The following is a 57,671-nucleotide window of genomic DNA, read 5'->3' as shown; positions in this document are numbered from 1 at the left end:
TTAAAGCGTTGGGGGTAAAAATATCAATTGATGACTTTGGTACCGGTCAGTCTTCATTAGAGCGATTATCAAAATTACCGATTGATTCATTAAAAATTGATCGCTCTTTTATCTTAAATTTAAGTGAGCAGCCCCAAACACAAGCAATTATCAAAGCTGTATTATCGCTGTCAGATGCTTTAGGGCTAAACTCTATTGCCGAGGGCATTGAAACACAAAGTCAGGAGCAGTTTTTACGATTAAACAATTGTAATTTAGGGCAAGGTTTCTTGTTTGCCAAACCCATTTGTGAAGAAGAGATTATTGCTTTATTAAATAACCTGAGTTCGGGATAAGCTAAGTACACCAAAGCTAAGATTTTCGCGTGTATCTGCGTATAATTTGCTACTTATAGCCAGCTATTAGGTACATAAATCAGCCTTGATTCACACAAAACTTTTAACATTGGTTGAGTTACAATGCACCTAGTACTTATAAAAAGTCACCTAAAGCACTGTAAACTATTATGTTAAGTGTTTTTATGCACATCCATTATCCCGAACTCAGGTTAAATAGTCTCGCCTAGCATAGCGAAATTGAACAAAAGTAGTTAACCTTATATAGTAAAGAAATCACACAAGTAATACCTGTTTCATTAAGTAAGTGATCTATTTTATACGCAGTGAAAACAGTCAAATACAAGGCATTTATTTTAATAATACCAGTTTCATTAAATATGTGATCTATTTTATACGCAGTGAAAACAGTCAAATACAAGGCATTTATTTTCATAACTAGTTGTTCTAATTATAAAATAAATAACGCAGTAGTTGATTGTTTTAACCAGTAGAAATGATCATATAATTAGTGAGATTGGTATAACTAGTTGTTCAGGGCAATTATGCTCCCGCATTGCCCACATAAGCTACATCCTTGTAGCGATAATTATAAAATAAATAACGCAGAAGTTGACTGTTTTAGCCAGTAGAAATGATCACATAGTTAGTGAGATTGGTATAATAGCCACCTAGAAGCATAAAATAATCCATGGTAAAAGTAACCGATGAAATTAACGCTAACCTTTGCCCAATTTGCCAAAATATAAATCAGTGTATGCTTGGTCAGCCTGAACCCTGCTGGTGCTATTCTGCTCAAATTCCAAGTACTATTTTTGAAAAAATACCGCCAGAGTTACAGCATAAAAGCTGTATCTGTAAAAAGTGTATCGCACAATTTAATGTTGAATTAGCCATTCGGGCAAAATAGCGTCAATCGAGTTATAGCAAGGTTAGTAACCCCGAGATAACTCAATATAACAATTACTTTATCAATTGGTTATTTTGATAATCGAAGTATGCTTGTTCAATTTCTGCATGCGTATTCATAACAAAAGGGCCGCTGCGTGCTACTGGCTCGTTAAGAGGTTGTGCTGATAAAAAAATAAAGCGAGCATTTTTATTTGCCTCTATCTGCACTTCTCTTCCTTTGCTTAATACCCCTAGTTGTTTGTCTACCAGTTTTCGCTTTTTATCGCCCACCAGTATCTCACCAGAAATAACGTAAATTAAGCTATTGTCGTTATCGTCAACCCTTTGTGTAAATTGAGCTAATGCTGGTAGTTCAATGTCCATATAACTGGGAACAACATAGTCATTTTTTATCACACCTTGGGTCGCCTGATCAGTACTTCCCGCTATAACTTTAACAACTCCACCGTCATCATTATGTTGCTGGTTTATTTCTTTCGCCTCATACTCTTGATAAGCTGGAGCTGTCATTTTTGCTACTTGCGGTAAGTTCACCCACAACTGAAAGCCATGCATGACGCCTGACTCTTGCTCTGGCATTTCAGAATGTATTATTCCACTGCCGGCAGTCATCCACTGAACACCACCGCTAGTAATAACCCCTTCATTCCCAGCGCTATCTTTATGGCGCATTTTACCATCAAGCATATAGGTAACTGTTTCGAAGCCACGGTGAGGATGAGCGGGAAAACCAGCTAAATAGTCGTCAGCATTATTAGACTCAAAGGAGTCAAACAATAAAAAAGGGTCAAGCATACTAAGCTCTGGGCTACCAATTAAACGTGTAAGCTTAACGCCAGCACCATCAGACGCTGGAAAAGCTTTTGTAACACTAATAAGTTCTCGAACCTTGTTCATTAAATTTACCTCTGATTATATTTAAAATAATAAGGAGCAAACTCCTTTCAATACAGGCAGTTAGCTTTGTTTAATTAGTATCTCATAAATGTATACAATTTTTACTTGTATTCACTCACTGATATTCACTACACTTTACCCTTTAAAATTTATCATTCATAGGATGGATAATGAGAAAACTACTCGCCCTTGCCTTACTGGTTGTTATCCCTTGTGCTTTTGCCAACGATACCACTTTATATCAGGTTTCTTTTGACAACGCAGAACACCATGAAGCACAAATTTCAGTAACCTTTAGTAATATTCAAACGCCTGTACTTGAAGTGCAAATGAGTCGTTCTTCACCCGGAAGATATGCTCTGCATGAGTTCGCCAAAAATGTCTATAATGTTCGCGCGGTAAATAGCCAAGGCCAACCGTTACAGTTTACCCGACCTAATCCATATCAATGGCACATAAATGACCATGATGGTGAAGTAACGATAACCTATACCTTATTTGGTGACCGTGGCGATGGTACTTACGCACAAATTGATCGTACCCATGCACACTTAAATGCCCCTGCTAGTTTTATGTGGGCAACTGGTCATGAAAAAAAGCCTATCTCTATTGAATTCCAGCCTTTTAAAGCTAATTGGAAAGTTGCAACACAGCTACCTAAAGGCGATGGAAAGTATCACTTTACTGCACCAAATCTCGCATATTTTTTAGATAGCCCAATAGAGTTAAGTGATCATCAAATTCGCGAATGGAAAGTAAGCTCTGATGGAAGAACCCAAATAATAAGACTCGCCGTACACCATGATGGTACAGATGCCGATTTAGAAAAATTTACAGCTATGGCAAAAAATGTCGTAAACGCACAAATAGAAGTCTTTGGTGAGTTACCTCGTTTTGACTACGGTGAATACACTTTTATTGCTTGCTATTTACCACATGTAAGTGGTGATGGTATGGAGCATAGAAATTCAACTATTATCACCAGTTCAACCTCATTAGACGAAGGCGAATACCGTCAGTTAGGAACGCTTTCACATGAGTTTTTTCATGCATGGAATGTTGAGCGTATTCGTCCTAAAGAGCTAGAGCCTTTCAACTATATTGGTGCTAATATTACTCCAAACTTATGGTTCGCAGAGGGGTTTACCAGCTATTACGACGATCTACTGATAAGACGAGCGCAAGAAATGTCGATAGATGAGTACCTTGAAGCTGTTTCTGCCACCGTCAATCATGCATACCACACTCCGGGCCGACTTTACTTTACTCCTGAAGGCGCAAGTATGTTGGCAACCTTCACTGATGCTGGTACTTCAATTGATAAAACTAACTTCAGTAATACTTTTTTTAGCTACTATAGATACGGCAGTGCTCGTGCACTAGCATTAGATTTAAGTATCCGCAGTGAATTTTCAGGTAAAACACTTGACGATGTAATGAAAGCGATGTGGCATAAGTTTGGGAAAACTGAAGCTCCATATAGCCGTGAAGATTTGCAAAGTACAGTAGCTGAAGTCACCGGCAGTATAACTTTTGCTAAGCAGTTTTTTAATCGCTATATCTATGGAAAAGAAACGCCTGATTATCACGCCTTATTAGCACAAGTTGGCCTACAAGCTAAACAAGTTGACGATAGTAGTGCATATTTAGGTAGGGTTAACTTCAACTTTAGAGGACAAGATGCAATTATTAGTAACAATATCCCCGTAAATAGTCCTCTTTATAATGCAGGGATTGAACGCGGCGACCAAATTGTAAAGCTTGGCAGAAGAACCATCCGCTCTCAAAAATTATGGGAGAATGCATTAGCGCAATTTACACCTGATGACACAACTACAATTGAGTTTATTCAACGTGGCGAAAAAGTATCTAAACAGATTACTTTTATTACCAACCCTGAACTTAAAGTAAGCAAATTAGCCGATGATAAAATCACTGAACAACAAACTCAGTTTTTTCACGCTTGGTTAGGCAAAGAGTCACCTGGAGCCGATAGCCAATAAACACATTGTAGTACAAGCTGTACATTAATACATCGGGCAAGTTTTACTTGCCCTTTTTAAATGCCTGTGTAACATTAAGTTATTAATTAAAGCTAATAATAACAATATAATAAAGCTAATTATGACATTTTCTCAACAACAGATAGAGCATTTTACGCACACGCTTAGACAACAATTACGTAGTGATCTTGTTTGGCAATGGGATGACAGATTATCAGTACTTCTTACAGAATTCGCGCAAAATAAGTCTCAAGACGTCCTCACTATTCTTCGTGAAAATTTTGAGCACGAATGGAATAAAAAGAACATTAAGAAAGCACCAAAAGATTTAAAAAATCAACTTGGCGACTTAATTACCCTGAATAAAGAACAAAGAATATTTACCTTGCCAGCCTCTGATGATAATAACCCTACAATGGCTGCTATTTGGTGGCCTTGGGGACATGGCGGCACATACTCGCTACGACTTATGCTACTTAACGATTCTTATGAATTTCATTTACCTAGTAATAAAAGAGCTAACGTAGTCAGTTTTTTTAAAGGGTTATTTTAATAGTTCGATGAAAGCTCACCCTAATTATATTATAAATTCTTGTACAATTTTTATTTCATATGATTAACTCTCGTTATAATGAAACTATATAAGGTTGGAGATACTATTTTGTCTAAGAAAAAAATCCTCATTTGGGATTTTCCCGTAAGATTATTTCATTGGTTATTAGTTATTTGTCTTATTGGCTCCTGGTATACCAGTGAAGGGGAAAGGGGACTTACTGATATTCACATGCTATTCGGCTATTCAATTTTAGCGCTCGTGCTTTTTAGAATACTATGGGGGTTTATTGGTACTAAGTATGCAAAATTCTCACAGTTCGTGCCCAATAAAAATGAATTAACGCAATACGTTAAAGGTAATAAAGACTATTTAGGCCACAACCCTCTTGGCAGTTTAATGGTATTCGCTATGTTAGCACTGTTGTTACTACAAACTGTTAGTGGTTTATTTATGAGCGATGAAATCTTTACTAATGGGCCCTACTTTGATTCTGTCAGTAAAAGTACACAAAAACTAATGGCCACAATTCATAATAATGTTTTCGATATAATACTCATAGTTTCTGCACTACATATTATCGCGATTCTATTTTACCTTATCGTGAAAAAGCAAAACCTTATTACCGCTATGATCACAGGTAAAAAGTGGGTAGAAAATAAATTGACGTCGGCAGGTATACCTCATTCAAAACTTCTAATAGCGCTAGTTTTAATCGCTGTTGTTAGTGCGTTTGTTTATTGGTTGGTTGTGCTCAACATTCCAGAAGTGGAAGTCTATTATTATTAAGGTAGATTAATTTTTCAATTTATTGAGGCGCTAGCTTTTATGATAGCGCCTTAATAAAACAACCTGATCTAGTCTTTCTTAAAGACATCGTGGCAACCACCGCAAGTTTTACCAACTGCTCCAATTGCTTTTTTGATGGCATTAACGTCGCCAGATGCTGCAACTTTTTGTAACGTTGCTGATGCATCGGTCAAGTCTGTGATGCGTTGTTCAAAGTTACTTCTTTCGCTCCACATTTTATCTAACGCGGCTGTTTTTAAATTAAACTTTGAAGTATTCAAACGAGTATAATCATCCATCATTAATGAAAGTTGATTAATACGCGTTGCATTTCTCTCTACAACGCTAGCATCTACAGGCACATCGCCTTTAGCCATTGCCCCCAATATGCCCATATTTGAGCCTAATAACGCATATATTGATTGGCGTAATTCAACAGCTTTGTTTGCTTGTTTTTCAGAGCTTGCTGTTGCTGCCATAACTGATGATGTTGTTATGGCAACAGAGCACGCCAAAATTAATGTGGTTATTTTTTTCATCTACTTTCCTTTTAAACCAAAGTCGAACTTATAATTTATCATTATCACTTTTACAAAAAAAAATATCTACTTTCCATGAATATTTACCCCATAAATGGATGTATGTGCCCTAAGGATTACGACTCGCCTTTATTACTGCCCCCGAGTTTAGGGGCATGCTGAATAATTCTGTCAGCTAAACGTGAGAATGGTAAACTTTGTATCCAAATTTTTCCGTGGCCACTCAAGGTCGCCATAAAGAACCCTTCACCGCCGAAAAACATACTTTTCAACCCCGAAGTCATCTCAATGCTGTACTCAATGCCCTGACTAAATGCAACTAAACAGCCTGTATCTAAGCGAAGTGTTTCACCATTTAATTGCTTCTCTATAACCGTACCACCAGCGTGCAAAAAAGCCTTACCATCGCCGTGCAAACTTTGTAAAATAAAACCTTCCCCACCAAAAAAACCACTACCTAGCCTTTTATTAAAGGCGATATCAATTTTTGTGCCTAGTGCGGCACACAAAAATGAGTCTTTTTGACAGGTAATTTGACCACCAATTTGCGCTAAATCTATTGGTATTATAGAACCTGGAAATGGTGCGGCAAAGGCCACACGCTTTTTCCCATAGGCTTGATTAGTAAAGTGCGTTAGGAAGACAGACTCGCCGGTTAATGCTCTTTTTCCTGCCGAAAATAGCTTTCCCATTAAACCTTGATTTGCATCTGAACCATCGCCCATTTTTGTTTCAAAGTTAATACCATCTTCCATATAATTCATAGCACCGGCTTCAGCAACTACCGTTTCGCCTTGATCGAGTTCAACTTCAACCATTTGCATGGCATGGCCGATAATTTCATAATCTATTTCGTGACTTTGCATACCTTTTCCTTTTAGTTTGTATTGCCCTTTTATAATGCGACCGGTTTTGCTAAGCAAGCTTATTAGGTTAAACTCACCTTCATAAATCTATCAGTTAGATTTTCTGAAAATAGCCCATAACAATCATTATCGCGATACTTGGTGAGTAAAACATTGCTTGGTAAGTAACAAGGGCGATTAAATTGCACATTAATCGACTGATTAACACTAAAATCGACAAGACCTTCTTGTGTTAACAGCCAATGTAAACCATACATACCATGCATAATAGCGGATTTCATACCAAGTAATTTTGCTAACCAAGGATTAAGATGTATTGGATTATAATCTTTGGAAACTTTAGCATAGCCCCTAGCCATTTTTGGTGTAAAGCGCTTTTTAGCCATTATGTCTACTTGTGCAACACCTTGGCCACTTTTTCGTAGATTACCGCTATAAAGCACATCCCGTTCAAAAAACCGATTCTCGTTAATTAAAGTTAGCTGACCACCCTGAAAAAACTTAGTATTGATTAAATAAGTGATCCCTTTCTCTGTTTTAGTAAATGACACTATACATACTTCAATATCGCACGGTTGCGCCCAATTGTGTTGATTAACAATAGAGAAGTCGCTACTAAGGTGAATCATGCCAAGTAAACGACTTGGAATTTCGCTAGACACCAGCAATTGAGCGATATAACGAAAAGCCACAATAAACATGTAACTCACCGGAATTTGAGCACAATTAAACATCGCTTTAAATTGGTTAATTGCTTCAGTGTCAGGCGTTTTATTGATAAACAATACCCCTAGTGGATTAAACTTTTCTAATGGCTTTTTTTTGCGAGTGAGTAGTTTCTTTATCAGTATCATTAAAGAGTCTTGCTCAGTGCGAACAACAGGAAATTTCATTTTTTTATATTCATTATCAAAACTAACTAAAAACACTTTAGCAGAAAAGTAATATCTAGGTTTGATACCAAGACATTTTTTCTTACATTTACTTTGTAAACATTTACAAGTAAACGCGGTCAAATTAACTAGAAGTATTACCTATTAAAATAAATGGTGATATTATCAATACTAATTAGACTTACAATTTATTAAAAGAGCTTTAACCTTATGAAAAAATATTTAGTAGCCTTACTCGCTATTGTACTTATTCCATTATCAGCTTCGGCAGAAAAGTGGCAAGAAGGAAAACACTATTCCGTTGCTCCTGTACAAAAAACAAATAAAGCAGAAGTGCGCGAATATTTTTCTTATTACTGCCCTGCTTGTCGTGGATTTGAAGCTTATTTACCTGAAATTAAAAAAGCGCTACCTGACAATGCTAGCTTAAAAAAAACCCATGTAGATTTTATGGGTTATGCTTCTGCTGATATTCAGTTTATGATGAGTACTGCGCATACTGTTGCAGAAAGAACAGGTTTAGGACAAGCATTTTCTTCAGCACTTTTTAATCACCTACAAACTAAACGCCTACCGGTTGATAAACAAGATGACCTTAAAGCTATTTATGTATCTGTAGGCGGCGACGCTAGTAAGTTTGATAAAGCAATGAAAAGCTTTTCTATTGTTGGTGAAGCAAAACGTAACAAAAAAGTGCAAGACGTCTTATCAAAAGGGCGTTACTTAACAAGCGTGCCGACATTTATTGTTAATGGTAAGTATATTATTAATAGCAAGTCGCTCGAACAAGACGATTTTATTAATGAATACAATAAACTTATTAGTTACTTGTTGACCCTAGACTAATGGGGTTGTTCCCCATAAATAAGAGAAAACGCCCTAGATAACATAATAGGCATGACTACAAACGCAAACTTGATAGTTTGCGTTTTTTATTTTTAATATTAGACCTAACCTGAATTAGGGATATGCGTAAAAATCGTCGCTTTCGGGTACTTAGCTGTAGTAGCTTTCCCAAACTCAGGTTACCTACGCTTAAACGGCTTTTTCTTCTGACCTAAGGCTTGTTGTCTTAGTGTTTGTTTAGAGGTTTTCTTTCTGACTTGTCCAAGAGGTCTTGCCGTTTTTGTTAAGTCTGGTTCGTAACCTGGTAACCATTGCTGTAACAAGCGCTCGTCCATCACTTTTTCTATTGCTGTTAATAACCATTCTTCGTCAGGGCTCATTAATGAAAGCGCTAAACCCGTTTTGCCAGCGCGACCTGTTCTACCAATACGATGAACGTAGTCTTCAGCAATATAAGGTAATTCGAAGTTAATCACATAGTTCAAGTCAATAATATCAATTCCTCGCGCTGCTACATCGGTAGCAACAAGCGCTCTTACTTTACCCGCTTTAAAGTCAGCTAGTGCCTTCTCTCTCGCACCTTGTGATTTATCTCCATGAATTGACTGTGTTTTAATGCCATCTTTTGACATTTCTTTTGCTAATTCATCAGCTCCTTGCTTGGTACGTGTAAAAATTAGCACTTGCTGCCAGTTTTTTGAACCGATTAAGTATGATGTTAATTCTCGCTTACGATCTGTATCAACACAATAGACCACTTGTTCAACCTGCGAAGCTGCTGCGTTTCTTTCACCAACTTCAATAATGATAGGGTCTGTTAATAAGGTTTTACTTAGTTTAAATATTGCGTCATCAAAAGTGGCTGAAAATAGTAACGTCTGCCTTACTGCTGGGGCTCGATTTAAGATCCTATTAATTTCATCTTTAAAGCCTAAATCTAACATTCTATCGGCTTCATCAAACACTATTGTTGTTAATTCGATTAATGACAACGACTCGTTAATTAAGTGGTCTAGTAAACGTCCGGGGGTTGCAACTAGTACATCAATCCCTTTATTAATCGCTGTAATTTGAGGATTAATACTGACGCCTCCATAGGCAACAGCAATGGTTAACTCAGTATTTTCAGCGTATAGCCTAAAGCTTTTATACACTTGTTGAGCAAGTTCACGTGTAGGCGTTAATACTAAGGCTCTAACTTGTCGTTTTTCTGGATCAACTTCAGACAATTTTTGCAATATTGGTAATGCAAAAGCCGCAGTTTTTCCTGTACCCGTTTGTGCTCGTGCCATAACATCTTTATTTGCTAAAACCGCAGGAATCGCCTGCTCTTGTATGGCTGTAGGCTCTTTATACCCTAACGCAGTTAGTGCATCTGTTAACAACATATTAAGGCCTAAATTTAAAAAATTGCTCATTAGTTATTGTTCTTCTTCTGTTTCTTTTTTGCTGTTTGCAATACGTGATCAAAATCTTGCGGGTCATACACCATACCTTGCTCCTCTTTACTAGGAAAAATAACTACGGCAATTTCATCTTCAACTAAGCCTGTTGTCCACCGACTAAACCATTTATTTAACGAAATAGCTTCAGGTTTGCATGCTTGCCATTCTTTAGTTGCCCATAGCGCTGCAAATTCAGGACTAGGCCAAACAGGCACGCAATCTTCATCTTCAGTGTTAAGCATCACACAACCATGCTCATCAGTTAAAATCCAAATCTGATTATTGTGTATAACTTCTTTGATAAAATAATCAGCTCGGTTCTGATCACTTAACTTATTAATTTCATTAAGTTGCTCTGATGTATATTGTTTGCTCATATCGTTTCCTTAACTGGCAAATATTTGCATTTCTTCACCAATTTGCTTGCGCATTTCCATTAGCTTAATTGCAGTAGCATGTTGCTTTTTGTCTTCATCAGTTTCTGGGATCCACTCAGGCACTTGTTCTGATTGCCCGTTTTGATCTACTGCCACCATTATTACAATACAGTGAGTGGTTTTGCGCCTTATTAAAGACTTTGGATCACAAGCGTTAACTTCTAAGGCAATATGCATTGAGGTAGAGCCGGTATAAATAACTTTTGCTTCAACTTCTACCAAACTGCCTACATGTATAGGCGCAACAAATTTTATTCCTCCAGCGTAAGCGGTAACGCAATATCTTCCACTCCAACCGGCGGCACATGCATAAGCTGCTAAGTCAATCCATTTCATTACTGCACCACCATGCACTTTGCCACCAAAGTTTACATCTTGTGGTTCAGCCAAAAACCTTAAGGTTATATCTCTTTGTCGCTTATTCATCTGATATCCTAGTTTCTCAACACACTATGCGATTCGTTAGTAGCTTTAACTCTGTTATATTGCTTCATTTCATAGTTTAATAACTATTCATTATAAAGTAATGTAACCTCTGATTTAATTTAACAGAACAAAAGAAAATAACTATGAAAATTTGGGTTGACGCAGATGCCTGTCCCGTTGTGATTAAAGATATTTTGTTTCGCGCCGCTGACCGAACACAAACTAATACCATTCTCGTCGCAAATCACGCGATACGTATACCACCTTCAAAATATTTAACGTTTAAACAAGTTAGTTCAGGTTTTGATGTAGCCGATAACGAAATTGTTAAGCAATGTTCACCTGAAGATCTGGTAATTACCAGTGATATCCCCCTAGCTGCAGAAATTGTTGAGAAAGGCGCTACTGCGTTAAATCCAAGAGGCGAACTTTATACTGAGAGTAATATTAGACAGCGACTCAATATGCGAGACTTCATGGATAACTTAAGGTCAAGCGGTATTCAAACTGGTGGCGCACCACCAATTAGCCAAAGTGACCGCCAAGCATTTGCTAATAACTTAGACAAATGGTTAGCGCAAAAATAATTGTTAGCCACGCATTCGTTTAGCGAGATGCAGAATATGGGTCTTTCTTCCCCTGCTGTTTCGCTTTATCTGGATGCACTTTTCTGGCTACAGGCTTTCCTGTCTTTTTATTACTTGCTTTATCTTGCCCACTAACCTGATGGCGGGTATTTTTACTCTTTGGTTTATGCCCTGTAGCACTATTACTAGATCTCTGCCCATCTTTATGTTCATTGTGGGTATGCTTAACCTTTTTTGGTTTTTTCGCTTTAAAAGGCTTAATTGGCCTTGAAGGAGGTAGTTCATTAACAGGAGCAAAACCTTCTGTTATTTTTCGCTCTATTGGCTCTTGTATTACATATTCGATATCTTCAAGTAATTTATGCTCGTCTGCAGACACTAACGATACCGCAAAGCCGTCTGCTCCTGCTCGACCTGTCCTTCCTATTCTGTGAACATAATCTTCAGGTACATTGGGTAAATCGAAGTTAACTACTTGTGGTAACTGGTCTATGTCTAAGCCTCTAGCTGCAATATCTGTTGCAACCAATACCTTTACCGCGCCCGATTTAAAGTTTGCTAAAGCCTTAGTCCTGGCTCCTTGGCTTTTATTGCCATGAATCGCCGCCGCGTTGATTGACTTTGCTTCTAAATCTCTGGTTAAACGATTAGCACCATGCTTTGTTCTAGTAAAAACTAATACTTGCTGCCAATCATTTTCTTTTATCAGATGACATAGTAGCTTTGCTTTTTGCTTTTTATCACACGGTATTACCGTTTGCTTTACTGTTTTAGCTGTCGAGTTCTCAGGGTTTACTGATATTTCTATCGGGTTCTTTACTAAGCCTTTGGCAAGCTCTCTTATATCGGGCGAGAAAGTAGCTGAAAAAAGTAAGTTTTGACGCTGCACAGGCAATGCTGAAATAATTTTCTTTATATCTCTGATAAAACCCATATCAAGCATTCTGTCAGCTTCATCTAATACCAATATTTCTACTTGTGAAAATTTAACGGCATTTTGTTGGTAAAGATCCATCAAACGCCCTGGGGTAGCAATCAAAATATCAACGCCTTGGCGTAGTTTCATCATTTGCGGATTGATTTTAACACCACCAAAAACGATAGCAGATGTTAGCGGTAATTCTTTTCCATATGTTGCCACACTTTCACCAACTTGTGCTGCTAATTCGCGTGTGGGCGTCAATATCAAGGCTCTTATGTGGTTAGCTTTCGCTTTATTACCTCGCGATAACAACTCTAATATAGGCAAAGTAAAACCTGCTGTTTTGCCGGTACCTGTTTGCGCTGCCGCCATAACATCTTTTCCCGCTAACACTGCAGGAATAGCTTGTTCTTGTATTGGCGATGGCTTTATATATCCTTTCTCAGCGACGGCGGCTAAAATTTTGCTTGATAATGCTAAGTCGGAAAAATCCATTAGGTATTCTCTTTATTTTATAAACGATTGCTAGGTAATTAGCGGCGGTGCAGCATACAGCATAGGTATGCTTTACACAATATATAAAGCATTGTATCAGTATCCTGACACAGGAAGAGGATTATTGTCTTTATAATGATTATAACCCCTAAACCTCGCTTATAACTTTGCTAAATTGTTATAGCAATAAGATGTTGATTTTTACTAATGAAAGAACAACACTAAAGGAATACTAATCAATCCAACGACAATAATTTAATTGCCTGCCAACATTAATAATTTTGGTGTTAACTAACGAGTATTCATGACTGAATTAGATTATCAAAACAAGCGTTTTTTAATCGTCGATAGCATCAAGCAGTCGAGAGATTTACTAAAAATATTTTGTTATAGCCTTGGTGTTAAACATGTATTTACTAATCACCACCCAGCTGACGTTATCGCGCAATGCACCGAATCAAAATTTGATGTGATCTTGCTAGGCTATGATCTAGGGGATAATAAAAAGAACGGGCAACAGCTGTTAGAGGAGCTCCGTGCTAAAAAGCTTATTAACCGACAAGCTATAGTAATTATGATCACCGCAGAAGTATCTCAGTCCATGGTACTTGCCGCTTTGGAGCATAAACCGGATGAATACCTTACCAAACCTTACACCATGAAAGACCTAAGCACTCGTATTACCCGCTCCTTTAATAAGAAAGTTGCTATGCACGCTATATATCATGCAATGGATGTTAAAGACCATCACATGGTCATTCATTTATGCGATCGTGCAATTAAGAGTGACACTTTATATAAACACGAATGTCTCGGTATAAAATCCCGTCAACACTTCGAATTAAAACAATATGATAAAGCAAAGCGTATTTATGATGATTATTTGGGCTCACCTAATTGTCAGTGGGCCGCATTAGGTCTTGGTAAAATAGCACTTATAGAACAAAATTATGCTTTAGCTGAACAATACTTTTCAGCAATCATAGAAGATAATCAATATTATTTAAGTGCTTACGATTGGCTAGCTAAAACGTACCAGTTAACCAGCCAGTTTGAAAAAGCTGAAATGGTTCTTGAAAGTGCGTTAATGGTATCACCCAGATCTGTTTCCCGCTTAAAGGAGTACGCACAATTGTGCTTCGATAACAGTCAATTTGGTAAAGCAACTAAAGCTTTGTCTAAAACCAATGAATTAGCTTATTATTCCGTACATAAAAATCCACAAAATGCCTTACAGTTTGTTGAAGCTTTATTAGAGCATTCTGAAACGTTAAATATTGGTCAGATAAAGCGGTTGAATTTAAAAGCTTTCGACATACTTAATAAAATGAACCGTGAATTCAATTCTAAAGAATTAAAAACTATCTCACTATTTTTAACGACAAGATTACATAACAAAGCTAATGATACTATTCTAGCGAGAACAGCTTTAAGAGAGGCAGAGCGATTACTAAATCATAACAAAAAACACATATCCATAGACGGCTCTTTTACTATTGCTAAATCCTTAATTGCACTTAACCGTAGAAGCAAAGCCGAAGAACTCTTAGATGAACTCGCACAAGAGTATCCAGATGATATTGAGGTGCTTTCACAAGTAGTATTATTATCTGATAGAGCAATAAGTGAAAAAGATAAAGCTGCAGCACAAACTGCATTAGAAATTGGAGTTAATTTATATCGAGCGGAACATTACGCTTTAGCTATAGATAAATTAAATCAAGCATTAAAACACTTTCCAAACCATATTGGTATAAAGCTAAACTTACTTCAGGTACTACTGGTTTCATTTGAAAAAGATACTAGCCGAGTATCTGACTTTAAGCAGGCAAATGTATTAATAAAGCTTTTTAAAACATTGTCACCAGAAAGCGAGTCACACAGTCGTTTTATAAAGCTAAAGAGAAAATATGACTCTCTTGCTACCTTTCATATAAAAGATTAATTTTATAAACAAAAAAACACTTTTAAATTGCTTTAAAAGTGTTTTTTTGTCGAAATTATATTTCGAAAATAAAGTGGTGGAGGGAGGTGGATTCGAACCACCGAAGGCTGAGCCGTCAGATTTACAGTCTGATCCCTTTGGCCGCTCGGGAACCCCTCCACGGGGCAAAAAACCCGCTTTAGCGGGTCTTTCTAAAGACAAGTATAGTATTATCCAGTTTCGCTCTCACATGGCTTTCTCAGAGAGATAAGTCACACTACCATCGGCGCTACAGTGTTTTACTATCCTTAAATAGAAGTCTAGCAATGTCCCGCTACGCTCTCACATGGGCTTTCTCAGTGACATAAGTCACACTACCATCGGCGCTACAGTTTTACTATCCTTAAATAGAAGTTTAGCAATGTTCCGCTACGCTCTCACATGGGCTTTCTCAGTGACATAAGTCACACTACCATCGGCGCTACAGTTTTACTATCCTTAAATAGGAGTCTAGCAATGTCCTACTCTCACATGGGAACTCCCACACTACCATCGGCGCTACTGCGTTTCACTTCTGAGTTCGGAAAGGGATCAGGTGGTACCACAGTGCTATTGTCGCTAGACAAAAAACGTTTTGTACATGGATGTACTTATGTCGCGAAGCCATGGATGGCTAGGAGCGACGTATCTCCATCTACAAATTAATTCGGAAAGCTTTATAAATACGTGTTATTCAATCTAATTCACTCTAACTCACTACTGAGTACGTGATTTGTGCTTATCGCACTCGTCAAACAAACAACCCGTTTACGTCTCTATCGAGCACGCAAAACTATTTGGGTGTTGTATGGTTAAGCCTCACGGGTAATTAGTATTGGTTAGCTCAATGCCTCGCAGCACTTCCACACCCAACCTATCAACGTTGTAGTCTCCAACGACCCTTTAGGGAGCTTAAAGCTCCAGTGAGAACTCATCTCAAAGCCTGCTTCCCGCTTAGATGCTTTCAGCGGTTATCAGTTCCGAACGTAGCTACCGGGCAATGCCATTGGCATGACAACCCGAACACCAGTGGTTCGTCCACTCCGGTCCTCTCGTACTAGGAGCAGCCCTCTTCAATTCTCAAACGCCCACGGCAGATAGGGACCGAACTGTCTCACGACGTTCTAAACCCAGCTCGCGTACCACTTTAAATGGCGAACAGCCATACCCTTGGGACCGACTTCAGCCCCAGGATGTGATGAGCCGACATCGAGGTGCCAAACACCGCCGTCGATATGAACTCTTGGGCGGTATCAGCCTGTTATCCCCGGAGTACCTTTTATCCGTTGAGCGATGGCCCTTCCATACAGAACCACCGGATCACTATGACCTACTTTCGTACCTGCTCGACGTGTCTGTCTCGCAGTTAAGCTGGCTTATGCCATTGCACTAACCGTATGATGTCCGACCATACTTAGCCAACCTTCGTGCTCCTCCGTTACTCTTTAGGAGGAGACCGCCCCAGTCAAACTACCCACCAGACAGTGTCCCCAAGCCCGATAAGGGCCCTAGGTTAGAACATCACGCATACAAGGGTGGTATTTCAAGGTTGGCTCCACCGCATCTAGCGACGCGGTTTCAAAGCCTCCCACCTATCCTACACATGTAGGAGCAATGTTCACTGTCAAGCTATAGTAAAGGTTCACGGGGTCTTTCCGTCTAGCCGCGGGTATACGGCATCTTAACCGCAAATTCAATTTCACTGAGTCTCGGGTGGAGACAGTGTGGCCATGATTACGCCATTCGTGCAGGTCGGAACTTACCCGACAAGGAATTTCGCTACCTTAGGACCGTTATAGTTACGGCCGCCGTTTACCGGGGCTTCGATCATGAGCTTCGCCGAAGCTAACCCAATCAATTAACCTTCCGGCACCGGGCAGGCGTCACACCGTATACGTCATCTTTCGATTTTGCACAGTGCTGTGTTTTTAATAAACAGTTCCAGCCACCTGGTTACTTCGACTCTCCGATGCTTACGCAGCAAGTGCTTCACATTAGAGAGCGTACCTTCTCCCGAAGTTACGGTACTATTTTGCCTAGTTCCTTCACCCGAGTTCTCTCAAGCGCCTTAGTATTCTCTACCTAACCACCTGTGTCGGTTTGGGGTACGGTTCCTATATATCTGACGCTTAGAAGCTTTTCCTGGAAGCATGGCATCAATGACTTCGTGTCCTTGGACACTCGTCTCGTATCTCAGCCTTAAGGATACCCGGATTTACCTAAGTTTCCAGCCTACATACTTTCACACGGACTACCAACGCCGTGCTCACCTAGCCTACTCCGTCCCTCCTTCGCAATATATAGAAGTACAGAAATATTAATCTGTTTCCCATCGACTACACCTTTCGGTCTCGCCTTAGGGGCCGACTTACCCTGCCCTGATTAACATGGGACAGGAAACCTTGGTCTTTCGGCGGGGGAGTTTTTCACTCCCCTTATCGTTACTCATGTCAGCATTCGCACTTCTGATACCTCCAGCAAGCTTTACAACTCACCTTCAACGGCTTACAGAACGCTCCCCTACCACTAGGACGTATCCTTAAGGTATCTGTTGACTTCGCTTCCCAACTCAACGTTCGGGTGAGCTTGACCGTTTTTCTTCTCTAAAACAATGAGAAAAACGTTAGTCTTAAATAGCTTAAGTGATACGTCCTAATCCGCAGCTTCGGTGCATAGTTTAGCCCCGTTACATCTTCCGCGCAGACCGACTCGACTAGTGAGCTATTACGCTTTCTTTAAAGGATGGCTGCTTCTAAGCCAACCTCCTAGCTGTCTATGCCTTTCCACATCGTTTCCCACTTAACTATGACTTTGGGACCTTAGCTGGCGGTCTGGGTTGTTTCCCTCTTCACAACGGACGTTAGCACCCGCAGTGTGTCTCCCGCATATCACTCATTGGTATTCGGAGTTTGCAAAGGGTTGGTAAGTCGGGATGACCCCCTAGCCTTAACAGTGCTCTACCCCCAATGGTGTTCGTGCGAGGCTCTACCTAAATAGATTTCGGGGAGAACCAGCTATCTCCCGGCTTGATTAGCCTTTCACTCCGACCCACAAGTCATCACCGCATTTTTCAACATACGTGTGTTCGGTCCTCCAGTTGATGTTACTCAACCTTCAACCTGCCCATGGGTAGATCGCCGGGTTTCGGGTCTATACCTTGCAACTAAACGCGCAGTTAACACTCGCTTTCGCTACGGCTCCCCTATTCGGTTAACCTTGCTACAAAATATAAGTCGCTGACCCATTATACAAAAGGTACGCAGTCACCCCGAAGGGCTTCCACTGCTTGTACGTATACGGTTTCAGGTTCTATTTCACTCCCCTCACAGGGGTTCTTTTCGCCTTTCCCTCACGGTACTGGTTCACTATCGGTCAGTTAGGAGTATTTAGCCTTGGAGGATGGTCCCCCCATGTTCAGTCAACGTTTCACGTGTGCCGACCTACTCGATTTCATGATAAGTTTATTTTCGTGTACGGGGCTATCACCCTGTATCGCTGCCCTTTCCAGAGCATTCCACTAATTTACAAACCACTTAAGGGCTAATTCCCGTTCGCTCGCCGCTACTAAGGAAATCTCGGTTGATTTCTTTTCCTCGGGGTACTTAGATGTTTCAGTTCTCCCGGTTCGCCTCTTTACGCTATGTATTCACGCAAAGATACTTGCTTATGCAAGTGGGTTTCCCCATTCGGATATCTCAGTCTGTAACGGTTTTTATCACCTTAACTGAGCTTTTCGCAGATTAACACGTCCTTCATCGCCTCTAACTGCCAAGGCATCCACCATATACGCTTAGTCACTTAACCATACAACCCCAAATAGTTTCCTATTGTGGTGTCTTGATGACAAGACCAAGACTGAATGTATGTCTGACATTTTCACGTACTCGTTATGGTACTTATTGCTAAGTAGTCATAATGGAGTTACTTGAATTAGATTTTTCGTTAACAGATAACAAGTTATCTCTTAACCAGCTCGTTCGATGACCGATAAAATCATCTGACTCGCTGTGGGTAGTTATCATTATGCATTTGAGCGCGCGACACGCCATTTGCCTGATAAATACCGGTATTTATATCAGCTTTCCAAATTGTTAAAGAGTTCGTTTTAGGACGCATTCGCCTAACCCGTGGTTTAAAAAACCAAACGTAATCTATTCATCTGAATACCTTAAGTTTGGTTTCTATTTCCTTTAGAAGAAGTGGTGGAGCTAAGCAGGATCGAACTGCTGACCTCCTGCGTGCAAGGCAGGCGCTCTCCCAGCTGAGCTATAGCCCCTCTTTTACTCAAAGAGAGTGGGTAACATGTTATTAAAGCAACTTCAATTACGTGATAGACAAGGCGAATAAATACGACGTGTGCAACGCGCACATGAGTGTTTATTCAACGCAGTATCTCGCGTAATTTGGTAGGTCTGGGCAGACTTGAACTGCCGACCTCACCCTTATCAGGGGTGCGCTCTAACCAGCTGAGCTACAGACCTATATAAATTGCCCGAAGCTTACATGTTAGGACTTCTTCTTTACTTTAGTTATCATTGCAATTTGTGTAGACACTCTGAAATGCAAGCATTTCCATTGAGCCGTTTTACTTCAAGATAAGGAGGTGATCCAACCCCAGGTTCCCCTAGGGTTACCTTGTTACGACTTCACCCCAGTCATGAATCACAAAGTGGTGACCGTCCTCCCGAAGGTTAAACTAGCCACTTCTTTTGCAACCCACTCCCATGGTGTGACGGGCGGTGTGTACAAGGCCCGGGAACGTATTCACCGTAGCATTCTGATCTACGATTACTAGCGATTCCGACTTCACGGAGTCGAGTTGCAGACTCCGATCCGGACTACGACGTACTTTGTGTGATTCGCTCCACCTCGCGGTATTGCAGCACTCTGTATACGCCATTGTAGCACGTGTGTAGCCCATCCCGTAAGGGCCATGATGACTTGACGTCGTCCCCACCTTCCTCCGGTTTATCACCGGCAGTCTCCTTAAAGTTCCCGACTTAACTCGCTGGCAAATAAGGATAGGGGTTGCGCTCGTTGCGGGACTTAACCCAACATTTCACAACACGAGCTGACGACAGCCATGCAGCACCTGTCTCACAGTTCCCGAAGGCACAAATCTATCTCTAGAAATTTCTGTGGATGTCAAGGGATGGTAAGGTTCTTCGCGTTGCATCGAATTAAACCACATGCTCCACCGCTTGTGCGGGCCCCCGTCAATTCATTTGAGTTTTAACCTTGCGGCCGTACTCCCCAGGCGGTCAACTTAGCGCGTTAGCTACGCTACCCACAGATCAAGTCCACAGACAGCTAGTTGACATCGTTTACGGCGTGGACTACCAGGGTATCTAATCCTGTTTGCTCCCCACGCTTTCGTGCCTCAGCGTCAGTATCTGTCCAGGTGGCCGCCTTCGCCACTGATGTTCCTTCCAATCTCTACGCATTTCACCGCTACACTGGAAATTCCACCACCCTCTACAGTACTCTAGCTAACCAGTTTCAAATGCAGTTCCGAGGTTGAGCCCCGGGATTTCACATCTGACTTAATTAACCGCCTACGCACGCTTTACGCCCAGTAATTCCGATTAACGCTCGCACCCTCCGTATTACCGCGGCTGCTGGCACGGAGTTAGCCGGTGCTTCTTCTGTTGCTAACGTCACAGTGCAAGGGTATTAACCTTACACCTTTCCTCACAACTGAAAGTGCTTTACAACCCGAAGGCCTTCTTCACACACGCGGCATGGCTGCATCAGGGTTTCCCCCATTGTGCAATATTCCCCACTGCTGCCTCCCGTAGGAGTCTGGGCCGTGTCTCAGTCCCAGTGTGGCTGATCATCCTCTCAAACCAGCTAGAGATCGTCGCCATGGTAAGCCTTTACCTTACCATCTAGCTAATCTCACTTGGGCTAATCTAAAGGCGAAAGGTGCCGAAGCGTCCCCTCCTTTGGTCCGTAGACATTATGCGGTATTAGCAGTCGTTTCCAACTGTTGTCCCCCACCTAAAGGCATATTCCCAAGCATTACTCACCCGTCCGCCGCTCGTCAGCAGATAGCAAGCTATCTCTGTTACCGCTCGACTTGCATGTGTTAAGCCTGCCGCCAGCGTTCAATCTGAGCCATGATCAAACTCTTCAATTAAAAATCGTTTGTGCGCTCCTCTACCTAAGTAAAGGCTCGCTGCTCAATGAATTCTGTCGTGTTATTCACCGAAGTGAATAACTACATAAAACGTACTAATTATTCTTTCCTAATAAAAGGAGAGAAAATTAATACTTATTTGTGTGACTTCTTCATTGCGCTGTTTTTGCTACCTAAGTAGCTGGTAAAATCAACATCAATGTGAGTGCCCACACAAATTGCATGATAACTAATTGTTAAAGAAATTCTTCGACTTACAAGAAGTGGAAGGAAAGTTAAAGCTCATTCGTTTAACTTTATCGCTCTAGGCCTTGCCTTAAGCGAGATGCGCATTCTACGCATTTGAATTTTAATGTCAACAGGTTTTTTAAAAAGTTTTTAAATTTATCAAAACATTTTTAAACCTTAGTTAACCGTTTAAGAAGCTAAAGCGCTTAGTAAACCTGTTAAAACTCTCACTTGGTCATCCTATTTAAGTGAACGTCGTATTTTCCGTTACTTCGTCCTTCTCAAGTTCCCCTGAAGAAGTGGAGCGCATTCTAGCGACTTTTAGCGAAGGGTCAACACTTAATTTGATATTTCTATCATTATTTTTCTGTTTGCTTTTTAATTATACAAAGTGCTTTTTATATCGGCTTTTTTTACATATTTAAGTCTTAATTCGGTAGAGTTATATAATCTTAAGACTAAAGTTCACTATTAATAAGATTAAAAAGCTTTAGTATAAAAGGCTCGTTATTTTATAGTTAACTTTCTAATCTTTGTATTCACCCTAACAAAAGGAATAAATCATGACATCGCATGTAAGAAGTTTTAAGGGAGTAACTCCCAAAGTAGCCAACAATGTATATATTGATAAATCTTCTGTGATTGTTGGTGATGTTGAATTAGGTGAAGACGTTAGCATTTGGCCTTTAGTTGCCGCTCGTGGTGATGTCAATTTTATAAGAATAGGCGATAGAACCAATATACAAGACGGTACCGTCTTACACGTTACCAGAAAAGGTGAACATAACCTTGATGGTTTTCCCTTATTGATAGGCAAAGATGTAACTGTTGGACATAAATGTATGTTGCATGGCTGTACATTAGGTGACCGGATTTTAGTTGGTATGGGAGCGATCATTATGGATGGCGTAGTCGTAGAAGATGATGTTTTTATTGGCGCAGGTGCATTGATCCCTCCTAATAAAGTACTAGAAAGTGGTTATCTTTATGTTGGAAACCCTGCTAAACAAGCACGGCCATTAAAAGAAAGTGAAAAGGCTTTTCTTAAACAGTCAGCATTAAATTATGTCGTACTTAAAAACGAATACCTACAAGAGTAACGCCCAATTATTAAACAAGAGTTAGATATAAATAAGCGTATCATCATCTAACTCATTGTTTTCTAGCCACGCTTCGGCATTTTCTTCCCAGTCAAACTGTATCGCTAGAGTAACGCTTTTTAAATGCGCCGAGTTTTTAACAACAAATGTGAGTAAGCTTCCACTGTACATCGCAGTAAATACCCAAGCTTGAAATTGACTATTAAAATGAAAGTCGTCATTTATTAAAAACTTCTGGTTCATTAAAGTCCTATTGCAACTCTGCTCGAAGCTGCTTCATAATTTCCTGTGTTGAAGGTTTTATACCTCGCCATATAGCAAAACTTTCAGCGGCTTGACTTACTAACATCCCTAAGCCATCAATAACTTTTTTGGCACCAAGTGCTTTTGAATGCACTAAAAATGGTGTTAGTTGTTTTCCATAAACCATATCGTAACATACTGTGTTAGTTGTAATGGCTTGATTAGGGATTGGTAGGCTATCTCCGGTGAGGCCCGCAGAGGTGGCATTAATAATAAGGTCAAAATGATATTTAGCCACTTCATTATACAAACTTGATTGAATGTTTTCTTCAGGGTATTGATCAACAATAAATTGTGCTTTTGCTTGAGTGCGATTGGCAATAATCAGCAAATCAGGTTTCTGCGCTAACAAAGAAGAAACAACTCCTTTTGCAGCACCACCAGCACCAAGTAATAATATTCGGCTATTACGTAATACTACTTGATTAGACAAAAGGTCTTGAACAAGTCCAACACCGTCAGTGTTATCACCAAAGATAGCGCCATTGTTAAAGCTAAGCGTATTTACTGCTCCAGAGAGTTGTGCACGTTCACTTAAGTGGTCACACAGTTTATAAGCTTGCTCTTTAAAAGGAGCGGTAACATTAGCTCCCTTGCCTCCTTGCTTAATAAACTGACTTACAACTTCTGAAAATTGCTGTAGTTGGACTAGCTCTTTCTCGTAACAAATTTCTTGTTGTGTTTGTTTAGCAAAGGCCTGATGAATAGTGGGAGATTTTGATTGCTCTATCGGATTGCCGTAAACGCGGTAATGATCCATAAGTAATAATTAGCAGGAAATGTATAGTAGTAGGGTATAGAATTAGCGTGATTTTGCCAATGATTGTTTAGCCTTAATCAACGTTACTATAAAGACTACTTTGTCCTTCGAGTAGTCTATATAGTAGAAAACGATATGTTTTGCTTAAAATTTATAGCCAATTAGTACTGAAAATACCGTTGGATCAATACTTATATTAGCTTTGCCGATGTTGTTACCGCCGACATCAAATGTCGCTTCGGTATCGATATCAATATAACGAATTGATGTGTTAATGTGCCAATTTTGATTCAAATTAAAATCAAATCCTGCTTGAATAGACAGTCCAAAAGAGCCATCAAGTGCTAAATTGCTTAGGCCTAAACTTTTAGGCGCTGACTCAAAGCCCTCATCAAAGAATACGGTATAATTCAAACCAAGTCCTAAATAAGGTTTAATATTATTCATAGTGTCAAAGTAATAAACGGCACTAACCGTAGGTGGTAAATGACTAACTTCAGCAAGCTTTGCTCCATCTACATTTAAAATGGCATTTGGATCATAAATCGTAACATCGTGAGTAAAAGGCGTTGCTGCAAGTACTTCTATTGCCCAGTTTTTATCATAAAAATAAACAAAGTTAAGGCCTATTTGTGCGTTATCATCTACCGCTAAAGACATAGTTGAATCTGCACCACCGAGCATTACGGCAGAGTGATCGCTATTTGGAGTAACGTTAGTTACCCCCCCACGAACAACAATATCACCAGCTTTATAATCAGCGGCATTAGTTATAGAGATAACAGAGAGAAGCGCAATAGTTAAGATACTTTTTTTCAAGGGAGATTTCCTTACATAGTGGAAGATTTAAACTAAACGCTATTGTAAGGAACTTATTTTTAAATACTTTGACCTGCCTCAAATAAACTTACTACTTATGTGGTTATTTGAGGTTTATCAATCTAAATCTTAAAAATTAGGGACTATAGATCTTTCGTTGTTAAGTTTTGCTTGAGATAAAAGCGCATTAATCGCGGCGAGCAGTGTTTAGCTTAATCATTCTACGCAACCGCTGCTCAACAGGGCCTAAAAACCTATAACATTGTGTAAATTTTTGAAAGCCATACAACCACAAAATATATTAATGACACAAAAACTGCAGCAGACCCAATATCTTTCGCCCTACCACTTAACTCATGATGTTCTAGACCCACTCTATCTACAGTAGCCTCAATTGCAGAGTTAAGGAGTTCGGTAATTAATATAATAAAAATACCTGACATCAGCAATGCAAACTCAACAAATGTATCGGCTATATAAATAGCTATAGGCGTAAGAAGAACCGAAAGAAAAACTTCCTGCCTAAACGCAAGTTCATACTTATACGCAGCTTTTAAACCTAGCAAACTATGCTTTGTTGCTGGGCCTAAACGCTCAATGTGACCATATTTATTTTTCTCAATCATTATTATTATATTAACCAGTCTTGTGGGGTTAAGTATTCTGACAAATTTGACTCTGCGCTGCCTTCTTCTGGATGATAGTTATACTGCCATCGAGCAAGTGGTGGCATTGACATTAAGATAGACTCAGTACGACCACCTGATTGTAGTCCAAATAAAGTGCCGCGATCAAAAACTAAGTTAAATTCAACGTAACGACCTCGACGATAAAGTTGAAATTGACGATGCGAGTCTTGATAAGGTGTATCTTTTCTTTTATTAACTATTGGCACATACGCTTCAACAAAGCCATTTCCTACTGCTTTGATATAATTTAAACATTGCTCAAAAGGCCACTGATTAAGGTCATCAAAAAATAAGCCACCTACACCTCTAGTTTCATTACGATGTTTTAAGTAGAAATAATCGTCGCACCATTTTTTATGCTCAGAATAAATACTTTCACCGAAGGGATCACATAGGTCTTTTGCAGTTTGATGCCAATGGACTACATCCTCTTTAAACGGATAAAAAGGTGTTAAATCAAAGCCACCTCCAAACCACCATACAGGTGCTTCGCCTTCTTTTTCAGCAATAAAAAAGCGTACATTGGCATGAGAAGTTGGAATAAAAGGGTTTTTGGGGTGTATTACTAAAGATACACCACATGCCTGCCAGCGTCGTCCGGCTAACTCAGGCCGATGAGCAGTTGCTGAGGGAGGTAATTTATCTCCAGAAACAAGTGAAAAGTTCACCCCACCCTGCTCTATTATCGCTCCTTCAGTTAACACTCTTGTTCGGCCTCCCCCCCCTTCGGGGCGTGACCAGTTATCTTCTATAAATTTACCACTACCATCTGCAATTTCCAGTTCAGTACAAATATGATCTTGTAGGCGTTTAAAAAAAGGAATGACTTGTTCAATATTTACTTGGCTCATGCGCGAAATTGTTCTCCGGTTAAAGCATCAATAATGGTTGATGGCTGGTTGTACCCTAGGGTCTGCCCTTTAATAATATAATCTATTTTATCAACCAAATGAGTTGATAAAGCTTGCCATGTTTTGGCTGGTTCTTCACCTGATAAATTAGCACTGGTAGAAACTATAGGTTTATTGACTCTATTACATAAAGCTACAACATCTGGCTGACTGGTAATACGCACTGCAATAGTGTCAAACTTACCCGTTAATAATGCATGACAGTTTTTATTTTTAGGTAAAACCTGAGTAATACCATCTGGCCACCTTGAAAGTATAGTTGAGCGCTTATCTTGAGGAATTTTTTCGTCATCGATAAAAGGTAACAATTGAGAATAGTTTGCTGCTAATAAAATAAGTCCTTTTTCAGCAGAGCGATTCTTTATTGCTAACAATTTTTCAATCGCGTCAATATTGTCGGGATCACAACCCAAGCCAAACACAGCTTCTGTAGGATAAGCTATGATACCGCCTTTAATAAAAAAATCGACTGCTGTTAATGCCATTATAAAAATCAGTAATGTTATGTAAGTCGTGATTATACTTGTTTTACTAACGAATAAAATTTAAAGTTACAGAAATAATCTATTACATTTCATGTGAATAGATAGACAATTTCAGTTTGATTACTCCCTTCTTTATTAAAAAACTACTAAATGGAATTAAAAATGAAAACCGCACGAAACTATATTGCTTTAACCATATTACTGCTCTCCTCTTTTTATACCGTCGCTAATAACTGGGAGCATTTATTTGATCATAACAAATATCAAAATGCCAAAATATCCCCCAATGGTAAAGTTATCGCCATTGCGATGAACTATCAAGACCGCACAATATTAGTATTTTTAAACAGAGAAGATATGAAAACAGTTGGAACGACAAGATTATCCGGCGACTATGAAGTGGGCGATTATAATTGGGTCAATAACGAACGCGTTGTTATTTCGATGGTTAAACACGTGCCATCATTAGAGGAGCCGCAATTTTATGGTGAGTTATATGCTGTAAACTATGATGGTTCGCGAGGTAAAGTCATTTATGGTTATCAAGCAGGCCAAGATCAAGTTGGTAGCAGATTAAAGCGAAAAGAAAGTACATTCGGGTGGGCTAGCATCATTGACGTACTACCTGAAGATAAGAGACATATATTAATAAAATCAACCCCTATGAGTAAAACAGGTGCTCGCTTATCATCAGTTTTATTATTAAATGTCTACAACGGCATAATTAAAAAAGAAATAGATAAAGCGCCTTTGCCCTATAGTCGCTTTTTAACTGACACCACAGGAAAAATTAAAGCAGTAGTAGGCACTGACGAACATAATAAAAGTCAACTTTATTTGAAAAAAGAAGGTCAGTGGCAAAAAGTACCCGATAACACAGTAGGCCAAGCAGTATCTTTAATTTCAATCAGCGCATCAGGAGAATATCTCTATACAAGAGATAATCATCAACAAGATTTATTTGGTATTTTTAAATTAAACTTGAACGATTTGTCATACTCCAGTGTATATACGGATACAAACGTTGATGTAACTGATGTTGAATTAACAGTTGATGGCAGGAATGTATACGCGATAAGAATAGATGATGGTTATCCTGCCTATCTTATTCTGAATAAAAAATTTGATGAAGCAGCAATATTTACAGACCTACTTAAAGCACTTCCTTACAGTTCAATCACTATTACCAGTCGTTCTGATGACGGCGAATTCTCAATTGTAAAGGCTTCTTCAGACACTAACCCTGGACAACTTTATTTATATAATAAGAAAGATAACAAGCTAACAATACTTTTTAGGTTTAAAACAAATATAAAAAACAATGAGTTATTTCAAACGGAGCCAATTCAACTAAACGCACGTGACGGACAAGTGATAAATGGATATTTTACACAAGCTAAAGGGACAACTAACAATACTTTAGCGCCTGTAGTGGTAATGGTGCATGGTGGTCCTCATGGTGTTAGAGATTACTGGCAGTTCTCAAATAAAGTTCAGTACTTAGTACTTAATGGTTATTCCGTTTTGCAAGTCAACTATAGAGGCTCATCTGGTTACGGTGAAAAGTTCAGAGTAGATGGCTATCAAGCTTGGGGATCAACCATTCAAAATGATATTTATGATGGTTATCAGTGGCTTGTAACAAACAAAAAAGCAACGCCAGGGAATGTCTGTATAATGGGCGCCAGTTTCGGTGCTTATTCTGCTGTTCAAAGTGCAGCGCTTTATCCCGAGACATATAAGTGTGTTATTGCTAACGCCGGTGTCTATAATTTAGAATTGATTTTAGAAGAAAATAACAGTAGAGCCGTTAAAAGCTTTTGGCTCGAAGCATTAGGTAAAGATGAACATGCATTAAAAAGCTTTTCACCTGTAAATTATGCGGAAAAAATTCAAGCTCCACTATTATTAGCACACGGAAAAGACGACAAAGTCGCTGATATTGAACATGTTGAACAATTAAAAGATGCGTTAGATAAAGCAAGTAAGCCTTATGAATGGTTTGTTATAGATGATGAAGGCCATGGATTTTACAATCCGTTAACCCAAAAAGCATACATGAAAAAAGTGCTTAACTTTTTAGATAAACATTTAAATTAAACCTCGCAAAAAATCATCGCCCTCAACTTCAGGGCGATGCACTTTATGCATGTATCAATCCAACTTAATTCAAAAATTAAGAAAAGAACTCTTTAACCTTTGCACGCAATATAAACTTTTGTATTTTACCGGTTGACGTTTTGGGGAGATCACTAAATACAATAGTCTTAGGTGCCTTAAATGTTGCCATGTTAGCTCTGCAAAATTCGATTATTTCCTTCTCACTCACCTGTTGACCTGGTTTTAAGGATACAAAAGCGCAAGGTGTTTCTCCCCATTTTTCATCTGCCTTTGCAACGACAGCAGCTTCCATTACTGCAGGGTGTTTATATAAAACACCTTCTACTTCAACTGACGAAATATTCTCACCTCCAGAAATTATAATATCTTTAGAACGATCTCTTATTTCAATGTAACCATCTGGATGTTTAACAGCAAGATCACCAGAATGAAACCAACCAAATTTAAAGGCATCTTCAGTAGCCGTTTCATTTTTTAAATAACCTTTCATCGTTGTATTCCCTCTAAACATTATTTCACCTATGGTTTCCGCATCAGCTGGTACAGGCAACATAGTTTGAGGGTCTAAAACATCAACATTTTCTTGTGTAGGATAACGAACTCCTTGACGAGACTTTAAACCCGCTCTCTCGTCTTCATTGAACTCATTCCATTGCGGCTTCCATTCACTAACAACACAAGGTCCATAAACTTCTGTTAGACCATACCCTTGTGTAATCTCAATATTTAATGCTTCCATACCTTTAATCACAGCAGCAGGCGGCGGCGCTCCCGCTGTCATCGCATTAACTTTACCCGGTAATTTATCTAGCAATTGAGGATCTGCATTTAAAATCATATTTAATACAATCGGGGCACCGCAGAAGTGTGTGACTTTATGAGAAATGATAGCGTTTACGATAGCAGAAACTTCAACTTGACGAAGACAAACCTGTGTCCCCCCCATAGCAACTACAGTCCACGGAAAACACCAGCCATTGCAATGGAATAATGGTAGCGTCCATAAATAAACGGCTTCGCTATCAAGTGGCCAAATCATATTATTACCAAGTGCATTCAAAAAAGCACCACGATGTGAATATACCACACCTTTTGGGTTGCCTGTTGTCCCTGAAGTATAGTTAAGTGCTAATGCCTGCCATTCATCCTTAATCATATTTCCCGTAAAGTTCGGGTCACCTTCTTTTAATAAGTCAGCATATTCTATTTGACCTAGACGTTCTCCACCCTCACTCATTACATCATCAATATCAATGACTAACGGCGTACGGGTTGAAAGGGCCAATGCTTTTTTAACAACATGAGAAAAAGCGGTATCCGTAAGTAAGACATCACACTCGCCATGATCGAGTATAAAGGCAATATTTTCTGCATCGAGTCTAATATTAATAGAGTTCAGTACAGCGCCTGTTAATGGGACCCCATAATGCGCATCTAAAAATGCAGGAATATTAGCTGCTAAGATACTCACAGTATCGCCAGTTTTAACACCTCGTTGCACCAACGCTGATGCTAAGCACCTTACATTTTCTCGGTATTGCTGATAGGTTGTTTTTTGATCGCCATGAATAATCGCAACTTTATCTGGGTAAACATCCGCCGTACGATTTAAAAAATTTATTGGAGATAAAGGCATGCTATTGGCTTCAACTTTATCTAGGCCTTGTTCAAAAATATTAGTCATAACCTTTCCTCATTTCTCTTAATTGGCATTCATATTTATCATAGAGAATATATTACGCGGTAATTTACAATTTAAAATCATCCTTTGGTCTAATACTGTCGACAATATTAATTATTAACACTATATTTAAAGAGAATTGAAGTTTTTTTTAGGGGTATTGTCTACACAAAGCGATGTGCTAATTACAGATTTATAAAGCACTACTTACTTTTAGTTAATTTTATCTTTCAAATTTCCGTATTAAGCTAAACAAAGGTATAATTTGCGCCTTATTTTCTTAGTGATAATAATATCACTAACTTCAGCTAGCAATTTACAAGGTGAGATATCATGAAAGTGGGTATTATCATGGGGTCAAAATCGGATTGGCCAACAATGAAACATGCAGCAGATATGCTTGATTTATTAAATGTTTCATATGAAACAAAAGTTGTATCAGCTCATAGAACACCGCATTTGTTAGCCGAGTATGCTGAAGCTGCCAAAGATCGCGGTATTAAGGTTATTATTGCCGGTGCAGGTGGTGCTGCTCATCTTCCTGGTATGGCTGCAGCCTACACGCCCTTACCTGTGTTAGGTGTGCCTGTTCAATCAAAAGCTTTAAGCGGCCAAGACTCTTTATTATCAATCGTGCAAATGCCAAAAGGAATTGCTGTAGGAACGTTAGCCATTGGCACAGCCGGTGCAGCCAACGCAGGCCTACTCGCAGCTCAAATTTTAGCAACACACGATGACACAATAATGGCAAGTATTGAACAGTTTAGAAAAACACAAACCGACAATATTTTGAATAACCCAAACCCAGAAGTATAGGCAAAGCTCTCCAATGAAGAAAGTTCTAGTATTAGGCGCAGGCCAATTGGCCCGAATGATGGATTTAGCAGGTGCCCCTTTAGGCATGGATGTTAAAGCTTTTGATGTACGCACCAATAATGTGGTTCTTCCTATAGATCCTGAACATATTTATGGTGATTTAAATCAAGGCATTGCTGAATGTGATGTGATCACAGCTGAATTTGAACATGTTGCCCATAATACGCTAGCAACCTGTGAAGCTTCAGGAAAGTTACTACCAAGTAGTGAAGCAATAAAAATTGGTGGGGATCGACGTTTAGAAAAGTCATTACTAGATTCTTGTAATATTGCGAATGCCAAATATGTAGTTATACAAAACAAAGCCGATTTTGATAGTGCGATTACATCACTCCAATTACCAATAATATTCAAAAGTGCATTGGAAGGTTATGATGGAAAAGGTCAATGGCGATTAAAAGATGTTGAGCAAGCAGATACTATTTGGCAAGAAATGTCTGTATTTATCAACAATGCTTCGTCTTCAATACCACAAGGTATTATTGCAGAGCAAATGGTACCTTTTGACAGAGAAGTTTCTATCATTGGTGCTCGCAATTCTAAAGGTGAAATGGCTGCATACCCTCTAACAGAAAATCATCATACTAACGGTATATTAAGTGTGTCAGTTGTTACTTCAGTTGATAAAAAGTTGCAACAACAAGCCTTCGAAGTTTTCAGTAAACTGGCAGAAAAACTAAACTATACCGGTGTATTAGCGATAGAGTTTTTCCAAGTTGGTGAGCAATTACTGGTTAATGAAATTGCGCCGCGCGTTCATAATTCAGGTCATTGGACTCAGCAAGGAGCTGATACCTGCCAATTTGAAAATCATTTACGTGCCATTTGTGGGCTACCATTAGGAAGTACTCAGCTAATACGCCCAACAGCCATGGTTAATATTATTGGTGAAGACGATATTCCTGAGGAAATATTTACTATTCCGACCGTCGCTTTACATTGGTACGACAAAGAAAAACGTACAGGTCGTAAAATGGGACATATTAATTTATGCGGTCAAACTGAACTTGAACTAGCTGAACGTTTAGTGAGAATTTCTTCATTATTAAATAAAGAAAGTTTTCCTGATTTGAGTGAATTTGCAGAAAATTTATTAGCAAAGGCCTCTCAATAAAAACAAATTTACCTTTAGAAAAGCGAGTTTATCTCGCTTTTTTTAGCTTTGAAAATGGCCACATTTTTTCTGAGCGCATTGCAGCTTTTCACCCGCTGCCATTTGCCTTTTTAGTAACAAGCTAAATCCACATTGCTGACAAACACCTTTAACAGGCTGATTATTCACAATAAACTTACATTTTGGGTACTGTTCGCAAGAGTAAAATGTTTTACCATAGCGATTAGTTCGCTCAATCAACTGTCCTTTAGTGCACTTAGGGCATGCAACACCAGCATCTTCATGATGGTGTGTTTCTTCAATATGACGGCATTGCGGAAAATTACTACAGCCAATAAACATCCCATATCGTCCTTGCTTAACTGCGAGTTGACTCTGACATTTAGGGCATTCACTGCCCATCAATATTTTATCTTCAACACGCTCATGCTCAACAACTGGACGCGTGTACTCACAACTAGGGTATGTACTACAACCAAAAAAAGCGCCTGCTTTGCTATTTTTAATCACTAACTCATTGCCACATAAAGGGCAAAGCTCATACTCTTTTTCAAGCGCATGTTCATGTTGTGAAAATAACTTGTCGTCTGGTTTTGACATGAGATAAGGTCTAGCTATAGTTGAAATACACTAAAGTTATTATGCCATAATACACCTAGGGCGTGTTGATCTTTCGAGTACAAATTTTGTACGAATTAAACATGATTTAATTGAGGGGTAGCGAATACAGTGTAGTATTCTACAAAATGAGCTAGACAGCTTCCGCGTCCTGCTCACGCTAAGTACCTACTTCCGTGTAGGCAACGAAAAGTAAATCATGTTTAAACGCATCCTTAGGACAGCGCCTCTTTGGTTTTTCTACGGCGTTTTCACTTATTTATGAGGAACAACCCCATTACATAAGTTAAGCCTTGTATAAACACCAAATAAATCGCTGCAAAAATGTACAACAAAGTTCAACACGCCCTAGGTTGGCTTAGCAAATTTAACCTAATGATTTTATTATAAACTAATGTGAAGGGCCTTCTTGCTCATCAAATATTAAATCTTCCATTTGCGAGTATGCATTTTCTTTGCCCGGTACATTAAATAACACCATCAACACTACCCATTTTAAGTCATCAATAGAAAAGAATTTTGTATCTAACTCCATCACTCTATCAATCACCATTTCTCTAGTCGTAAAATCAAGTACATTAACTTGCTCTAAAAACAGTAAAAAGCCACGACATTCAACATCAAGCAACTGTTTTTCTTCAGCAGTATAAATTCTGAAAGATTGTCGCCCTACACGTGTTAAATATGGATAAGCATCTGTGTCTTGTAAAGCTGCAAGCTTTTCTAACCAAGTGAGTGCTTTATATATTTCGTCTTGATGAAAACCTGCGCGGGTTAATTCATCGGTGAGTATGTCATGATCAACCATTACCTCGGCTTCACTATGAATATAGTTTTCAAAAAGGTACATCAAGATATCAAACATAACTAGCCCCTATTTAATTTTAAGGTAGCCTCCTGGCACCGCAGAAACCAGACCTCTAAGCTCAAGCATTGTTAATCGGGTTAGCACTACATCTGTGGGTAGTTTACTCCGAGAAACCACAATATCTACGGGAGTGATTTCATATCCCACACTAGCTAACAATGGGTCGTTACACAAGCTTTGAACACAACTTTTTTTAGACTCTTTTTCTATCTCTTTATTTCTACTTAAGTTTAGACTATTTTCAGCTAAAAATTCTAGTTCTTCCACTATATCGGCAATCTGATCAACTAATTTAGCACCTTGTTTAATTAACCAATGACAGCCTAAAGCGTTTTGATGGTAAATACTGCCAGGAACAGCAAACACTTCTCTATTCTGCTCTAAAGCACTGCGCGCAGTGATCAGCGAGCCACTTTTTAATTCAGCCTCTATCACCAGTACACCATAACTCATGCCACTGATAATTCGATTTCGTTTAGGAAAGTGTCCTACTTTAGGTGGTGTACCGGGCAAAAACTCACTAACAATAGTCCCACCAGCGGTTAAAATTTTTTGAACTAGCACTTTATGCCTTGACGGATAAACTTTATCAATTCCTGTAGCAATTACCGCTACTGTCGGCGCATTTGCAGTTAATGCACCCCTATGTGCCGCAGCATCTATACCTAACGCTAGACCACTAGTAATAACCGCACCATATTCTGCAAGCTCTTGTGCGAAATGCTCTGCAGTTTCTCTACCCTGAATACTTGCACTTCGACTACCCACTAATGCTAGTTGATTTTTTACAAGGTTTTCTATATTACCTTTTATAAATAAAACAAGCGGGGGATCATATATTTGTTTTAGTAACGGCGGATAGTTTGCATCGTCAATAGTAACGATTTTAGCGTCATTGCCAAGAGTTTGCTCAATAATGGAATCAATCTTTTGCCAGTTAGGATTGGTAAAGCCTTGAACTTGCCCAGAGGTTAGACCAATATTTTCGATAATAGTAAGATCAGAAAATAACTTTACTAAGCCATATAAAGCAACTAACTCAAGCTTTTTTTGCACCGATAAGCGTGGTACTAATTTTAATGCAAGCCAGTAACGAAAGTTCTCTCGTTGCTGGCTTGATAACTTTGGTGTTTTCACTTGTCTTCTCCCTAAGATCAAGCGTATAAATTAACGTGCTGAAAAAGTATCCTGAAGTTTTAGTGGTTTTTCAGAGTTCAATATCAACGCCATACTAATATTATCAAATACTTTAAATACCATCATCTGACCGATAGTTTCAGTTGGCATTTTATATTCTGAGTCTTTATCAGACGCCATTTTAACCCAGCGCGACGTCGCGTTAACATATTCAGGACCTTTATCCGTTTCGATAATACCAGGACTTAAACGTTTTACAGCAAGAATATCACCTTGCCTAATTAAGTCTTCAGACCCTCGATTAAGATATACCACCTCTAACTTACCAAATTCCCTTAAGCCAGAAGAGGTTTCTATAATACTACCACTAACATCCGCAACCGGATCTTGCATCGTAAATAATGATGGCAATAATTGGCCTTCATTAACAGGCTTTAAAATATCACTCGCTCTAATTTCACGGGTGGCACCTTCAACAAAAAGCGTAGCGGGTTCTTTGTTTTCTTGATTACCTCTACGCAACGCTTTGCCTGTACCAGCTAAAGTGGCATGATAAGCAATAACTAACTCGGTTTCAGGGTCTATAATTGCACGCCCTTTTTTATAAATTGCATAAGACTTACCAACATCTAAATCGCCATTTATATAAGTTTTAAAACCATCAATATTCGATTTATAGCCCTCTTCACCACCAAGTACATAAGGAGAGTCATTTACGTCCTCAACAGATAAAATAGTATCGTACTTCACAAACGGAGCAATAACATGCAATGGAAGTGAAGAAACTGGGCTTTGATCTTTTAGTGCAACACGCGCTGTTGGTGACCATTTATATGCAGGTTTACTTTTTGATGGCTCCCCTGGTGAAGAAACAGAGTGATCATCGGCTTTAACTAGCATGGGTAAACCATTTTCGTCATACACCAACCTTAATTCATCGCCTGGATAAATAAGATGTGGATTTTCAATCGCCGGGTTCAAACGCCATATTTTCGGCCATAGCCACGGCTGCTCAAGAAATACACCTGAAATATCCCAAAGTGTATCCCCTTTTTTTACCACATATTTACTAGGCGCATTCTTTTGTAATAAAACCTCGTCCGCCAAGACAATATTGGGCAAAAGAAAGCAAATTATCGTTAATACTGTTTTTTTTATCATGCCTACCTGCCTATTCTTTTTAGCATTTACCCTAAACCACTATTATTAATCTAATTTAATGGCTAAAATTGAAACATAACACTCTATGCGAAAATTCGCGACTATTTTAAACAATTATGGCTATATTACCTGTATTAAGATTTCCAGACCAACGATTAAGAAAAAAAGCTGCGCCTGTAACAGAGGTAAACGACAAGATTAAAAACATAGTAAGTGACATGTTTGATACTATGTATGATGAAAATGGTGTTGGCTTAGCTGCAACCCAAGTAGATATTCATCTGCAAATTGTTGTTATTGATGTTTCAGAAAACAAAGAGCAGTCCTATGTCCTTATTAACCCAGAAATCATTCGGCGCAATGATGAAACAATGATCAATGAAGAAGGTTGTTTGTCGGTTCCTGGGTGTTACGCAAAGGTTGATAGGCATACTAAAGTCGCTGTCAAAGCTTTAGATATTAATGGTATTCCCTTTGAATTAGATGCAGAAGAATTATTAAGTATTTGTATTCAGCATGAATTAGACCATTTAAAAGGTATTTTATTTGTTGATTACCTTTCTCCTTTAAAAAGAAATCGTATCCAAAAGAAACTAGAGAAAGAAGCAAAACTTGCTGACAATAATTAGCTGACAATGATTAATAACAGAACAACTAATAACCTGAGACTGAACACTTAACTTATGACTAAACCTTTAAACGTTATATTTGCCGGTACGCCAGACTTTGCCGCCCAGCATTTACAGGCACTAATTGATTCTCATCATAATGTTGTTGCTGTTTATTGCCCACCAGACAAACCCGCTGGTCGAGGCAAAAAATTAACCTCGTGCGCAACAAAATTATTAGCTTTAAGCCATAGTTTGCCGGTAGAGCAACCGGTTAACTTCAAAGAAAGTGCTGCACAAGCAACTCTTGCTAGCTATCAGGCAGATGTAATGGTTGTTGTTGCCTATGGCCTCCTACTACCAGAAGTTATATTAAATACCCCACGATTAGGCTGTATTAATGTGCATGGTTCAATTTTGCCAAAATGGCGCGGTGCAGCACCTATTCAGCGCGCAGTTGAGGCTGGAGATACCGAAACCGGCGTTACCATTATGCAAATGGATAAAGGGTTAGATACTGGCGATATGATTTTAATTGCAACATGCCCAATTACAATTGAAGATACTAGCGCCAGCATTTACGAAACACTTGCTCAATTAGGCCCTAAAGCATTACTCGAAACTTTAGCGCTAATGGCAACAGGACAGCACACTCGAACACCCCAAAATAATAATGAAGCAACCCATGCCGCTAAATTAAACAAAACTGAAGCTGAATTAGATTGGCAATTACCAGCGATTACCTTGCATAGAAAACTTAGGGCTTATATACCATGGCCTGTAGCACAGTTTACATATATCGACCAAAATAAAACCGAACATCGTACACGAGTATGGCAAGCAAGTGTTGAAAGAGTAGAACATAATAATACCGTTGGTACGATCCTATCTGCAGATAAAAATGGTATTGTTGTCGCTACTGCAAAATACGCACTTAGGCTTGAAATAATGCAACTCCCTGGTAAAAAAGCGCTACCCTGCCAAGATATTTTAAACTCTCGTGCGCAATGGTTTAAAATTGGCGAATCCATCAACGGAAACATACAATAATGGCACTCAATATAAGAGCCGCTGCCGCTAAGTGTATTTTCGCTGTTATTGATAAAGGGCGAAGCTTATCCGATGAGTTACCATTACAAATTAGTAAAATAGACCCCAAAGATAAAGCTTTATTGCAAGAGTGTTGCTACGGCGTATTACGTGTTCTACCTGAATTAGAGTATGAAGTTCGTTCTTTAATGGATAAGCCTTTAGTTGGTAAACAACGAGTAGCACATTTTTTACTACTCGTTGGGCTATATCAGCTAAAATATATGCGCATTCCTGATCATGCATGTGTTGCTGAAACAGTTGCAGCATGTCCTGCGTTAAAATGTAATCATTTAAAAGGGTTAGTAAATGCCATTTTACGTAATTTTTTACGTAAAAAAGCAAACGAAGACAACAGCACCCTACCTGATGCAATAAAATATAATCACCCTGGTTGGTTTATTAAAAAATTACAAATAGGTTACCCAAATGACTGGGAGCGTATTTTAGCCGCAAATCAAATAAAACCACCTATGTGGATCAGAGTTAACCGTCAACACCATAATATTAAAGAATATTTAGCCTTACTTATTGAGGCAGGTATTAACTTCTCTAACGTTGATGATAAGTCTGGCGCGATATTATTAACAAAAGCCGTTGATGTTTATAAACTGCCTGGGTTTGAGTTAGGGCATGTTTCGATACAAGACGGAGCAGCACAACAAGCGGCGGTATTACTTAACTGCCAACCAAATGATAATGTTTTAGATTGTTGCGCAGCACCCGGCGGAAAAACATGTCATATATTAGAACTTACCCCTGATATTGGTAAAATGACAGCTATTGATATTGAAGAAAATCGTTTGATTCGTGTACAGGAAAACTTAACTCGCCTAAATTTAACGGCAGAAGTTATTACTGCAGATGCGGCAAAACAAGACTGGTGGAATGGTGAAAAGTTCGACCGTATTTTACTTGATGCGCCCTGCTCTGGTACTGGTGTTATTCGTAGACACCCCGATATAAAGTGGCTACGTAAAGCCACAGATATAGATATTCTTACTAAGTTACAACAAGAAATATTGAAAAACTGTTGGTCTTTACTTAAACCCAATGGTACTTTGCTTTATGCAACATGCAGTATTTTACCCGAAGAAAACAGTCAGCAAATACAAGCTTTTATTAACCAAACAGCTGATGCTGAGTTAATACAAATTAATCAGAATCAAAGTATTGGCTGGCAGATACTATCAGGTGAGAACAATATGGACGGCTTTTATTACGCGCTAATTAAAAAGAAAAACCACAGTTCATGAAAATAATTATTATAGGTGCCGGACAAGTTGGCGGAACTTTAGCTGAGAACTTAGTCGGCGAAAAAAACGATATAACATTAATCGACATCAACAGTGAAACTTTGCGTGAGCTTCAAGATAAAATGGACCTGCGAGTAGTAACAGGTCAAGGTTCCCACCCTGATGTTTTAAAAAAAGCAGGCGCTGAAGATGCTGAATTAGTTATCGCGGTAACTAGCGATGATGCCACTAATATGATCGCTTGTCAGATATGCTATTCATTATTTCACACAGCAACAAAAATCGCCCGCATTCGCTCCTCTAAAATATTAAAATACCAAGAGCAATTATTTCAACCAGAAAACATTCCTGTTGATCATGTAATTGCACCCGAACAGTTAGTCACCAGAGATATAGCGCGCTTGATTGACTACCCTGGCGCTTTACAGGTGTTAGAGTTTGCTGAAGGTAAAGTCAGTTTAGTTGCGGTAAAAGCTTATTACGGTGGATTGTTAGTTGGACATGCCCTTTCAACCTTACGCGAACACATACCTAACATTGATACACGTGTAGCGGCAATATATCGAAATGGTAAACCTATTCGACCACTAGGTACTACGGTAATAGAAGCTGACGATGAAGTATTTTTTATTGCAGCAACAATTCATATTCGTGCCGTAATGAATGAACTTCAAAAGTTAGAACCCGCTTATAAAAAAATAATGATCGCTGGCGGCGGTAATATTGGTTCAGGTTTAGCACGCATGTTAGAGCATAACCATCAAGTGAAATTGATTGAGCGCTCACCTAAACGTGCAGCCTATCTCGCCTCTGAACTTAACGAAACCTTGGTTTTCGTAGGCGACTCATCAGATCAAGAGCTACTGATGGAAGAGCATATCGACCAATTCGATGTTTTTATTGCAGTAACCAATGATGACGAAGCTAATATAATGTCATCACTGCTTGCCAAGAGACTTGGTGTACGTAAAACCATGGTGCTAATTCAGCGCAGTGCTTACATCGATTTGGTACACGGCAGCAATATTGATATAGCTGTATCACCACAACATGCGACGATTTCAGCGTTACTTACCCATATTAGACGTGGAAGTATTAACAATGTCTATAGTTTACGAGGCGGCTCAGCTGAGGCTTTAGAAATTGTAGCAAAAGGAAATGAAAAATCATCTAAAGTTATTGGTAGAGCTATTTCTGAGATAAAACTACCACCAGGCACAACAATAGGGGCCATTGTTCGCGATAATGAAGTGTTAATCTCTCATTCTACTATGGTTATACAGGCTGAAGATAATGTTGTATTATTTTTAGTCAGTAAAAAGTATATACACGAAGTTGAAAAACTATTTTATGTAGACCCGCTAAAATTTTACTAATATTAACCATCAAAAAAGCCAACTTAACGTTGGCTTCTTGATAACTAATTAAGAGTTTACCCTTATTTTTTTCTTCTTAGCAAACCGACTAATGCTAAACCGAATAACGCTAACGTGCCAGTTTCAGGCACTGATACAGGGGGCTCACCTACCACAACACCGCCAACAGTGATTCCATCAAATGCCAAGCCCGACTGAAAGTCTTCATCATTCCAATTAGTTACACCAAATTCTAAATAAAAATTACCTGCTGAGGCAATTTTAAAGTTTGATTCAACCCAGCCAGTATAACCACAACCACTATCCCAGCAGTCCCCTGAACTCCCCCCTAAAGGACTCCATGTTGGCGCGCCGCTAATAATATCAACACTACCCGGTGTTAACGTTGCCTCAGGAAGTGGCATATCAAGACCTGGAACAATAGTACCAGTTTCTAGCGTACGGGCTGTAAAAAGCATCGCCACTTGGTTAAAAGAACTATCTAGCAGTCTTGCCCATGCATAATCAGAAAAGCCTGCACCATCTGAGGTTACATAATTAAAAAAGAAGTTAAGATCATCATTTGCATTTGCGGAAAATAATGATGATTGTAAAATTGTTCCTGTTGTTTCGTCAGTACCAATGCTTAAATTCGTATTATATTCACCGTTTTCAGTAGAAACCCAGCCGTAATTACCACCTATTGGTGAAGATGTTATATCGCCATCTGCACCTGATGTTCCACAATTACCTGTGCAACTCCAACCGCTTGGTATACCAGAGTCAAAAATCATTGATGCATTCGCAGCGCTTGATAGCAATGCTGTAGCAAACACAGCTCCAACAACTTTTAACGACGCTATTTTTTTTATATTCATAATACTTTTATCCTTTCTAGGTATTAACTCTATTACTTAAGCTTTACAAAGCAAAAAGCAAACCAAAATAAATAAACTATAAATAACAAGCAGATAAAAACATAAGAGGCCTAAAACAAAATACAGTGTAAGAAAAGCTGACACTCTAAAGGGAAAACCACTCACTATAATCAATGCTTATTTCTAAGCCTTTAAATTATCGATAAATTGCATATATGGATAAGTTTAAGAAATAAAATAATTATGAGCGCCAAAAAGTAGGTGTAAATAACACCAATAACGTGAATATCTCTAATCGCCCAAAAAGCATCGCAATAATCAGTACCCACTTACTAAAGTCATTAATATCAGCAAAGTTTGCAGCCACAGCCCCCAGGCCAGGGCCTAAATTATTTAAACATGCAGCAACAGCAGTAAAAGCACTAATATCATCCATTCCTGCAGCAAGTAATAACAGCATACAAATAACAAATACTGCTGCATAAGCAGAAAAGAATCCCCAAATAGCTTCAACAACGCGATTAGGAAGCGCTTTGTTGCCTAGCTTTATCGTAAATATTGCCTTAGGGTGGACTAATTTATTAAGCTCTCGTAGACCTTGTAAATAAAGCAAAATTACACGAACCACTTTCATGCCACCGCCGGTACTACCGGCACAACCACCGACAAAGCTCGCAAAAATTAGCAATACAGGTAAAAGCGTTGGCCAGTCAGCAAAAGAAGTAGTCGCAAACCCTGCCGTACTGCCAATAGATACCGCTTGAAATAAAGCTAAGTCAAACGCTTCAAACCCTGATTCAGCCACACCACTTATAAGTAATACCACAAAACAAATTAAGGTTAAGCTGAACTGTATAGCCAAAAACACCTTAAACTCAGGATCGTAAAAATAATTTCTTAAAGAGCGACTTTTAACTACTGCAAAATGTAGGGCAAAGTTTACCCCCGCGATCAATAAGAAGAGAACGCAAATGAAATTAATCAATGGACTGTTAAAGTAGCCCATACTGGCATCATGTGTAGAAAACCCACCAATTGCGATAGTTGAAAACGAATGACAGATAGCATCAAACAAGCTCATTCCTGCAGCCCAATAACTAAGAGCACATGCAACGGTAAGCGTTACATAAATTATCCATAAATGCCTAGCAGTGTCTGCTATTCGCGGTGTCATTTTCGAATCTTTAACTGGCCCAGGAGTTTCTGCACGGTATAACTGCATTCCACCAACGCCAAGTATTGGCAATATAGCAACAGCGAGTACAATTATCCCCATCCCTCCAAGCCATTGCAACTGCTGGCGGTACCATAATACAGCGTGTGGTAAACCATCAATTTTAGTCAGTATTGTTGCGCCGGTAGTAGTTAAACCAGAAAAGGACTCAAAAAAAGCATCTGCAATAGAGAGATTTGGTGACTCAAGTAGCAATAAAGGCACTGCAGAAAAGCTAGCAAGTACAGTCCAAAAAAGTACAACAATTAAAAAACCTTCTCGTGCTTTTAATTCACCTTTTTCATTACGAAATGGGTACCAGCAAATAAGACCCGTGATTAAACAGAAAACAAATGACATTAAAAATGAAACACCGCCACCATCTCTATATATCAAAGAGATCATTGCAGGTACGAGCATAGTCAGGCTTAATAACGCAACCAATAAACCTAAAATTCGAACAATATTTTTAATTTGCACGGTTAATATTTCATCTTTTTCGATTATTTATCTTTAAGCACTAAAAGCCCTGACGATAAAGTTTGTATATTGCTTTTAAACTTAGCTACAGAGTTTTCAGGTAACGAAATTTCTAAATCAATTTCTGCTTGGTAGTCCTCAGACACTACTTTACCACCAAGCCTTTCAAGTGAATGTAATACATCATTAATGTGAGTATAGTGACATGTCAACGTTTTATGTACCATAGGAATTTTTGTTTTTGTTGGCAATAGGGTCAGCGCCTGTCTAACACTTCCCCCATAGGCTCTTTGAAGCCCGCCGGTGCCGAGCTTAGTGCCACCAAAATAACGAACAACCACAGCACACACTTCTCCAATGTCACTACCTTGTAAAGCTATTAACATTGGTTTCCCAGCAGTACCCGAAGGTTCGCCATCGTCAGAAAAGCCATAATATTGGCTGTCCAATGGATGAGCGCTCACAAAGGCATAGCAATGATGGCTAGCTTGGGGATGTAATTGTTGAATGCTTTTTACAAAGGTCTTTGCAGCCTCGTTAGACTGACAAGGTGATAGGTAGCAAATAAACCGGCTTTTATTAACAACCGTCTCATCTTCTACGCTATCAGCTGCAACTAGATAAGGTGCTAACATTAATAAATTAATTTAACGCTAAGTCACGTGTTATATTTTCATTATGAGATTGATGCACAATAACATTGTCTTCAATTCTAATGCCGCCAAAAGGTCTAAAGCTTTCAACTACTTCCCAATTGATAAGTTTTGTATGAGCAGAGTCTTTTAGATCTTTAAGTAGTGAATTAATAAAATATAGGCCTGGTTCAATAGTAAAAACCTGATTAGTTTCAACAACTCTAGAGGTTCTTAAAAAAGCATGTGCTTGTGGTGGCTTAACATGTGTTCCACGAGCATCGGCCATAAAACCGCCTACATCATGAACTTGTAATCCAAGGTGATGACCTAATCCATGAGGAAAAAAGGTACTTACGACGCCAGTTTCAACTGCGGTATCTGCATCCGTAGTAATAATACCAAACTCTTCTAATACTTTTGCTATTTGCTTATAGGCTTCTATATGTAAGTCTACATAGCTTTTTCCAGGCTTTAAACCGTCTACAGTTGCTAACATCAACTGGTCCATTCGAGCGATTAACTCAGAAAACCTATCACGTTTAAAGGAATATGTACGTGTTATATCAGCAGCATATCCATTAAAATTTGCACCAGCATCAATTAAAAAAGAGCGATGAGCCTGCGGTACACTTCGGTCTAAAGCGGTGTAGTGAAGTATTGAGGTATTTTCATTAAGTGCAACAATGTTGCCATACGGTGTTTCAGACTCTGTATGCGCAATTGCTTTCAAATACGCTTGTTGAATATCATATTCGCTTGCACCTGATAAAAACGCTAATCGTGCTGCTTTATGGCCAGAAACAGCTAATGCATTAGCTTTTCTTAAACAAGCAAGTTCGTACTGTGTTTTATAAGCTCGATGATAATGAATATAGTTAAGCAAAGGTTCAGAATTAATATTATCAAACCCTAACGCTTTTGCGACCTCTATATGCGCACCAATATAAGCAAAACCTTTTTTATCATAGGGGAGCAATTTCTCAACATCTGTGGCTTTAGTTAGCACTTTAATATCAAAGTAATCATTCCAATAACTATCCGTTAACGGAGTTACTTTATGCCAAAAATCAACGGGCTGATAATAAATTAATACAGGTTTATCTTCTCCATTAATCATTAACCAACAATTAGGAATATCAACGAGAGGCAGCCAATGTTTAAAATGGGGGTTAACTTTAAATGGATATGAGTTATCGTCGAGGAAAATTTTAATTTCTTGCCCAGAATGGATCACAAGCCCTTGTAAATTTTCGCGCTTGAGCGCTATTTTAGTACGCTGTTGCAGCTCTTGAATATGCGCTGGATATAAACTTGATAAACTTGTCATAAAATACGTCCACAAAAAATTTTTGCCATCATAACATAGCCCATTTTACACTTCAGTAGCTGTGTCAAAGCTGGGTGATATTCATGTTAATGAGCTTGTCGAAAATATGTACCGGTTGGCCTACTTTAGTTTGATAGATCTGTTCATACGCCATCACACTTTTCACATATTCACGTGTTTCATGAAATGGAATAGTTTCTATCCAAATATCAGCGGGTAAGTTATCAGCTGATTTTAACCAGCGCCCTACACGATATGGACCCGCATTATATGCTGCTGTAGCAAGAACCTGATTACCCCTATGTTTATCGAGTAATTTTTTTAAGTACTTTGTCCCTAAATTTATATTTTTTTCACTGTTAAATAAATAACTATTACTAATGCGCTTACGTCTGGTTAATTGTTTTGCGGTTGCAGGCATAACTTGCATTAATCCTTTGGCGCCAACAGGTGAGTTAGCATCACTCATAAAAGAACTTTCTCGACGGGTAATAGCAAATGCCCAGGCAGGACTAATAGCATACTTACTCGCATGAAGTGTAATCTCATCATTAAATGCCAGAGGAAACCTTAAATCTACGTCATCTAAATAACCCACCTGCGACAAAGCAAAAATAGCACGATCATACCAGCCTATTTCGTTGGCAAGTTTTGCTGCTACTAGCTTTTCTCTGTTATTAAGCTTACTCATCCAAAAGTTCCACTCTATTCTGGCATGATGGAAACGTTTTAAATGAAATAATTCAAAAGCACGTTTACCCGCTAAATGCTTGAATACTCCGCTTCGCTCAGCTTCGGAAATAGATATTGGCTTATTTTGATAATTTATCGGGACATTAATTACACTAGCAGCTAAAAAGCCATAATAATGGCGTGTTTCAGCTAAACTTTGTAATATCTTAATGCCTTCATCTGGTTTATTACTTTCCATTAAACTTCGAGCGTACCAGTATTTCCATTGACTCGTTTGTTGTTGAGATAAAGGAAAAGACTTCAATTCAATTTCAATTTTTGGCCAGTCTTGCTTACGTAATACATCAGCTATACGCCACTGGGAAATTCGACTCGTTAGATTGTCATCATCTATTTTTCGTAACCAATATTGTGCCTTTTCATGTTGTTTACTCGCCAGCGCTAATGAAAATTTTAATGCTATTTCTTGCTGTTGCTTATCACTAAATTTGAATACGTTATTTGCTTGTTCATAAGCTTTTAACGCCCTATTTTGATCGCGCCAAATAAAACGTTTAATACCATAAGCAAATATTTCAGCTTCTTTAGCTGACTTATTAGAAAAGTAAGTAGATTTAGCAACGATTGAAGGATCTCTACGTACCTTATGCCACAATTTACCAAGGTATTGCTCGTTTTTGGGAAGTAAATTAGTTAAATACGGAATTAATGTATGATTACCTCCATCAGCAGCCCTAGTTAATCGCTCCCAAATACGTTCATTAGTTCGGTATCCTGCCTTTTGCCACAAAGAAAATAACGGATCACAAATTTTTGGTTGAGACTTTCCAACAACCCATAGTGGGGTAATTTTAGGTAACACTTCATTTTTATCTGTCCCTAAATCCAACTTATAGCGATAATATTGACACGTTAATGTCACATCAGTAGTGGGCTGATAATATTCAACAAAAAGGCGTTTACGATTGTTTTTCTTAAGGTAGTAAAGCCATTTTTTTCGTAATGGCCAATCTAAAGGAGAGCCTTTATATTTAGTTAAAAACTCAGCGATTTCTGCATGATCAGAAAGCCTCATTTTGTACATTAATCGTTTCTGATCTAGATAAGGCTGTAACGGATAATAATGTAACTCGTTATAGAGCACCTGATAGTCATGAGAACTTGCGTCCCAAACGAGTCTATCAGCTTGTTCAAATTTATTTCTTAATAATAGCGATGCGTCAGGGTTTGCTACGACTGCAAAAGTCTGAAAAGTCAAAATAAAAAGTAGCAAATTAATTAAATTTTTAGACATATGTTCACCATTGAAATACATACTATAAGGTTATGCATCAGTGCATAACAAAGCAAGTGAATTGGTATATTATTATCGGTTTCTTTGATCTTTATCTGACGAATAAGTCTATTTGCACCACAATAGTTTCAAGCGTAAAATAAAACAAAAAAGGCATTTATATATGCATAAGTATTTATTTACCTCTTTGTTAATCTCCCTTCTTCTTATTTGTAAAGCCTATGGCCAAAATCTTCATAGTGTTGGAGCGTATTCAACTTTAAATACTCAACAAAAAGGTACACCTGGTATCGCATTAAAGTATCAATGGCAATACAACCCATCCTTTGCGTTAGAAGGGCTTTTGATTAACACCAACACTATTAACACTAATACCCACTCTAATACTACCAGTGGTAAACAATCTTTACTCAGTATTGGTGCTGTTTTTATAAAGGAATATAGTCCAAAGCTTTCAATAAAGTTTTCAAGCGGTGCAAGCTATGTATTAAAATCATCAAATGATTTATTTAGCGAAAAATCAAGTGTATCTCCCTATTTAACATTAGCGCTTGAATACAAAATCAACCAAAATTTACACCTTGAAGCTGGTCAAACTAGTTACTTTCAAAAACAGGTAATTGGTAGTAACCACAGTTTTTTTCTGGGCTTGAATTATCTATTTGGTACCACAGCCTCTTCGATTAAAGCGCATACTCGTATATCTAAACGTTCCATAGATAATATACCGACGTCGTCTGCCTCTGTCGTGTCATCAGCTATTAATAATCAATCTTTTAAGCAGGATAAACACAGTTGGGTTATTCAGCTAGGGGCATTTACCATCGAAAGTAATGCCGAAAATGTGTTACAGAATTTACAAGTAAACCCATATTTTACGCATTATAAGGTTGTTTTAGCTAGTGGTTTATACCGAATTTATTCACCAAGTTTTAATAGTTACATTGAAGCTCAACACATCAGTACTGACCTGAAACACAACCATAATATTTCTAATTTAATTAAACAACGTTAGAAAACTTTGTCTAACTTATTTTTCCGCGGTAAAATGTGTCGCTCATACATCCATCACCAATTAGATCATACTTTTTGTTAGTATGGTGTTAGCTCACTCGGGTAAAGACTTTGACTAGTATTCAAACACAATTTCAACAAGCTGATCATCAATTAGATACTTTAACCTTACGCTGTCCAGAACCCGTAATGCTTATACGAAAAAAAATACGTGAAATTAACACAGGTGATTTATTGTTGGTTGTTGCAGATGATCCTGCCACCACGCGTGATGTACCTAGCTTTTGTCAGTTCATGGAGCATACTTTACTCGCTAGCCAAACGAATACTAAACCTTATCAGTACTTAATTAAAAAAGGACAATAAAAAAGAGAAGCAATGCTTCTCTTTTAATATTAAAAATAGTAACTTAATTTAGCTTTGTAACACCGAAATATCGGCAATTGCTAGAAAGCTATTTCGAATTTGATTAAGTAATGTTAACCGATTAATTTTAACCTTCTCATCGTCTGCCATCACCATTACCTTGTCAAAAAACAGATCAATAGGTTGCTTAATCTCTGCTAACGCGGTTAATGCATCTTGATAGTTTTTCGTTTTCATCATTGGTAATAGTTTTTCACTTAAACGACTATAAACATTTGCTAGGTCACTTTCTGCTGAATCTTCAACTAAATTGATATCAAACGAGTCTGCTAATACTCCATCAAACTTTGCAAGAATATTACCCACCCTTTTATTTGCTGCCGCTAAAGCCTCTGCAGCGGGTAATGTTTTAAAGTGTGTAACCGCTCTTATCCGCTTGTCAAAGTCTAAAGGTTCAGTTGGTGCATTGTCTAGTACCGCTTGAATTACATCAATTGATATGCTCTGTTCTTGATAATGTGACTTATAACGTCCTAAAACAAAGTTTAATACTTGCTCTTTGGTATTATCATTACTTAGCTTATCACCATACAACTCAATGCTTTTAGACACTAAATCAGCAATATCTAAATCCAGTTCTTTTTCAATAATAATTCGAATTAAGCCAATTGCAGCTCTTCTTAATGCAAATGGATCTTTATCCCCCTTTGGAGGTTGATTGATTCCAAATATTCCCACTAACGTGTCAATTTTATCTGCTACAGCTACAGCACAGCCAATATTTGCTTGTGGCAAAACATCGCCTGAAAACCTTGGGCGATATTGGTCTTCTAAGGCTTGCGCAACTTCACTATCTTCACCATCATGTTCAGCATAGTATTTTCCCATCGTTCCTTGAACTTGTGGAAATTCTTGCACCATATCTGTCATCAGATCTGTTTTACTCAACAAGCCTGCTCTATAAGCTTGTTCCTGGTTTTCGTTAAGTAAACCTGCTACATGTTTACTGATAGACGCTATCCGTTCAGACTTTGCTTTAACAGTACCTAATTGTTTTTGAAACAAAACAGACTCTAAGCTTTTCAACCTAGATTCAAGCGCGTATTTTTTATCTGTTTTGTAAAAGAACTCAGCATCAGCTAGGCGAGGTCGTATTACTCTTTCATTGCCAGATATCACTTGCTCAGGTGCTTTGCTTTCTATATTGGTAACAAAAATAAATTGATTCAACAAATTACCTTTTTTATCACTCACTGGAAAGTATTTTTGATGGTCTTTCATTGAGTATATTAACGGTTCTGCTGGTACTTCTAAAAAGGCTTTATCAAAGCTTCCTATTAATACTACTGGCCACTCTACTAACGAGGTAACTTCCTCTAACAATTCATTATCAATTAATGCATGCCCTTGCAATTGTTGTGCAGCTTTCTTTATTTCACCTACTATCAACTTTTGTCTTGCTTGGTAATCTACCTGTACGTAGGCTTCATTTAATACTCTTTCATAACTATCTGCGGTTTCTAACTTAATTAACCCTTCATGATGAAAGCGATGACCTGTAACAACATTACTAGCCTCAACATTCAATATGTTAGCTGCAATAATCTCATTGCCGTACAATAGCGTTAGCGTATGCACTGGCCTGATAAATTGTGTCCTGCCACTGCCCCAACGCATCGGTTTTGGTATTGGTAGTTTACTCAATGCATTACTCACCATTTTTGGAAGTAATTCATGTATAGTTTTACCAGGTTGTAAAGCTTTATGTAAAAGCCATTCACCTTTATCTGTTGTTAAGCGCTCTGCCTGTTCAATGGTTATTCCATTAGACTTTGCCCAACCCATTGCCGCTTTACTTGGATTTCCATCTGCGTCAAAGGCAACATTGGTTGCTGGTCCGCGTTTTTCAATTTCTTTATCTTGTTGTTTACCCAACAATTTGTCTACTTTTACCGCCAAACGTCTTGGTGTAGCAAACCATTTAATATCGCCATAAACTAATCCAGACTCATCAAGTTGCTGCTGTATTTGTTGATAGAAGGTTATTGCTAATTTTTTCAATGACTTCGGAGGTAGTTCTTCTGTACCTAACTCAATCAGTAATGTTTCTTTTAACATTATTATTCCCCTGCCGCTTCTTGTTTACACAGCGGAAACCCTAACTGTTCTCTAGTATTGTAATATTCCTGAGCACAGGCTTTTGAAAGTGCTCTAACTCTTAAAATATAGCGTTGTCTTTCGGTCACTGATATTGCATGGCGCGCATCTAATAGATTAAAGGCATGAGATGCTTTCATAACTTGTTCGTAAGCAGGTAGTGCTAGTCCAGCTGCTATTAGCTTTTCACTGTCTTTTTCGCATTGGTCAAATTGAGTAAATAGTGCATCAACATCAGCATGTTCGAAATTATATTTTGATTGTTCAACTTCATTTTGATGAAAAACATCACCATAGAGTACTTTACCCATAGGTCCATCGGTCCAAACTAAGTCATAAATGCTGTCTACGTTCTGGATGTACATAGCTAATCTTTCTAAACCATAAGTTATTTCACCTGTTACTGGTGCACACTCCAAACCACCCACTTGTTGAAAATACGTAAATTGCGTTATTTCCATGCCATTTAACCAAATTTCCCAGCCTAAGCCCCAAGCGCCTAACGTCGGTGATTCCCAGTTATCTTCAACGAAGCGTATATCATGCACTAACGGATCTATTCCTAACTCCTTTAATGAATTCAAATACAATTCTTGAATATTTTTTGGTGAAGGTTTTAACATCACTTGAAATTGATAGTAATGCTGAAGACGGTTTGGGTTTTCACCGTATCGACCATCTGTAGGGCGACGACAAGGTTGTACATACGCACTACTCATTGGTTCAGGACCTACAGCTCTTAAAAACGTCATAGGATGGAATGTACCAGCACCAACCTCTAAGTCTAATGGCTGTATTATTACACAACCCTGTCTAGCCCAATAATCTTGTAACTGTAAAATTAACCCTTGAAAGGTTTTTATATTAAACGTATTCATGGTTACCCGTTATTTATAAATTTTTTGATATTATTACCGTTATTATAACGGTTGACGTTATTTTAGCCTAGTAGCTACTTCTAGTTTTTGAGTTTTTACTCAAATATAAGTTACTAAAATAAAAAACCCGAACATTTGATGTCCGGGTGTTTTTATTATTATTTCAGCACACTATATATCTAAATTAGCTACCTTCAATGCATTCTCTTCTATAAATGCACGTCGAGGCTCAACATGGTCACCCATCAGTGTAGTGAACAATTGATCTGCGGCTATAGCATCTTCTATTGTAACTTGCAGCATACGTCGTGTAGACGGATCCATTGTTGTTTCCCACAACTGACTTGGATTCATTTCGCCTAGTCCTTTATAACGTTGGATATATTGACCACGCTTAGACTCTGCCATTAACCAATCTAGTGCTTCAATAAAAGTACTAACTTGTTTAGTTTTATCACCACGCTTAACATATGCACCGTCTTCCATTAACCCGTTAATTGCTAGATTCAAGCTATTTATTGCAGCAAACTCTTCAGACTGTATAAAGTCATAACTACAATTGTAAATATTATCAATACCATGTTTACGAACGTTAAAGCTTGCATAATAGATATTACGTTCAGAATCATGCTTTACACTACCGTAGTAAATAGAGCCATTACCATCTTGATTCTGTAATTGGTTAACTAACTCATCAGCCCATTCTGTAACTTTTTCTTTATTAGAAAAGTCTTCTGGCGTTATTGTTAAACCGTAAACCATTTTCTCTAAAATATCTGTTGGTATTTGTCGAGATAAACGCTTAATAGTTGTCATGGTAGCTCTATACTGATTCACTAACTTTTCTAAAGCTAACCCTGAAATTGCCGGTGCTGATTCATTAACATGTATCTCTGCATTTTCTAAAGCTAATGATGTTAAGTATGCAGTTAAACCTTCATCATCTTTTATATAACGCTCTTGCTTGCCTTTTTTCACTTTATACAAAGGTGGTTGAGCAATATAGATATACCCTCTTTCCATTATTTCTGGCATTTGACGATAAAAGAATGTCAGTAGTAACGTTCTAATATGAGAACCATCTACATCAGCATCGGTCATAATGATAATGCTATGATATCTTAATTTATCAGGATCATACTCATCTCTACCAATGCCACAGCCCAAAGCGGTAATTAATGTGCCTACCTCTTGTGAAGATATCATTTTGTCAAAACGCGCTTTTTCTACGTTTAAAATTTTACCTTTAAGTGGAAGAATAGCTTGGTTTTTACGATTTCGTCCCTGCTTAGCTGAACCGCCAGCAGAGTCCCCTTCCACAATATAGAGTTCAGACAACGCCGGATCTTTTTCTTGGCAGTCAGCTAATTTTCCAGGTAAGCCTGCGATATCTAAAGCACCCTTTCGCCTTGTCATTTCACGTGCTTTTCGAGCGGCTTCACGAGCTCTTGCTGCATCTACAATTTTCATAATAATAGTGCGTGCTACAGCTGGTTTTTCTAATAAATATTCGCCAAGTTTCTCACCCATAGCTTGTTCAACAGCTGTTTTTACTTCTGATGAAACTAGCTTATCTTTTGTTTGTGAAGAGAATTTAGGATCAGGTACTTTTACTGAAATTACGGCTGTTAAACCTTCTCTAGCATCATCACCTGACGCACTCGTTTCAGTAGTGCCACCTTTCTTAGTTTTATTTAAACCTTCTTTAACCATGTAACTATTTAGCGTACGTGTAAGTGCTGTTCTAAAGCCACTTAAATGCGTACCACCATCCCTTTGGGGGATATTGTTAGTAAAGCAATGTATATTTTCTTGGAAACCATCATTCCATTGCATAGCAACTTCAACAACGATGCCATCATCTCTGGCAAGATCAAAATAAAATATTTCTTCATTAACTGGTGTTTTATTGGTATTTAAATAATCTACAAATGCTTGTATACCACCTTCAAAGTGAAAGTGATCTTCTTTACCCTCTTCACGCTCATCAATTAATCGAATTGATACACCAGAATTAAGGAAAGAAAGTTCTCTGATTCTTTTCACTAATAAGTCGTAATGAAATTCAATATCAGAAAAGGTATCACTGCTTGGCCAAAAACGAACTTCAGTGCCAGTTTTATCACTTTCACCTACTACAGCCAACGGAGCCTCAGGAACACCTGTTCGATATATCTGCTCAAATAGCTTTCCGTCTCTACGAATATTTAGTTTCAGTTTACTACTTAATGCATTCACTACTGAAATACCTACACCATGTAATCCACCAGATACTTTATATCCTGAATCCTCACCACCGAACTTACCACCAGCATGTAATACTGTCATAATAACTTCGGCTGCTGATACACCTTCTTCAGGGTGTAATTCTGTTGGAATTCCACGGCCATCATCTTTAACTGAAACTGAGCCATCAAGGTGAATTTTTATGGTTATATCATTACAGTGTCCAGCTAAGGCTTCATCGATAGAGTTATCTAAAACCTCAAAAACCATATGATGTAAACCAGTTCCATCATCTGTATCACCAATATACATACCTGGTCGTTTTCTTACTGCATCAAGACCTTTAAGTACTTTAATACTGGCCGAGTCATATTCATTTTCTATTGTCATAGCATTTAGCCTACTTACTTATTGCTGAAATCTTTCCATGTTTCACGTGGAACATATTATAATTATTATCACTCGGAATTATAGGTTCCAAAGCTTGATAATCTATTGCCGAAATAAAAATCTGGCAATTTACTTCACTTATCGATTGATAAAAAGCCATTCTAGAATGTATATCTAGTTCAGCACCTATATCATCTATCAGTAAAATTGGTTTTACTCGTTTAACTTGTTCAATTAATTTTGTTTGTGTAAAAGTTAAAGCCAGTAAAAACAACTTTTGCTGTCCCCGGGATAATAAATTTTCTACGGCTAAGCCTTTATATTGAAATCTTACATCGAAACGCTGAGCACCAAATAAACTATGCCCCTTTTCAAATTCTCTTTCTTCATTCTGTTTAAGAATTGTTAATAAATCTTTTTTACTATTCCACCCTTGTAAGTAGCTTACAGTAATATCATCTGTATAATCTGGTAACAGAATCTCAAGCCATTTGCTTAACTCATTTTTTATTTGATTTAAGTAATCATACCGTAACTGTGCAATTGTATTACAAATAAAACAAAATTGTTCTGTCCAATAATCAAACTGCTGTCCACGGATGTTTCTTTTTAAACACGCATTCCTCTGTTTGAGTATTTGTGTAAACTCTTTCCAAAGCTCTGAAAAATTATGTTTCACGTGAAACATACCTAAATCAACAAAACGCCGTCTTTCTCTTGGGCCGCCGAAAAACAACTTAAAACTTTCAGGCGTTATAATTTGTACAGCAATATTTTGTGCTAACTCAGAAAACTTTGAATGTTTAACTCCGTCTATTTTTATTTCTGTACTACCCGTTCGAGTATCCCTGAGCAAACCAAATCGTTTATTATCACAATTAAGTGCACTGACAACAAAATTAGTTTGGTCAAATTGAACTACATTTTCTGTCTTCGAAGTTCTAAATGACTTACCGTGACCTAAAAAGAAGATAGATTCTAGTAGACTACTTTTGCCACTACCATTTTCACCAATAAAAAAATTAAGATCAGGGTGAAGAATTAATGTTGCATTATCTAGGTTTCTAAAATTATTTGTGGTTAATTTTACTATACTCATTCATCATAAACGCATGGGCATAACAACGTACAAAGCTTCGTTAGATTCATCGCCTTCTATAACAACTGAACTATTAGCATCAGCTAGGGTAAACTTAACTTTAGAGTCTTTAATAGCACTCAAAACATCGAGGACATAATTTACATTGAAACCAATCTCAACTTCTTCGTATGGAAAGTCTATTTCAAGAATTTCTTCTGCTTGTTCTTGTTCAGGGTTATTAGCTGTAATTTTTAAATCAGTGTTAGAAAAGTTTAAACGCACACCTTTAAACTTTTCGTTTGATAAGATAGAAGCGCGAGAAAGTAATTGTCTTAAACTTTCTTTATCTGTATGAAGATATTTGTCGCCATTTCGAGGTAATACCCTGCGATAATCAGGGAAACGTCCATCGACTAATTTACTAGTAAAAGAAAATTCACTATCAATTATACGGATATGATTAGAGCCTAAATAAATCAAGATTTCTTCATCGACAGGGTCAAGTAAACGAATAATTTCTAAAATACCTTTTCTAGGCACAATAACTTGTCTGGAAGGCAATGCTAAAGAGTCATTATTTATCTTACAAATAGCAAGGCGGTGCCCATCAGTAGCAACCGATCTTATTTCGGAGCCTTCTGTTTCAATGGACATTCCGTTTAAATAATAACGAACATCTTGGTTAGCCATTGAAAAGTGGGTACTTTCAATTAACCTAAGTAATTCAGACTTGAGTAATTTAAATTCAACATCACCTGTCCACTGCTCAATATTAGGAAAATCGATAGCAGGTAAAGTTGATAATGAATACTTACTTCTATTAGAAGTAATTTTAATACTATCATTGTCGGTTTCGAAGGTAATTAACGCACCATCAGGTAGACCTTTACAAATATCTAGCAATTTACGTGCAGGAACTGTTACTTTACCATCATCTCCTTGGTTCTCTACGATAGCGTAAGATACCATTTCTAGCTCTAAATCGGTAGCCGTTAAGGTAAGTGACTGTTCACTAACCTCTAACAATATATTACCAAGTATTGGCAATGTACTCTTTCTTTCTACCGCGCCAGAAACAAGTAATAACGGTTTAAGTAATAATTCTCTATTGAGTGAAAACTTCATGTGAAACCTATTTAAATATGCCTTTTAAACTATGATGAAAGTGTACGTATTAAATTAGAATAATCTTCTTTTATATCGAGAGACTCTTCTTGGAGTGCTTTAACTTTTCTACAAGCATGTAAAACCGTTGTATGGTCTCTCCCACCGTAAGCCTCACCGATTTCAGGAAGGCTATGGTTGGTTAATTCTTTAGATAATGCCATAGCAACTTGCCTTGGTCGAGCAACAGATCTATTTCTTCGTTTAGAGAGCAAGTCAGACACTTTAATTTTATAGTATTCAGCTACTGTACGTTGAATATTATCTATAGTCACTAGTTTATCTTGTAAAGCGAGTAAATCTCTAAGAGCTTCTTTAACAAACTCAATAGTTATAGCCCTTCCAGTGAAGTTTGCGTTGGCAATCACACGGTTTAAAGCACCTTCTAATTCACGCACATTAGAACGTAATCGTTTAGCAATAAAGAAGGCTACTTCGTCAGCAAGGTTAATATGACTTTCTTGCGCTTTACGTTTTAAAATAGCCACACGAGTTTCAAGTTCTGGAGGTTCTATCGCAATAGTAAGTCCCCAACCAAAACGAGACTTTAATCTATCTTCAACACCATCTATCTCTTTCGGATAACGGTCGCTGGTTAAAATTATTTGTTGGTTGCCTTCTAGCAAGGCATTAAAGGTATGAAAAAATTCTTCTTGAGTACGTTCTTTATTAGCAAAAAATTGAATATCATCAATTAGCAAAGCGTCAACAGAACGATAATATTGTTTAAACTTTTCAATAGCATTATTTTGCAGTGCTTTAACCATATCTTGTACAAAACGTTCTGAATGCATGTAAGCTATTTTTGCATTAGGTTTATTGAGTAGAATACCGTTACCTACTGCATGTAACAAATGTGTTTTACCTAAACCAGTACCACCATAAATAAACAAAGGATTATAAGCAGTTCCAGGATTATCAGAAACTTGAGATGCCGCAGCCCTTGCTAATTGGTTAGATTTACCTTCAACAAAGTTTTCAAAAGTATATTTACCCCTGACATTGGTAGTCTTAGGTAAATTGGTTTCAGGCTCTTGACGCGGCTTATTGACCGGTGCAAACATCGAAGTAGCTGTAGAAGTATCTAAATTAGTTGGTGTATTAGGTATGCTACCAACATCGAATCTTAATAAAGGTGGGTTGCCGCTATCATCAAGAGTGACTAACTCATTAATTCTATTAACATATTTATCTCTAACCCAATCAAGAACAAAACGATTAGGTGCATATAATGTCATAATATTGTCATTAACAACGCATTGAAGAGGACGGATCCACATACTAAATTGCTGCGCAGGCAATTCTTCTTGTAAAATTGAAAGGCATCGTTGCCAAAGTGAATGATCCAAGCAAAAGCTCCTAGCAACAACACTACATAATAAGAAACATTACAATAAAAGTAGGTTGAGGATATATTAATTATTCTTTATTTTTGCTATTATCACCCTAGTTATCCACAACATCAATATTGACATTTTAAATTCTTGTATATATTTAAAAATAAATTGATCTAAGGCCTGTATCTATTGGATTAAAATAATATAAAAGAATATATTCTAGGCGAGAAAAGTGCTGAAAAATTGGTATTTAAACGAGTAAAATTGATAAATTTTATGGCTAGAAAAAAATAATTGTTAAAAAACTGTGGA

General features: G+C 38.1%; 48 protein-coding genes, 3 tRNA genes and 3 rRNA genes (1 of these 54 running past the window's edge). 18 read left to right on the top strand and 36 right to left on the bottom strand.

The genetic code is table 11. The annotated features are described in order from the left end of the window. Together QUD79_RS00270 and QUD79_RS00265 are read left to right on the top strand one after the other, a co-directional pair. Window positions 1-335, top strand: the final stretch of a protein-coding gene (locus tag QUD79_RS00270; RefSeq protein ID WP_184422367.1) for a sensor domain-containing protein. Its footprint begins 1,441 nt before the window's first position; the window shows 335 of its 1,776 coding nt (coding positions 1,442-1,776); its start codon lies beyond the left edge, outside the window; the stop codon is at window positions 333-335. Window positions 336-1,026: 691 nt separating this feature from the next. Continuing rightward, window positions 1,027-1,245 (top strand): cysteine-rich CWC family protein, encoded by a 219-nt coding sequence (locus QUD79_RS00265; RefSeq protein WP_184422369.1) that lies wholly within the window; start codon window positions 1,027-1,029, stop codon window positions 1,243-1,245. A 53-nt stretch (window positions 1,246-1,298) separates the two neighbouring features. Here the strand turns inward: QUD79_RS00265 and QUD79_RS00260 are convergent, their stop codons facing one another. Beyond that, a complete protein-coding gene (locus QUD79_RS00260; RefSeq protein WP_184422370.1) occupies window positions 1,299-2,144 on the bottom strand; it encodes a pirin family protein in 846 nt (281 codons plus the stop codon). Between the two features lie 170 nt (window positions 2,145-2,314). Between QUD79_RS00260 and QUD79_RS00255 the strand changes: the two genes are divergently transcribed. The 3 genes from QUD79_RS00255 (at window position 2,315) to QUD79_RS00245 (ending at window position 5,489) form a co-directional block, all read left to right on the top strand. Beyond that, window positions 2,315-4,147 (top strand): M61 family metallopeptidase, encoded by a 1,833-nt coding sequence (locus QUD79_RS00255; protein WP_184422371.1) that lies wholly within the window; start codon window positions 2,315-2,317, stop codon window positions 4,145-4,147. A gap of 121 nt (window positions 4,148-4,268) precedes the next feature. After that, window positions 4,269-4,700, top strand: coding sequence for a hypothetical protein (locus QUD79_RS00250; RefSeq protein ID WP_184422372.1), 432 nt, complete (start codon window positions 4,269-4,271; stop codon window positions 4,698-4,700). Between the two features lie 108 nt (window positions 4,701-4,808). After that, window positions 4,809-5,489: a cytochrome b/b6 domain-containing protein gene (locus tag QUD79_RS00245; RefSeq protein WP_184422373.1), complete on the top strand. Its 681-nt coding sequence runs from the start codon at window positions 4,809-4,811 to the stop codon at window positions 5,487-5,489. A 68-nt stretch (window positions 5,490-5,557) separates the two neighbouring features. Here the strand turns inward: QUD79_RS00245 and QUD79_RS00240 are convergent, their stop codons facing one another. From QUD79_RS00240 to QUD79_RS00230, 3 genes are all read right to left on the bottom strand, one after another. Further along, window positions 5,558-6,028, bottom strand: a complete 471-nt coding sequence (locus QUD79_RS00240) for a c-type cytochrome (RefSeq protein ID WP_184422374.1) — start codon at window positions 6,026-6,028, stop codon at window positions 5,558-5,560. Window positions 6,029-6,144: 116 nt separating this feature from the next. After that, the gene (locus QUD79_RS00235) at window positions 6,145-6,894 is read right to left on the bottom strand and encodes a TIGR00266 family protein (protein WP_184422375.1); all 750 of its coding nucleotides are present in this window, start codon (window positions 6,892-6,894) and stop codon (window positions 6,145-6,147) included. 62 nt (window positions 6,895-6,956) lie between these two features. Further along, complete coding sequence (locus QUD79_RS00230; protein ID WP_184422376.1) at window positions 6,957-7,787, bottom strand: MaoC/PaaZ C-terminal domain-containing protein; 831 nt, start codon at window positions 7,785-7,787, stop codon at window positions 6,957-6,959. Window positions 7,788-7,997: 210 nt separating this feature from the next. On the opposite strand from QUD79_RS00230, the gene QUD79_RS00225 reads away from it, so the two are divergent. After that, a complete protein-coding gene (locus tag QUD79_RS00225) occupies window positions 7,998-8,633 on the top strand; it encodes a thiol:disulfide interchange protein DsbA/DsbL (protein WP_184422378.1) in 636 nt (211 codons plus the stop codon). 179 nt (window positions 8,634-8,812) lie between these two features. Here the strand turns inward: QUD79_RS00225 and QUD79_RS00220 are convergent, their stop codons facing one another. From QUD79_RS00220 to QUD79_RS00210, 3 genes are read right to left on the bottom strand one after another with little or no spacing between them, the layout of a single operon-like run. Further along, window positions 8,813-10,051: a DEAD/DEAH box helicase gene (locus tag QUD79_RS00220; protein WP_184422380.1), complete on the bottom strand. Its 1,239-nt coding sequence runs from the start codon at window positions 10,049-10,051 to the stop codon at window positions 8,813-8,815. After that, on the bottom strand, window positions 10,051-10,455 hold the full coding sequence (locus tag QUD79_RS00215) for a DUF2750 domain-containing protein (protein ID WP_184422382.1): 405 nt from the start codon (window positions 10,453-10,455) through the stop codon (window positions 10,051-10,053). The genes QUD79_RS00220 and QUD79_RS00215 overlap by 1 nt, the downstream gene beginning before the upstream one ends. A gap of 9 nt (window positions 10,456-10,464) precedes the next feature. Continuing rightward, on the bottom strand, window positions 10,465-10,941 hold the full coding sequence (locus QUD79_RS00210; RefSeq protein WP_184422384.1) for an acyl-CoA thioesterase: 477 nt from the start codon (window positions 10,939-10,941) through the stop codon (window positions 10,465-10,467). 143 nt (window positions 10,942-11,084) lie between these two features. Between QUD79_RS00210 and QUD79_RS00205 the strand changes: the two genes are divergently transcribed. Beyond that, window positions 11,085-11,528 (top strand): YaiI/YqxD family protein, encoded by a 444-nt coding sequence (locus tag QUD79_RS00205; protein ID WP_184422385.1) that lies wholly within the window; start codon window positions 11,085-11,087, stop codon window positions 11,526-11,528. A gap of 19 nt (window positions 11,529-11,547) precedes the next feature. Here the strand turns inward: QUD79_RS00205 and QUD79_RS00200 are convergent, their stop codons facing one another. Beyond that, window positions 11,548-12,945, bottom strand: coding sequence for a DEAD/DEAH box helicase (locus tag QUD79_RS00200; protein ID WP_184422387.1), 1,398 nt, complete (start codon window positions 12,943-12,945; stop codon window positions 11,548-11,550). A gap of 304 nt (window positions 12,946-13,249) precedes the next feature. On the opposite strand from QUD79_RS00200, the gene QUD79_RS00195 reads away from it, so the two are divergent. After that, the gene (locus tag QUD79_RS00195; protein ID WP_184422389.1) at window positions 13,250-14,890 is read left to right on the top strand and encodes a tetratricopeptide repeat-containing response regulator; all 1,641 of its coding nucleotides are present in this window, start codon (window positions 13,250-13,252) and stop codon (window positions 14,888-14,890) included. A 74-nt stretch (window positions 14,891-14,964) separates the two neighbouring features. Here the strand turns inward: QUD79_RS00195 and QUD79_RS00190 are convergent. The 6 genes from QUD79_RS00190 to QUD79_RS00165 all read right to left on the bottom strand — a co-directional run bounded on the left by QUD79_RS00190 (window position 14,965) and on the right by QUD79_RS00165 (window position 21,047). Then, a tRNA-Tyr gene (locus QUD79_RS00190) sits at window positions 14,965-15,049 on the bottom strand. Window positions 15,050-15,377: 328 nt separating this feature from the next. Continuing rightward, a 5S ribosomal RNA gene (gene rrf, locus QUD79_RS00185) occupies window positions 15,378-15,492 on the bottom strand. Window positions 15,493-15,716: 224 nt separating this feature from the next. Beyond that, window positions 15,717-18,712, bottom strand: a 23S ribosomal RNA gene (locus tag QUD79_RS00180). A gap of 396 nt (window positions 18,713-19,108) precedes the next feature. Further along, window positions 19,109-19,184 (bottom strand) — tRNA-Ala (locus QUD79_RS00175). Between the two features lie 128 nt (window positions 19,185-19,312). Further along, a tRNA-Ile gene (locus QUD79_RS00170) sits at window positions 19,313-19,389 on the bottom strand. Between the two features lie 115 nt (window positions 19,390-19,504). After that, window positions 19,505-21,047, bottom strand: a 16S ribosomal RNA gene (locus QUD79_RS00165). The 16S, 23S and 5S rRNA genes sit together here with 3 tRNA genes alongside, the layout of an rRNA operon. A gap of 791 nt (window positions 21,048-21,838) precedes the next feature. Between QUD79_RS00165 and QUD79_RS00160 the strand changes: the two genes are divergently transcribed. Further along, a complete protein-coding gene (locus QUD79_RS00160) occupies window positions 21,839-22,375 on the top strand; it encodes a gamma carbonic anhydrase family protein (protein WP_184424338.1) in 537 nt (178 codons plus the stop codon). A gap of 21 nt (window positions 22,376-22,396) precedes the next feature. On the opposite strand, the gene QUD79_RS00155 is transcribed toward QUD79_RS00160, so the two are convergent. The 6 genes from QUD79_RS00155 to tsaC all read right to left on the bottom strand — a co-directional run bounded on the left by QUD79_RS00155 (window position 22,397) and on the right by tsaC (window position 26,342). Beyond that, entirely contained in the window at window positions 22,397-22,618 is a 222-nt protein-coding gene (locus tag QUD79_RS00155; protein WP_184424337.1) for a hypothetical protein, read from the bottom strand. A 7-nt stretch (window positions 22,619-22,625) separates the two neighbouring features. Then, window positions 22,626-23,438 carry a shikimate dehydrogenase gene (aroE, locus tag QUD79_RS00150; protein ID WP_184424336.1) on the bottom strand — a complete coding sequence of 271 codons (813 nt, stop codon included), beginning with the start codon at window positions 23,436-23,438 and terminating at the stop codon, window positions 22,626-22,628. Window positions 23,439-23,582: 144 nt separating this feature from the next. Continuing rightward, window positions 23,583-24,257, bottom strand: coding sequence for an OmpW/AlkL family protein (locus QUD79_RS00145; protein ID WP_184424335.1), 675 nt, complete (start codon window positions 24,255-24,257; stop codon window positions 23,583-23,585). A gap of 254 nt (window positions 24,258-24,511) precedes the next feature. Next, window positions 24,512-24,883: a diacylglycerol kinase gene (locus tag QUD79_RS00140; protein WP_184424334.1), complete on the bottom strand. Its 372-nt coding sequence runs from the start codon at window positions 24,881-24,883 to the stop codon at window positions 24,512-24,514. 5 nt (window positions 24,884-24,888) lie between these two features. Beyond that, a complete protein-coding gene (hemF, locus tag QUD79_RS00135; protein WP_184424333.1) occupies window positions 24,889-25,797 on the bottom strand; it encodes an oxygen-dependent coproporphyrinogen oxidase in 909 nt (302 codons plus the stop codon). After that, window positions 25,794-26,342: an L-threonylcarbamoyladenylate synthase type 1 TsaC gene (gene tsaC, locus QUD79_RS00130; protein ID WP_184424332.1), complete on the bottom strand. Its 549-nt coding sequence runs from the start codon at window positions 26,340-26,342 to the stop codon at window positions 25,794-25,796. The genes hemF and tsaC overlap by 4 nt, the downstream gene beginning before the upstream one ends. Before the next feature lie 162 nt (window positions 26,343-26,504). Between tsaC and QUD79_RS00125 the strand changes: the two genes are divergently transcribed. Continuing rightward, on the top strand, window positions 26,505-28,442 hold the full coding sequence (locus QUD79_RS00125) for an alpha/beta hydrolase family protein (protein WP_184424331.1): 1,938 nt from the start codon (window positions 26,505-26,507) through the stop codon (window positions 28,440-28,442). Window positions 28,443-28,518: 76 nt separating this feature from the next. Here QUD79_RS00125 and QUD79_RS00120 read toward each other — a convergent pair whose 3' ends face one another. Then, window positions 28,519-30,147, bottom strand: a complete 1,629-nt coding sequence (locus QUD79_RS00120; RefSeq protein WP_184424330.1) for an acyl-CoA synthetase — start codon at window positions 30,145-30,147, stop codon at window positions 28,519-28,521. A 330-nt stretch (window positions 30,148-30,477) separates the two neighbouring features. On the opposite strand from QUD79_RS00120, the gene purE reads away from it, so the two are divergent. Both purE and QUD79_RS00110 read left to right on the top strand, forming a co-directional pair. After that, a complete protein-coding gene (gene purE / locus QUD79_RS00115) occupies window positions 30,478-30,960 on the top strand; it encodes a 5-(carboxyamino)imidazole ribonucleotide mutase (protein WP_184424329.1) in 483 nt (160 codons plus the stop codon). A gap of 13 nt (window positions 30,961-30,973) precedes the next feature. After that, the gene (locus QUD79_RS00110) at window positions 30,974-32,134 is read left to right on the top strand and encodes a 5-(carboxyamino)imidazole ribonucleotide synthase (RefSeq protein WP_184424328.1); all 1,161 of its coding nucleotides are present in this window, start codon (window positions 30,974-30,976) and stop codon (window positions 32,132-32,134) included. A 42-nt stretch (window positions 32,135-32,176) separates the two neighbouring features. On the opposite strand, the gene QUD79_RS00105 is transcribed toward QUD79_RS00110, so the two are convergent. From QUD79_RS00105 to QUD79_RS00090, 4 genes are all read right to left on the bottom strand, one after another. After that, a complete protein-coding gene (locus QUD79_RS00105; RefSeq protein WP_184424327.1) occupies window positions 32,177-32,734 on the bottom strand; it encodes a DNA topoisomerase family protein in 558 nt (185 codons plus the stop codon). A 409-nt stretch (window positions 32,735-33,143) separates the two neighbouring features. Further along, window positions 33,144-33,617, bottom strand: a complete 474-nt coding sequence (locus tag QUD79_RS00100) for a DUF494 family protein (RefSeq protein ID WP_184424326.1) — start codon at window positions 33,615-33,617, stop codon at window positions 33,144-33,146. A 9-nt stretch (window positions 33,618-33,626) separates the two neighbouring features. Beyond that, window positions 33,627-34,757, bottom strand: a complete 1,131-nt coding sequence (gene dprA / locus QUD79_RS00095) for a DNA-processing protein DprA (RefSeq protein ID WP_184424325.1) — start codon at window positions 34,755-34,757, stop codon at window positions 33,627-33,629. A gap of 30 nt (window positions 34,758-34,787) precedes the next feature. Beyond that, window positions 34,788-35,918, bottom strand: coding sequence for a LysM peptidoglycan-binding domain-containing protein (locus tag QUD79_RS00090; protein WP_184424324.1), 1,131 nt, complete (start codon window positions 35,916-35,918; stop codon window positions 34,788-34,790). Window positions 35,919-36,034: 116 nt separating this feature from the next. On the opposite strand from QUD79_RS00090, the gene def reads away from it, so the two are divergent. Genes def through trkA form a run of 4 tightly spaced genes read left to right on the top strand, consistent with a single transcriptional unit; the run spans window position 36,035 to window position 40,247 of the window. Continuing rightward, window positions 36,035-36,547, top strand: a complete 513-nt coding sequence (def, locus tag QUD79_RS00085; RefSeq protein WP_184424323.1) for a peptide deformylase — start codon at window positions 36,035-36,037, stop codon at window positions 36,545-36,547. A 54-nt stretch (window positions 36,548-36,601) separates the two neighbouring features. Next, entirely contained in the window at window positions 36,602-37,576 is a 975-nt protein-coding gene (fmt, locus tag QUD79_RS00080; RefSeq protein WP_184424322.1) for a methionyl-tRNA formyltransferase, read from the top strand. Further along, a complete protein-coding gene (gene rsmB / locus QUD79_RS00075; protein WP_184424321.1) occupies window positions 37,576-38,871 on the top strand; it encodes a 16S rRNA (cytosine(967)-C(5))-methyltransferase RsmB in 1,296 nt (431 codons plus the stop codon). The genes fmt and rsmB overlap by 1 nt, the downstream gene beginning before the upstream one ends. Continuing rightward, window positions 38,868-40,247 (top strand): Trk system potassium transporter TrkA, encoded by a 1,380-nt coding sequence (gene trkA, locus QUD79_RS00070; protein WP_184424320.1) that lies wholly within the window; start codon window positions 38,868-38,870, stop codon window positions 40,245-40,247. The genes rsmB and trkA overlap by 4 nt, the downstream gene beginning before the upstream one ends. A gap of 62 nt (window positions 40,248-40,309) precedes the next feature. Here trkA and QUD79_RS00065 read toward each other — a convergent pair whose 3' ends face one another. From QUD79_RS00065 to QUD79_RS00045, 5 genes are all read right to left on the bottom strand, one after another. Further along, a complete protein-coding gene (locus QUD79_RS00065) occupies window positions 40,310-41,104 on the bottom strand; it encodes an NF038132 family protein (RefSeq protein ID WP_221435178.1) in 795 nt (264 codons plus the stop codon). Window positions 41,105-41,345: 241 nt separating this feature from the next. Beyond that, complete coding sequence (locus QUD79_RS00060) at window positions 41,346-42,737, bottom strand: TrkH family potassium uptake protein (RefSeq protein WP_221435180.1); 1,392 nt, start codon at window positions 42,735-42,737, stop codon at window positions 41,346-41,348. An 83-nt stretch (window positions 42,738-42,820) separates the two neighbouring features. Next, window positions 42,821-43,432, bottom strand: a complete 612-nt coding sequence (locus QUD79_RS00055; protein WP_184424318.1) for a YigZ family protein — start codon at window positions 43,430-43,432, stop codon at window positions 42,821-42,823. Between the two features lie 7 nt (window positions 43,433-43,439). Continuing rightward, window positions 43,440-44,759, bottom strand: a complete 1,320-nt coding sequence (gene pepQ / locus QUD79_RS00050) for a Xaa-Pro dipeptidase (RefSeq protein WP_184424317.1) — start codon at window positions 44,757-44,759, stop codon at window positions 43,440-43,442. Window positions 44,760-44,823: 64 nt separating this feature from the next. Further along, window positions 44,824-46,746: a transglycosylase SLT domain-containing protein gene (locus QUD79_RS00045; RefSeq protein ID WP_184424316.1), complete on the bottom strand. Its 1,923-nt coding sequence runs from the start codon at window positions 46,744-46,746 to the stop codon at window positions 44,824-44,826. Between the two features lie 163 nt (window positions 46,747-46,909). Here QUD79_RS00045 and QUD79_RS00040 point away from each other — a divergent pair, with 163 nt between their 5' ends. Both QUD79_RS00040 and tusA read left to right on the top strand, forming a co-directional pair. Continuing rightward, the gene (locus QUD79_RS00040; protein ID WP_184424315.1) at window positions 46,910-47,761 is read left to right on the top strand and encodes an SPOR domain-containing protein; all 852 of its coding nucleotides are present in this window, start codon (window positions 46,910-46,912) and stop codon (window positions 47,759-47,761) included. 119 nt (window positions 47,762-47,880) lie between these two features. Continuing rightward, a complete protein-coding gene (gene tusA, locus QUD79_RS00035) occupies window positions 47,881-48,126 on the top strand; it encodes a sulfurtransferase TusA (protein ID WP_184424339.1) in 246 nt (81 codons plus the stop codon). 48 nt (window positions 48,127-48,174) lie between these two features. Here the strand turns inward: tusA and glyS are convergent, their stop codons facing one another. The 6 genes from glyS to dnaA form a co-directional block, all read right to left on the bottom strand. Next, window positions 48,175-50,244, bottom strand: coding sequence for a glycine--tRNA ligase subunit beta (gene glyS / locus QUD79_RS00030; RefSeq protein ID WP_184424314.1), 2,070 nt, complete (start codon window positions 50,242-50,244; stop codon window positions 48,175-48,177). 2 nt (window positions 50,245-50,246) lie between these two features. Beyond that, entirely contained in the window at window positions 50,247-51,161 is a 915-nt protein-coding gene (gene glyQ, locus QUD79_RS00025) for a glycine--tRNA ligase subunit alpha (protein WP_184424313.1), read from the bottom strand. Between the two features lie 171 nt (window positions 51,162-51,332). Further along, window positions 51,333-53,777 (bottom strand): DNA topoisomerase (ATP-hydrolyzing) subunit B, encoded by a 2,445-nt coding sequence (gyrB, locus tag QUD79_RS00020; protein WP_184424312.1) that lies wholly within the window; start codon window positions 53,775-53,777, stop codon window positions 51,333-51,335. A gap of 10 nt (window positions 53,778-53,787) precedes the next feature. Further along, the gene (gene recF / locus QUD79_RS00015) at window positions 53,788-54,876 is read right to left on the bottom strand and encodes a DNA replication/repair protein RecF (RefSeq protein ID WP_184424311.1); all 1,089 of its coding nucleotides are present in this window, start codon (window positions 54,874-54,876) and stop codon (window positions 53,788-53,790) included. Window positions 54,877-54,879: 3 nt separating this feature from the next. Next, complete coding sequence (gene dnaN, locus QUD79_RS00010; RefSeq protein WP_184424310.1) at window positions 54,880-55,983, bottom strand: DNA polymerase III subunit beta; 1,104 nt, start codon at window positions 55,981-55,983, stop codon at window positions 54,880-54,882. Between the two features lie 29 nt (window positions 55,984-56,012). Beyond that, complete coding sequence (gene dnaA / locus QUD79_RS00005) at window positions 56,013-57,371, bottom strand: chromosomal replication initiator protein DnaA (protein ID WP_184424309.1); 1,359 nt, start codon at window positions 57,369-57,371, stop codon at window positions 56,013-56,015. Between the last annotated feature and the right edge of the window lie 300 nt (window positions 57,372-57,671).

It is taken from the genome of Thalassotalea piscium (assembly GCF_030295935.1).
Classification (GTDB): Bacteria; Pseudomonadota; Gammaproteobacteria; order Enterobacterales; family Alteromonadaceae; genus Thalassotalea_B; species Thalassotalea_B piscium.
This window is presented reverse-complemented; position numbering and strand designations above follow the sequence as displayed.

Bases quoted from the DNA above. Each gene is read 5' to 3' on its own strand.
- QUD79_RS00265 (WP_184422369.1), top strand. From the start codon at position 1,027: ATGGTAAAAGTAACCGATGAAATTAACGCTAACCTTTGCCCAATTTGC.
- QUD79_RS00235 (WP_184422375.1), bottom strand. From the start codon at position 6,894: ATGCAAAGTCACGAAATAGATTATGAAATTATCGGCCATGCCATGCAA.
- QUD79_RS00195 (WP_184422389.1), top strand. From the start codon at position 13,250: ATGACTGAATTAGATTATCAAAACAAGCGTTTTTTAATCGTCGATAGC.
- QUD79_RS00110 (WP_184424328.1), top strand. From the start codon at position 30,974: ATGAAGAAAGTTCTAGTATTAGGCGCAGGCCAATTGGCCCGAATGATG.
- gyrB (WP_184424312.1), bottom strand. From the start codon at position 53,777: ATGACAATAGAAAATGAATATGACTCGGCCAGTATTAAAGTACTTAAA.
- QUD79_RS00215 (WP_184422382.1), bottom strand. From the start codon at position 10,455: ATGAGCAAACAATATACATCAGAGCAACTTAATGAAATTAATAAGTTA.
- purE (WP_184424329.1), top strand. From the start codon at position 30,478: ATGAAAGTGGGTATTATCATGGGGTCAAAATCGGATTGGCCAACAATG.
- hemF (WP_184424333.1), bottom strand. From the start codon at position 25,797: ATGAGCCAAGTAAATATTGAACAAGTCATTCCTTTTTTTAAACGCCTA.
- def (WP_184424323.1), top strand. From the start codon at position 36,035: ATGGCTATATTACCTGTATTAAGATTTCCAGACCAACGATTAAGAAAA.
- rsmB (WP_184424321.1), top strand. From the start codon at position 37,576: ATGGCACTCAATATAAGAGCCGCTGCCGCTAAGTGTATTTTCGCTGTT.
- QUD79_RS00105 (WP_184424327.1), bottom strand. From the start codon at position 32,734: ATGTCAAAACCAGACGACAAGTTATTTTCACAACATGAACATGCGCTT.
- QUD79_RS00065 (WP_221435178.1), bottom strand. From the start codon at position 41,104: ATGAATATAAAAAAAATAGCGTCGTTAAAAGTTGTTGGAGCTGTGTTT.
- QUD79_RS00120 (WP_184424330.1), bottom strand. From the start codon at position 30,147: ATGACTAATATTTTTGAACAAGGCCTAGATAAAGTTGAAGCCAATAGC.
- glyS (WP_184424314.1), bottom strand. From the start codon at position 50,244: ATGTTAAAAGAAACATTACTGATTGAGTTAGGTACAGAAGAACTACCT.
- tsaC (WP_184424332.1), bottom strand. From the start codon at position 26,342: ATGGCATTAACAGCAGTCGATTTTTTTATTAAAGGCGGTATCATAGCT.
- QUD79_RS00060 (WP_221435180.1), bottom strand. From the start codon at position 42,737: ATGCTCGTACCTGCAATGATCTCTTTGATATATAGAGATGGTGGCGGT.
- QUD79_RS00205 (WP_184422385.1), top strand. From the start codon at position 11,085: ATGAAAATTTGGGTTGACGCAGATGCCTGTCCCGTTGTGATTAAAGAT.
- QUD79_RS00055 (WP_184424318.1), bottom strand. From the start codon at position 43,432: ATGTTAGCACCTTATCTAGTTGCAGCTGATAGCGTAGAAGATGAGACG.
- trkA (WP_184424320.1), top strand. From the start codon at position 38,868: ATGAAAATAATTATTATAGGTGCCGGACAAGTTGGCGGAACTTTAGCT.
- QUD79_RS00155 (WP_184424337.1), bottom strand. From the start codon at position 22,618: ATGAACCAGAAGTTTTTAATAAATGACGACTTTCATTTTAATAGTCAA.
- QUD79_RS00140 (WP_184424334.1), bottom strand. From the start codon at position 24,883: ATGATTGAGAAAAATAAATATGGTCACATTGAGCGTTTAGGCCCAGCA.
- QUD79_RS00100 (WP_184424326.1), bottom strand. From the start codon at position 33,617: ATGTTTGATATCTTGATGTACCTTTTTGAAAACTATATTCATAGTGAA.
- fmt (WP_184424322.1), top strand. From the start codon at position 36,602: ATGACTAAACCTTTAAACGTTATATTTGCCGGTACGCCAGACTTTGCC.
- dnaN (WP_184424310.1), bottom strand. From the start codon at position 55,983: ATGAAGTTTTCACTCAATAGAGAATTATTACTTAAACCGTTATTACTT.
- QUD79_RS00250 (WP_184422372.1), top strand. From the start codon at position 4,269: ATGACATTTTCTCAACAACAGATAGAGCATTTTACGCACACGCTTAGA.
- QUD79_RS00040 (WP_184424315.1), top strand. From the start codon at position 46,910: ATGCATAAGTATTTATTTACCTCTTTGTTAATCTCCCTTCTTCTTATT.
- QUD79_RS00260 (WP_184422370.1), bottom strand. From the start codon at position 2,144: ATGAACAAGGTTCGAGAACTTATTAGTGTTACAAAAGCTTTTCCAGCG.
- glyQ (WP_184424313.1), bottom strand. From the start codon at position 51,161: ATGAATACGTTTAATATAAAAACCTTTCAAGGGTTAATTTTACAGTTA.
- QUD79_RS00220 (WP_184422380.1), bottom strand. From the start codon at position 10,051: ATGAGCAATTTTTTAAATTTAGGCCTTAATATGTTGTTAACAGATGCA.
- QUD79_RS00160 (WP_184424338.1), top strand. From the start codon at position 21,839: ATGACATCGCATGTAAGAAGTTTTAAGGGAGTAACTCCCAAAGTAGCC.
- QUD79_RS00045 (WP_184424316.1), bottom strand. From the start codon at position 46,746: ATGTCTAAAAATTTAATTAATTTGCTACTTTTTATTTTGACTTTTCAG.
- QUD79_RS00090 (WP_184424324.1), bottom strand. From the start codon at position 35,918: ATGATAAAAAAAACAGTATTAACGATAATTTGCTTTCTTTTGCCCAAT.
- aroE (WP_184424336.1), bottom strand. From the start codon at position 23,438: ATGGATCATTACCGCGTTTACGGCAATCCGATAGAGCAATCAAAATCT.
- pepQ (WP_184424317.1), bottom strand. From the start codon at position 44,759: ATGACAAGTTTATCAAGTTTATATCCAGCGCATATTCAAGAGCTGCAA.
- QUD79_RS00125 (WP_184424331.1), top strand. From the start codon at position 26,505: ATGAAAACCGCACGAAACTATATTGCTTTAACCATATTACTGCTCTCC.
- recF (WP_184424311.1), bottom strand. From the start codon at position 54,876: ATGAGTATAGTAAAATTAACCACAAATAATTTTAGAAACCTAGATAAT.
- QUD79_RS00200 (WP_184422387.1), bottom strand. From the start codon at position 12,945: ATGGATTTTTCCGACTTAGCATTATCAAGCAAAATTTTAGCCGCCGTC.
- QUD79_RS00240 (WP_184422374.1), bottom strand. From the start codon at position 6,028: ATGAAAAAAATAACCACATTAATTTTGGCGTGCTCTGTTGCCATAACA.
- QUD79_RS00210 (WP_184422384.1), bottom strand. From the start codon at position 10,941: ATGAATAAGCGACAAAGAGATATAACCTTAAGGTTTTTGGCTGAACCA.
- QUD79_RS00255 (WP_184422371.1), top strand. From the start codon at position 2,315: ATGAGAAAACTACTCGCCCTTGCCTTACTGGTTGTTATCCCTTGTGCT.
- QUD79_RS00225 (WP_184422378.1), top strand. From the start codon at position 7,998: ATGAAAAAATATTTAGTAGCCTTACTCGCTATTGTACTTATTCCATTA.
- QUD79_RS00230 (WP_184422376.1), bottom strand. From the start codon at position 7,787: ATGAAATTTCCTGTTGTTCGCACTGAGCAAGACTCTTTAATGATACTG.